This is a genomic window from Alicyclobacillus tolerans, assembly GCF_900142255.1.
GTDB lineage: Bacteria > Bacillota > Bacilli > Alicyclobacillales > Alicyclobacillaceae > Alicyclobacillus_I > Alicyclobacillus_I tolerans.
In genome coordinates this window covers 1-57,671 of sequence record NZ_FRAF01000005.1, presented here as the reverse complement: position 1 = coordinate 57,671, position 57,671 = coordinate 1, and the positions used below count along the sequence as shown (strand labels likewise).

The window sequence follows — 57,671 nt, the reverse complement described above, 5'->3', positions numbered from 1 at the left end:
TTGGCAAAAGATGCCGCCACCACCGACCAATGAGGTTTAGCCATCAGCACAAGCGGGATAAAAATCAAGTTACCTGCCGCAATCCAGAGTGAGATGCGCTCCCAAGTATAGTAGCGCAGAACCAGCAGGACAAAAACGTCCAAAGCAATCGCCAGAACATCGCTGATCCAAGTGGGTACTCCAAATACACCCATGCCAATTTTAATGCCAATGAACTCAGTAACCAGGGTCAAGACATTCGCGATAACGAGATCGACCAGTGAAAACCAGCCCCAAAAGGAACCATATCGACCCCATATCATTTCGGCATGACCGCGATGGGTGACAGCACCAAGACGAACGGTCATTTCCTGTACGACATAAGCAATAAAGCCAGCAATAATCAGCGATGGGATAAAGAAACCTATACCGTAAGTCGCGCCAGTCTGCGCATAGGTGATGACGCCGCCAGCGTCATTATCAGCAATCATGGTCAAAACGCCAGGGCCTATCAAAACGAGAAGCAACATGATTTTGGCCCAAATTCCACGCTTAGCATGGAGAGAGGCAACACGCTGCATATCCTGCTGGCGAATTTTCCAATCCAGTTGTGCGTCTGTTTCAATATAGTTTAGATTTTTTGCCATTGGACTCACCTCGGAATTCGGGATAGGAGGACAGTCTCCCCCTGTAAAGAAAACTCATGCAAAACGACAATGAAAAAATTTGACTAGTTCGACTAGGGGAACTATCCATACCTACCACCTCCTTCCTTGTTTTGAGCCCGACACTACGAAACCCCCTAAGACCACAGTCCTAGGGGGTTATGTGAACGCGCAAATACAACACGCGTCTACATTCATTATCCCCCTGGTTGAGCTTTGGCACTATACGACTTAGGGATTCCCCCAGCCACATTAAGTAAAGCCTTAAGCCGGCAGTACCTGTTCAACCCATTGGCGTGTTTCCACGTTTCCGGGCAGTGGCATCTTTTCGTATAGAAGCCTCGCCTAACGAGGACTTCACTTGCATTCAGTTTTTATGTTGCCATGATATGAACAGAATTATCAAAGGTGACTGGACACAAGACCATTTATTCTTCATAGTCAATGACACGCTTATTATGCGCAGTCCACACAAGTTTGTCAATGCTTAGAAAGCGCTTTTATCAGAAATTACCTCATTTTATTTTATTTTTTCGCTTCGTCAATTCGCTTCTGCAACGCGTCCCAAAGTGTGGTAAACGACTTACTAAAACTATCCAATCCTTCTCTCAGTAAAACCTTGCCAACTTCCTCTAAATCCAGTCCAATTGCGCGCAAATCATGGACCGTTTTCTCTGCGTTAGACAAATCCGCATCAACCGTGCGCGAAAATTGTTCTGCTTTGAGAATATGCTCAAGTGTCACTGGAGGGACTGTGTTGACAGTTTGCGGGCCTACCAACGTCTCCACATAAAGTAATGGTGAATAACTAGGGTTTTTTGTGCTGGTAGACGCCCACAGCGGACGTTGGGGTTGGGCTCCTGCATCAGAAAGTTTTTTCCATCTATCACTCTGACTAACTTTCATAAAGTGCTGATACGCAAGTTGAGCGTTGGCCACCGCAGCTTTGCCCTGCAGCTCCTGGTTTCCTTTTTCCTGCAACTGATGGTCTACATGCGTGTCTACTCGACTGACGAAGAAACTGGCTACAGAAGCCACATGCAGAGACTGCCCTGCTTGATGGCGAGCTTCCAAACCGCGAATATAAGCTTCGAGCACTTGAGCGTATTGATGCAAGCCAAAAATTAACGTTACGTTAACGTTAACACCTTCCCGAATCAATTCTTGAACCGCTCCGATGCCCGCGTCAGTTGCCGGAACTTTAATCATCAAATTGGGTTGTTGCAGAGCTCGCCATAGACGTAATGCTTCTTTTACAGTACCCTCTTGGTCTTGAGCCAGACGGGGCGAAACTTCCAGACTAACGTATCCATCTTCGCCTTTGGACTCATCATAAACAGGACGCAATAATTTGGCCACAGCCAGAATATCGTGAAAGACAAGATCATCATACAATTCATCGAGTGTAAAATTTTTGCGAACCGCTTCAGCAATCGCTTCATCATAATGGTGTCCGCCCAGAATCGCCTTTTCAAAAATGGTTGGGTTGGAGGTGACTCCACGCACTCCTTGACTAATCAGTTTAGCCATTTCCCCCGATTCAATCAGACCGCGTTCTACATTGTCATACCATATACTCTGACCAAGTTGATGCAATTGTTGCAGTGCGTTCATTCTCCACCACTCTCCTGCCAACAGTATCCTATTGTCTTTCTTCCCTTATCATACCGCCGAATTCATTGGACTACCAAACAAATGAAAGGAAGTTTTCAATCATCCATAGTAGAATACCCCAAAATCCACCGCTTACTTCCATGGGCTCATTAGACATCCTTGATAGCAGCTCGCCGCACGTAACGCAAAATGAAATATAACATGCAGGCCACAAAGAGAATCATGAGAAATAAAATCATCAGGGAGTGAAGCGGATGCCGTTCTGGCTGAATCCAACTTTGCAGTACAGGAATACTCATGATGATTTGCGTAGTAATCGTAATCGGCAGAAAAACGAGTGTGATGAGGCCAAACAATTGAGATGAGCGCATATCACGGCGCATCATCTTGTCGCGCAAAGCCGCATCACGGGAACGATAGAGTTCGGCCAGATAATTATCAATGTCGTGAACCTCTTGTTTGAGATCGAGAAACATTTCGGTAACATGAAAGATGGACTGCCAACGTCGATAAATCGTATTTCTTTCTTCACTGACGGAGGCTTGACGAAAATAACACCGAGACGAGAAATCGTAAATCTGCTCACGAATTTTGCGAGCTCGTTCGCCGCGCCTCGGTGAAACTGCCAGATTCGCCATCTCTGAAGCATAGCGCAATATGGAGAGACGCTGATGAAAGGGAACCAGCATCATATAAAAATAGTTTGTGCGAAACGACTCCATAGCTCGCGGCCGCTCACCTTGGTAATGGGCCAGTCCATTATCGTAGGCAAGCACAAAACCGCCATCTAAAGATTGAGAATGAATCACATTGTGGTAAGGCATATAATTATGCCCTTCTTCATCCACGTGCAATTGCGAAAAACGACTGATATGATTGGGCGTAAACGTCTTGCGAAGAATCGTCAAATGGCTTTCCGCGAAGTGAAAAAACTGTTCATCCAGCCGTTCAATCGGCTCTGAAGCGCGCGTTGGGTGAAGAAGCAGCGCACCGTAAATCGGCAAAAAACGATCGATCATTGGGGTGATGGAAAGATGGTCGTCTTCCCGAAATGGCAATAATAGTAATTCATCCAGCAAAGATTTCAGTGTGTAAGACTTATGTAAATCGCACCAATCCGCATATTCGTTATCTAGAAAAAGTTTCGATTCTCTGTCCATCTCTTCTTCCTGAAACACACTACCCACCACGCGAAAGGGAACACCATTCGTAATAGAAGCCAATTGGGCATTGGTTTGTTCCACTTGTTCGATGGTGAGAGGCGCTTTAGGACATGGGCCACCTTCAGCAAGCGGTTCAATTTCAATGGAGATAAACCCTACACCGTTATAGAATATATCCATCTCAATGGAAGCGATGCGAAATGCGCAAGCCAAGGAAGGCTGTTGAAAAGCAAACACCAATCGTGGACTGATGCAAGCGTCATTCATTCGAAAACGCCTGTGGTTATCTGGTAATTTTAGATACTGTTTGACGTAGGGGAGCATGTTGTCTAATTCTGCAAGGTCGTACTCGTGTTCTACCCACACTCGGCGCACCCATTGTGATTCCACAAAATAGTCACTCACTTTGGGATGTGCCGAATCCGCGTAGCCTGCAATATCCACATCAAAAAGAAAGGGGAAAAGGAATTTGGTCCAAGTGCTTCCAATCTTCCATGTCTCATGGCCGTTGCCGTAATTCCCGTCGCTGGTTTGGCTCACTAGATTCCACTCATCCGGATGAGACCAACGGTCACTCTCACCTTTCATATCCATCCGACTCCTACATATCTATTTCCTTTTTCGTCACCTTACACAGAATGCGCTCGCGGCGCAAGTGCCAAGGCAATGAGCGGAAAAAAGCCGGTCATTTTGCCGATCCGCTATTCAATGATGGATTCAAAATGTTCCGCATCGTTAAACAGAGGATGGCGTTTGTCTTTGTCAGAAAGAACAGGCTGACTATACGGCCAATCGATGGCAAGCGACGGATCGGACCAAAGAATGCCGCAGTCATGCTCAGGACTGTAGGGCGCATCCACTTTGTATTGAACTTCAGTTTGAGGAACGAGTGTGCAAAAACCATGCGCAAACCCGCGCGGAACCCAAAGCTGGCGAAAATTGCTGGCGGTGAGCAGAAAACCCCGCCACTGTCCGAATGTCGGCGATGACTTGCGAATGTCCACCACCACATCGTAGATAGCACCGCTCGTCACACGTACCAGTTTGCCCTGTGCAGCAGGTGGTTTTTGGTAGTGCAAACCACGAAGTGTTCCGGCTTCTGCAGAGAGGGAATGATTGTCTTGGACAAATTCTTCTGCTACACCCAAATCTTTCAGCTGATCGCGACGAAAGCTTTCCAGAAAAAATCCTCGATGATCTCCATGGACAACGGGTTCAAGCAAAAGAACTCCGTTTAGGCAACGGTCTATCACTTTCACACGTCAACATTCCCTTCTTTGTATTCGCCTATTTCTTGCAAATACGCTCGCAAGCCATCTTGCCAAGCCGGTAATCGCGGCATTCCGTTGACGCGAAGCGCTAAATTGTCCAACACTGAATAGGCGGGACGGGGCGCCGGGCGGGGAAATTCGATTGTGCTGCAAGGCTCCAGTCGCGCAGGCAAACTGGCAAGGCGAAAAATTTCCGCCGCAAAGTCGTACCATGAACAGTGACCGCCACCTGTCAGATGATAAATGCCGTACACATCCTGCTCAGACAACGCTAATAGTGCGGCGGCCAAATGCCTAGTATAGGTGGGGCTGCCAATTTGATCATCCACTACACGCACAACTTCGCGTGTACGTCCAAGCTGCAGCATGGTACGCACAAAATTATTTCCATGTTCTCCGTACACCCAAGCGGTGCGAGCAATCATCAGGCGCCGGCAAACCATCTGCGCCAGTTCCTCACCAGCACGCTTGGATTTTCCGTAGACCGATTGTGGCGCGGTTGGATGATGTTCGCTATACGGTTGGTTTGCGCAACCGTCAAAAACATAATCAGTACTCACATAGACAAGCCGCGCTCCAACTTCTTCGGAAGCTAACGCTACATTGCGTGTACCATAGGCGTTCACGCGAAACGCAGTGTCTGCGTCCGACTCAGCCGCATCCACCGCTGTATAGGCGGCACAGTGAATCACTGCCTCAGGCATTTGCATAGAAATTACACGCCGCGTTTCGTCCAAATGGGTGATGTCCAGCTCGTGACGTGTAGCAGCAAAAACTTCATGGCCTTTCTGCAGGGCCAGACGAACCACATCATAACCTAGTTGACCGTTTGCGCCTGTCACCAACACTTTCATGATGCGTCTCCACCGTATTGCAATGCGTAGAATCGTTGATACTCTCCAGACTTGACACGTTCACACCATTCCTGATGCGTTACATACCATTCAACCGTTTCGCGTAAACCTGTCTCAAAAGTGTGGATCGGTTTCCAGCCAAGTTCCTGTTCAATTCGCGTCGGGTCTATCGCATAACGCAAATCATGTCCCGGTCTGTCGGTCACAAATTGAATCAGACTTTCTGGTTTGCCTAGCACACGCAAAATGTCTCGTACCACATCGATGTTGCGACGTTCATTGTGACCGCCAATGTTGTAGACACGTCCTGGAACACCACTGCGCAAAACGAGATCGACCGCCCGACAATGATCTTCTACATGCAGCCAATCGCGTACGTTCTCTCCGGTCCCGTAAACGGGCAGCGGCTTATTCTCCAACGCATTTAAAATCATCAGAGGGATGAGCTTTTCGGGAAACTGATAGGGGCCATAGTTATTGGAACAACGCGTAATATTGACGTTTAACCCATAGGTTTCATGATAGGCTCGGACGAGTAAATCTGAACCAGCCTTACTCGCGGAGTAGGGACTATTGGGCGAAAGCGGCGTTTCCTCGGTAAAATAACCGGTTGAGCCAAGCGTGCCATACACCTCGTCTGTGGACACATGAACAAACTTCTGAATTCTCGACTGTCTGGCCACGTCAAGAAGCACTTGTGTCCCGAGCACGTTGGTTTCCACAAACGCGGCTGGCTCGTGAATACTGCGGTCGACATGCGACTCTGCCGCAAAATGGACTATAGCCTCAATCCCATGTTTCTGGACGATCTCGCTGAGTTTCTGGCCATCACGGATATCTCCATGAACAAACTGGTAATGGGGATGTTGTTGTATATCTTGCAGGCTTTCTAAATTGCCTGCATACGTTAAAGCATCATAATTGACAAGAGTGTCGTCAGGATGATGCAAAAGCGTATAGCGTACAAAGTTGCTTCCAATAAAACCAGCACCGCCAGTGACAAGAATGCGCATGAGAACCTCCGGGGGGATAAAAAGTTTGATTAGATTTCATAACCATGCTAACTAATTTAATATATTTTGTATATGTTTATAATCGTTTTGAAATTCTACGAGTAATTCTTTACTACTATCGTATTTAATCCCTATTTCTAATGCCCAATTAATAAGACCTGCCATATCAAGCTCCTCATTTTTTTCATAAAACTCTTTTAATAAATCTGGTCTTGAATACATAATTTCTATTATCCTATCAACTGCATTTTTTAACTTGCCTTTTTCATTATTTGTTCTATTATAATCAATTACATTTTCCGCTATTTCCATTAGTTTTTTTAAACTAGGAACAAATTTAGTGCTGCGCGAAGCGTCGAATCTAAAATCCTCGTACAGTAATGAAAGATTTATATTATAGTATGGGTCTTTCTTTATAATATGATCCCATTTTTTTTGCATATAAAATACTTCATTATAGTTCACATTTTTCCCTCGTGATAATGATTCGTAGTGCATTAACTCTGCATATGGTGTAAATACGCAAAGATATCCAGCCTCTCTTATTCTTAAACACAAATCAACATCGTTAAAAGCAACAGCTAGATATTCATCATTAAATCCTCCTACTTTTTCAAACACATTCCTTGGTACCATCATACATGCAGCAGTTACCGCTGAATAGTTTCGAATATCTACAAGCATAGAAAAGTATCCACTTGAATATTTATTACTAAATTTATGCGAGTGCCCAGCAATACCACCAATCCCCAATATCACACCTGCATGCTGTACTTTATTATTGGGATAATATAATTTTGCTCCTACCACTCCCACTTCTTTACGTTGTGCATGTTGCAACATTTGTTCTATCCAATCCTCTGAAATCACTTCTATATCATTATTAAGGAACAATAGATATGCTCCCGTCGACTCTTTAACTGCAAGATTATTTAATTTCGAATAATTAAATGGAATATCATACCTAAGAATTTTATATTCGCGCAAAGATTCAAGATACTCTAATGTATTTTTATCCTTACTACCATTGTCCACTATTAGAATTTCAATATTCTTATAACTACTTTTTTTAATACTATCCAAACAATTCTTCAATAATTCAAAATTATCTCGAATGGGAATAATTATTGATACTAATGGTTCTTCTACTATCCTTCTTTCAACTCTATAATGCCCCGGTATAATTGTATCAAGCACTATTGCATCCTCGCCGCGACGAATTAATGCAGCTTGAATGGCTTTTTTTCCTGCTTCTTGCGCATATGACTTAGAGTCAAATGATGAAGCAGTAGAACCTGGCACTCTTCTCCAATGATAAAGAATTTTTGGAACATGAACAATTATGTTCGATACCTCTGTCATCCTTAATAAAAGATCATAATCTTGTACCCCATCATATTCACTATTTAAATTTCCTACTTTATCAAGCAAATCTCTTTTATATACAGTAATGTGGTTTATATAATTGCATGATAGTAAATAATCAGCGGAATAATCTGGTTTAAAAAAAGCATCTTCATATCCTTTTTCTCCTATTTTATCTTCATCTGAATATAATATATCAAAATGAGTTTCATTCCATTTTTTTGCCACTTCATATAATGCATATGGCGCAAGCGTATCATCATGATCAAGAAAAGTAATTAATTTCCCACACGCATTTGAGATTGCAATATTTGTATTTTGGCTAATTCCACTATTTTTTTTATTGATAAAAACCTTAATTCGACTATCAACCTTACTTAATTCACTAAGTTTATTTACTGTATTTCTATCCGATGAATTATCATCAGAAATTATAAGTTCCCAGTTGCTATAGGGTTGAATAAGCAACGAATTAACTGCATCATTTAGCCATTCAACCTTTGTATTAAAAGTTGGCATAACTACCGAAATAAGCGGTTTTTCTTTCCAACTACTTATTTCAGCCTCAATTTGATTTTTTTTATTTAAAAATTCAATCTCATTATTTTTCTGCCAATGATCATATGAAACAATATTTGAATTCAATTCAGTAATTGTTTTATTATAAATCCGATGCATCGTTTGCCTTATTCCAAACCTTTTTATTGATAAAAATATCTTGTTCAAATAAAAAAACGGATGTTTTATATAATTTCTTATAACTCTCAAAAAATTTAGCATCTTCCAACCCTTTGTGTTTATAATTGAATTTAAACTTTCATCTAAAAATTTGATCTTTTCTTTTATTTTATGATTTTCTTCTTTGATTATTTTATTTTTTTCACTTAAAATTTGAAGTTCATTTTCTTTGTCTTTAATAAATGATTTTAATTTATTTATCTCTATTTCCATTTGATTTAGTTGGTTTATTAATATATCTCCACTTTCATTCATTCGGGTTAAATCAGAATTAAAATCTTCAATAATATCAGCGAATTCTTGATTAATAATTTTTATAGAACCAAATTGTACACATAATTCATCATAATCATTTATATTGATATTTTTGATTATAATTTGAGGATCGTTATTTAAACAAATTAATTTATTATCTTTAATCAATATATTATTACATTGAAGATCCAAAAGATTCAATTCAATCGGTTTCATTAATGCTTCTTTCTTATACAAAAAGATTTTAAAATCACCAATAATTGCTGGAGCATTTACTGGATCAATTCTTACTTTAAAATATTCATTTTGGATTTTAAAATTTATTTTGAGATTTTCTTTATTTATAATTATTTTTCTTAAGGATACTTCTTGAGAAATTTGCTCTGAAAATTCCAAATCATCCTTTCCCCAATATAATTTCATAAAATAGCTTGATAGATTTTCAATATTCAAATTTTCAATGTCTAGAAAAGCATGCAACTCATTTAACAACTTTATATTTAAATCATTTTCTAAAATTAGTTTTCCAGCATATGTAATAATGTTTGTCATTAATTCAGAACTATTTTTATCAAATAATATAGGCTTGATTCCACTTGGAATCTCTTTTCCAACAGCTATTAATCCTAATCCATTTGAAATTTTTATTTCAAAATTAGGATAATGATTTTTGATTTCCTCCCAGAATTTCCATACACCAAAGCTAGAATCTTTAACTTGTGTATCATGAAAAATAACAACTGCTTTTTCACTTAATTTTGGATACCAATTTAAAAAGTCGTTTTTTACAGCTTCATAAGTATGTAATCCATCTATGTGTAATAAATCAATTGTGTTATTCTCAAAATAATTTTTTGCCTCATCAAACGTAGTTCGTATTAAAGTTGAGAAATCACCATATCGTTCATTATTGTACTTCAGAAGTTCATTATAAATATTTTCTTCATAGAAACCTGCATGTATATCTCCTTTCCATGTATCAACAGCATAACATTGAGTATTAATATTGTATAATTTTACAGCTTGGCAAAAACTACAATAAGAATCCCCCTTATGAGTTCCTAATTCAACAAACAGCTTAGGCTTTATTGCAGCAATTAAAAAAAATGCAAATGGCATATGTCCATGCCAAGATGTAACGTCCGTTCTTAATTCAGGAATATTTAAATTTTGCAAAGCAACAATAAAATTTTTCATATCATTCTCTGATATATTATTCATTTTATCCCTCTCAACATTAATCAAATTATCAAAATAACTTTAGAAAACGTTTTATATTAACTGTTTTTCCATAAAGGATTCATTATACTTATCAATAACTATATCTTTGTTGCCAATTTCAAAGATTTTCGAACAATGTAGCCAAACGACTTCATCACATATCCTCCTTACAGCGTTTGAATCATGACTTACCAGTACAATTGTCCTATTTTTATTTTTTAATTCTTCCATTTTTCTCATACATTTCGCTTGAAAAGCCGCATCTCCGACGGCTAGGACTTCATCTAGCAACAATATATCTGGCTCAATCAGTGTTGCTATAGAAAACGCTAGTCTCATATACATTCCAGATGAATAGCCACGAATCGGTTCATAAATAAAATCACCGAGTTCAGAAAACTCAATTATCTCATCCACGCGTTTGCTTAATTCTTTTTTAGAAAGCCCCATTAATGAACCATTAAGAAAAATATTTTCTAACCCAGTAAACTCCGGATGAAACCCAGCTCCAAGTTCCAACAAACTTGAAACTCTACCATTTACTTCTACAGTTCCTGTATCTGGATATAATATTCTTGAAATAATTTTTAACAATGTGCTTTTACCAGAACCATTCACACCAATAAGCCCTATAGTTGTACCTCTCTCTATATCTAAAGATACATTATCAAGTGCAATAAATTCTTTGTGTTTTGCTCTGCCTGCATATAGAAGCTTCTCTTTTAAAGTCTGGTTTCTCTCCCCGTATATCTTAAATTTCTTTGTTACATTCTTCACTCTAATTGCATAATCCACTTGTGCCATTCTAAACTTCCTCCGCAAATCGACGATTCAATTTATTAAATATCATCCAGCCAATCCCTAAAATTATCAAACTAAATAATACTGCATATGCAAACAGCTTCCATCTTAACGGTTGATGATAATAAAGGATTCCTTGAAAAGAAACAACGAAATCCGTTATTGGATTTAATTTAAAAAACTCTGCATACTTATGTGGAATCATACTCAAAGAATAAACAACAGGTGTTACATAAAACCAAGCCATTAAAAATATATTAAGAACATGCTCTACATCTCTTAAATATACATTAATAGATGAAAACAAAAGTGCAAAACCTGCTGTTGCAATTGCCTCAAACAGCAAAACCAACGGTAACAGACACCAGGACCACGAAGGATAAATTCCTGATAATATCAAGAACGGTATTAATATCGCTAGTGAAAATATATAATTAATTACACTTGAAGCCACAATAGCAAGTGGTAAAATTTCTCTTGGAAAGTAGATTTTTTTGACTAAAGATGCTTGTCTTACAATAACACCAGATGCAGAACTCAATGAAGTTGAAAATAAATTCCATGCTAACAAGCCTATAAAAAGAAAAGCTGCATAATGCGGGATATTCGATCTCATAATTAACGAAAAAACTGCTGAATAGACCAATAGCATCAATAAAGGATTTAAAAATGTCCACAGGAACCCAAGCACTGATCCTTTATATCTTGTTCTTAAATCTGAGGTAACCAATCCCCAAAACATAGTTCGATAATCGTAAACCTCTCGAATTCTCGAAAACATTATATCCTCCAATTTTACAAATCTATTTGCCCATTATCTCCAATAACAAAATTATATGCTTTTGGTTTATTATTCTGTTTTTGTATTTTTACTCCCTTGCCAATTAAACTAAAATCTATCCTGCACTGTATATCGGAAATTTTCACTTCTTTTAATACTATGCTATTTTCTATTTCACTATTTTTTATTTCTACATTCTCCGAAATGGCTGTAAATGGTCCAATATACGTATCCTCAACAACACTACCGCTACCTATAATCAGTGGACCTCGCAATGTGCTTTTGATGACTTTTGCTCCTTTTTCAACAACAACTCGTCCTATAATTTGTGAATGTTCACATACATAACCATCCACTCGAGAATCAATTTGTTCCAGCATCATTCTGTTAGCTTCCAAGACATCCTCTGGTTTCCCTGTATCTTTCCACCATCCATCAATAATGTGCGCATCCACTCTAAAGTTTTGATCAACAAGATATTGAATAGCGTCTGTTATCTCTAATTCATTACGCCAAGAAGGCTGAATCGAATGTACAGCTTGAAAAATATGATTATCAAAAAGATATACTCCAACAAGCGCCAAATCACTTGGTGGATTTTTGGGTTTCTCAACCAAACGTATAACTCTTCCACCATCCAGTTCAGCAACACCAAATCTTTGTGGTTCATCTACACGTGACAAAAGAATTAGTGAATTAGGCTTCTCTCTCTGAAATTGTTCAACAAATGATTTAACTCCCTGTCTAACCAAATTGTCTCCTAAAAACATAAGAAAATCATCTTGTCCAATAAAATCTTCCGCTATTTTAACAGCATGCGCCAATCCAAGTGGCGCCTCTTGAGGAATGTATGTAAAACTCACTCCCCACTCACTACCATCACCTAATGCGGAAATCACTTCATCTTTGGTTTCTCCAACAATAACCCCTATTTCTTCTATACCCGCTTCCTTAATGGCCTCGATAGCATAATAAAGAATCGGTTTATTAGCAACTGGAATTAATTGTTTGGCATTCGTGTATGTTAAAGGTCTTAATCGACTTCCTGTCCCACCGCTCAATATGAGTGCCTTCATTTATAATCTCCTTTACAATCATACATTTTTAATACTTTTGGAAACCCAATCAAATTTTAATTTATGAAGAAATAAAATAATTTGTATAAGACATTGAACCATCCAAATGCTCAAACGAGCATGGTTAGAATTTTTTCGAAAATAAATATCCATGGAATTATAAAAGGAATGCAAACTTTTCTTTGATTTTTTTCCTCCATTACCGCCCTTCACATGAATAGATGTCGTTTCACCTAAATACCAAATCAAAAATCCTCTATCTTTTAATCTCTTACAAAAATCAATATCTTCACCATACATAAAATAATCTTCATCTAATCCAGATAGTTCCCGATATAGACTCGTGCGTGTTAATAGGAATGCTCCACAAATACAACCTACTTCACAAGAAATATCATCTGGTAAATAGGTCAAATTGTAACTGGCAATCCATTTTGCTTGAGAAAATCTTTTAGCCATTCCTGAAAATTTCATTGCTGAATTCCATAATGTAGGAAGTGAACGCTTGCAGGCTAAATCAAGTTCACCATTTGGCATCCTTAATTGACAGCCAACCGCCCCTATATCTTTTCTGTTTTCAAGAACATGCAAACATTTTTCAATAGCATCCTTTCCTACATAACAATCTGGGTTGAGCAATAACAAATACTCTCCCTCAACATTCTCCGCCCCTCTGTTATTCGCAAAAGCATAACCAAGATTTTTATCTAGTCTCATCGACTTTACACTATAGAAATTCTCTTGATACATATCCAATAATTTTTTTGTATACTTCCAATCTTCCATTCTTGATGCATTATCCACCAATATGATTTCCAATTGATCTGCCAAGGAACAATCCGCCAAATGTTTTAAGCATGATTCTAATACTTTTGACGATTGATAAGTAACTAAGAGTACTGAGACCATTTAGCTGCTCACCTCCCGCCATTCTGAATTTTCCCGATAAAAAGCTTTCTTTTGTATGACAAAATGATATTGTTTAAATATTTTTTGTAATATCTGTGTGGCTAAACTTGGATGAACAATGAATATTCTCATCAACCTAATGAACTCTACCATCATACAAAGGAATTTATAGAGTGGGTTCTCTGCGTATGTCATCAATAGCGCAATTTGATTGGCAAACGAATGAATTATTGCTAGTTGAGAAGGCGGTGAATTCTTTTTCCATCCCCGATTATGGTAGGCAACAGCATCAGCAATATAGTAAAATTTCCATCCGCGAATTTGTGAACGCCAGCAAACATCAACATCTTCTTTGTAAATAAAAAAAGATTCATCAAAATAATTTCCATTCCACATTTGAATATCCATGAACATAGGTAAAAAATAAATTGCAGCAGCACCGCAAACTCCCCAAACCTCATTTGAAGAACTGTTAGAAGGAGAATCTTTACAATTAGCACCGCGATCGAAAACATGAAAAAACGGGCCTTTAACCAAGCCTGTGCTATCAATAATCTGGTTGTCTGGATTTTCTTTACCCCTAAGCAATTTCCCCGTAAAACCACCTGCATCCGGAAAATCATGTATACGATACATGATCTTTTCAACATAATCAGGTAATAGTTCGACATCCGGATTGATGGTCATGACCCATTCTATATCAGATTCCAAAGCATTTTGGAAACCAAGATTATGCGCAGCAGAATATCCAATATTTCTCTGATTTTCAATGACTTCTATATCCGGAAAAAGAGCATGTATTTTGGAAACTGTTTGATCGGAAGAATTGTTATCTATGACTAAAATTCTTATAAGTTGATATGTTTGATGAAGAATAGATAATAAGGTGCGTTCTATCCAATTTTCATGATTATAAGTTACCATTTGCACCTGTACGAAGGGTTGATTAGACGATGAATAGTCTGCCAATCCAGATTTTTCATCTTTCTTTTCAATACGCATTCTCATCCACAAACCCTCTCGTCAGCGTTTTCCAGACGATTTGAAAATCAAGGAGCAATGACCAATTTTCAATATAATCGATGTCAAACTTGATTCGCTCCGCTATGGAAGTATCGCCACGCCAGCCATTGACTTGCGCCCAACCTGTAATACCCGGACGCACACGGTGTTTGACCATGTATTTAGGAACTTCCTCCTTGAACTTATCGACAAACTGAGGACGTTCTGGACGCGGGCCAATGACACTCATATCGCCAATCAAAACATTCCAAAATTGCGGCAACTCATCAAGACTGGTTTTTCGCAGCCACTTGCCAAGCGCTGTGCGCCTTGAATCGTTGGGAACCGTCCAACCCAAATCCGCTTCCAACTGAGTGACCGCCACTTCATGGTTGCCATCAACATTCTCAACAACCGATGAAACTGAGGGATTCACCACCATGGTACGAAACTTATACATGGTGAACAAGCGGCGGTTTTTGCCAACTCGCTCCTGTTTAAATAAGATAGGACCAGGAGAGGTCAGTTTGACCGCCAGTGCAATAGCCAAATAGAGCGGAGACAAGCCTACTAAAACAAGTACAGAAAATAAAATATCAAACGCTCGCTTAAACATAGCGTTGAGAGCGTCATCCAGTGGCACATAGCGCGTATCAATCAACGGCATACCCGCGAATGTCTCAAAGCGTGGACGAGCAGGCAGAACATCGAAATAATCAGGGAGAATCAGCGACTGCACGCCATGTGTTTCACAAACACTCATGACATGCGGAAGATAAGACACATCCTGGCGGGAGAGCGAGATAAGAACGTGATCGACCAAATGCTCATGAAGCACATCACCTAGATTGTCTATAGAATCAAGAACTGGCAAGGCAGGTTTTTCACGAGTGATAAAACTTGCCCCCTGCGGTAAAACACATCCTAGTACATGATAGCCAAACCAGGGATGCGCATCCATGGCTTCAATAAACCGCGCTGTGGCAGGCGTATAACCTACGAGCAAAATAAATTTCTTGTTAAAACCGCGACTGCGCAGCAAACTGAGCGCACCGCGGACAGCTATTCTCTCCACAACAATGAGCGCCGCATAGACAACTGCAAATAAAATCAGAACGGCACGCGAAAATTGAGCCAAATGGAGAAAATAGAGCAAACTCATGAAAAACAACATGCCAAAAAACAGCGAACGAATGAGCGCCGCACCTTCTTGAAAAAAAGTGCGAGAACGAATTGGCTTATAAAGACCACCTATCCAGTTAGCCAGCCAGAAGAGCGGCAAACTGATTAAAATGGCCGGCAAAAAGCTAGCCAATGGTTCGTGTCCGCGGTAAGGAAGAAGTCCAGTATCAAATTTGATACGCCAAGCGACAAAAAACGACAAAATGACAATGCAGGCGTCTATGACCTGAAACATACGATTCCAGAAGACCTGGTAGGTTCGAAACAACGGTTTCCCTCCTGCGCCTTCAACCCTTTACCATGCTTGTTCTATCTCTTTACTCAGGTTATCCGAAATTTTAAGATTTGACAAAGTTTCACTGTGTACAGTATAGCGAAGTGATCAACTTTTTTGAAGGTGATTCTAACGTGTCAATGAAAGATTCTGTCAAACTGTGTTTTGACTTCTATGATGAAAACAATCAGCCTGAACAACTTTGCTTCTCACAACCGATCAAAATTTTTGCCGCACACCAGTTATCCGAAGTACGGCCTGTCCTCCAAAATGTTGAATTATGGAGTCGCTCGGGCTATTACGCAGCCGGTTTTCTGAGTTATGAAGCCGCCCCAGCTTTTGACGACGCTTATCAAGTCTGTGCGCAGCAAACAGAACTGCCACTAGCTTGGTTTGCCATTTTTGCGGACGTCCAGCATGGACATTCAGCTGCAAAATCTCCGCAAACCGCTTCCATAAATTTGCCCAATCAATGGACGCCGTCCAAGACGGAACAGCAATTTGCGGATGATCTCGATACTATAAGACGGTTGATTGAAGCCGGCGAAACCTATCAGATGAACTACACTTATCGGTTGCATACCATATTGAATGAAAATCCGCAGACTCTCTATGAATACTGGAAAGAACAGCAAAATTGCCCGTATGCAGCTTATTTGGAATTTCCCGGTTGGCGTCTGCTTTCTTTCTCACCCGAACTGTTTTTCCGTACCTCTGCATCTAGAGAAAGTTCTGAACGTATTCTTTTGACCAAACCGATGAAAGGAACCGCAGAGAAAGGTCGATGGCTGGAGGAAACCTTGTACAACAGAGATTGGTTGAAGCAATCCGAAAAAAATCGAGCGGAAAATTTAATGATTGTCGACTTGCTGCGCAACGATATGAGCCGGATTTGTAAAATCGGCAGTGTACATGTACCTGTGCTGTTTGAAATTGAAGAATATCCTACCGTTTGGCAAATGACCTCCACCATTTGTGGAAACTTGCAACCCAACGTCCGTTTGGAAGACATTTTTAGCGCCTTGTTCCCTTGCGGGTCGATTACTGGAGCGCCAAAAATTCAAACAATGCGGCGTATTGCTGAATTGGAAGCTGAACCACGCGGAGTTTACTGTGGAGCTATTGGCTATGTCAAACCAGGCGGAGATGCGTTATTCAACGTGGCCATTCGTACCGTTACATTGCATCAAGAGGGTAACACTTGGCAAGCCGAATACGGTGTTGGCGGAGGCATAACCATAGATTCTACACCAACCGAAGAGTGGCGTGAGACTCAGGCGAAAACAGCATTTCTCAGACAAAATCGTTCACCTTTTTACCATAAGGAATTTGCTTTACTAGAAACACTCTTACTGCAAGATGGACAGTTTGTGCTATTAGAGGAACATATGGAAAGATTGCGATCATCCGCAGCCTTTTTCCATTTCCCTTTGCCAGAAGAACGCATTCTTGCTGATTTGCATTCACTGAGCATCGCCAATTTTCATGAAGCAGCTTTGCGCGTACGTCTGACTGTGGATGCAAAAGGAGGATATGATATCAACTTTCAACCTACAGAACGTATGCACGGTAGAACCGATGCACTGCCAAACCCAGAAAGCACCAGGCAAAACCCTGTCTTAAAAATCATCCTTGCCCAAAACCCCGTGGACTCAACAAACTTGTTTCTCTATCACAAAACAACCTATCGAAACCTTTATCAAGTACACGTTTCAACCAATCCTAATGTACTTGATACTTTACTTTGGAATGAGCGTGGTGAAGTAACTGAATTCACGATTGGTAATTTAGTCGTATGGGATAAGGGTCGCTATTGGACACCCCATCGCCATTGTGGCCTTTTAGCAGGTACGCTGCGCCAACATCTTATAAAACGAGGACTTGTAGAAGAAAGCGTGCTAACGTTGAACGACGTGTTGCATGCGGAGCATCTATGGTTTATCAATTCGGTTCGCGGATGGAGAAAGGTTGAAATATGCAAAAATATTTAATTATATTCTATTTTTTATAGACAAGCCCGAATAGAATGATTATGATAAAAACAAATTTAAGAATTAAATTTAACATGTGTCAAAGGCAAACCTGTGGAAATGCAGGGACGCAAAGCTAAAGGGGCTAAAGCGAGAGAATCGCCATGCTTGCCAGTTGCCACTCATGAATGATTACGTGGTTTAACTGGCAATCAGGTGTCCTCCAGCCTGTCTGCCAGTTTTTCTTTTCTTTTCTTTCAAGCCAGATTCAATCTTACTGGCTTCATCCATCGAAGTAAAAGGGGTTGGGTAAACTTGATGAAGAAATGGTTCAGTCAATTACAGCCAGACAAAAAATCTCTCCTTACCGGTGCAGTCGTTGGTACGCTCTTTGGCTCGCTGCTTGCGGGAGGTGCTGTGTTTGCAGCTACCAGCAACTTTGTCCAGGCTCAGAAAGAAATCGCAAATTACGACGGCATCAAGGGCAGTGCTCTTGTTTATGGCGGCACAACTTATGCTGAACTTTATGCCGTACAGCAAGTGCTCCAAAAACAAGGTATTGTGAACCAGTGGAATGGCGACGTCAAAAACTTCTCTATGGATTCTCCATCACAGAGCCTACAACAACTTTCCAGTGAGAACAGCAACCTAGATCAACAGGTGGGAGATTTTAAAGATATTCTAAAAAGTATTGAGAAACTTCCGAGCAATGACCAGCAACAAGTATTGAATCAATTAAATGGATTGCTAAGCAGTACGAGTACGTCCACCAACACGAGCACATCGGATAACAGCACGAGTGATTTAAATGTTTGGGCCAAAGGATTGTTAAGAGCTGAACAAGAAACAGAAGGAAATCCGGGCAACGCAAACTCAGTTCTGCAAAACCTGATTCAACAATTTTCTCAAAAACATGGAGATCACGGCGACAGTCAAGATCATCAAAATGATGGACAAGACGGACAAAACAATTCACAACAGAATAACGGCAGTGATTCAGGAGACGGGTCAACCACAGGATCAGTATATGGCAATACAGGGGATAACTCCGGAGATTAAAGGGTAAAAATGGCATTTGACCGTGTACTGCTATGATAAGCAATATCTCGCCAACAGAGAAACAAGCGGTTTCAACGTTTCAGCAAAGATTCCAACTTTGGCGAAACAAACCGGTACACGGTCAATTGTCCTTTACGCTCATGTTTGGATTGATGCATAGCTTCGTTTGCAGCCAAAATCAAGTCTTCCAGCGACTCCACTTGCACCGGATAACAGGCCGCCCCTACACTAACCGCGCCCTCAATGGTCTGCCCAGCGATGGTATATTGTCCACTCAACGCGCGAACGAGACGTTGTCCTACCAGATTACACTCTTCCAGTCCGTGTATTCGGCAGAGCACAATAAATTCATCTCCACCGTGGCGCACAACCACATCTCTTTGGCGCACCGCTCCACGTAAACGTTCTGAAAATTGCACCAAAAACGCATCGCCTGCGTCATGACCATAACGATCATTGATAAATTTAAAATTATCGCAGTCAATATAAAAAAGTCCATATGTTGCGCGAGAATTACGAAGAAGTCGCAGGCACCGATCTAAGTATCGACGATTGTGGAGCTTAGTCAGCGGATCGCGATAGGCAGCCTTTTTCAGTTTCTTTTCATAGCGTTTACGCTCAGATATATCACGTATAGTTAGAAGAAAATAGCGATGCTCAGCAAGCCGCTGCGGAAGAGGGTCAACAACCACTTCGCCGCACCAGCCTTCAAAATCCATATCCATTACATGCCGCCCGCTGTTTTGCGTTACAGTGCGCATAAGTGGAATGAGTTGTTCGAGCACATGGATACTGTGCACATCATGCAAAGAACGTCCAGTAAGTCCCTGCCATCCCCCAATACGCGCTTCCGCTGATGGGTTGCCAAAAATGTAAGTATACTCACCATCTGGCCCCTGGCGGACAACTGCCAACGGATCGGACATATGTTTGAGAATGTCGGAAAGCAAATCCAAGTGTTCGTACAGCGCTAATTGCGCAGCATCACTCGCGGCCATTTCCAGCCCTTCCTCTCCTAACCGCTCACTGGTTTCCATCGGTGAACGGCGACGATGAACAGCATCTTCACCAGAGAGGGCAGGATTTACTTCACGTCGAACCTTGGGTGGCCATTCCTTGGAGGCATGGGCATCCTCAGAATTCAACAAAGATTTGGCTTGTGGAATTTTGAGCACGTCCATTTCCCCTTTTCCCTCCGACAATCTCTCATCTTTTTTTATAAATACTAGTCGTTGTATGGAATATCCACTAATGGGAAGACAAACTTTCTCCTATTGTACAGTTAGCTTATAGAATTCTCAATATCTTATGCACAAAAGGTTCATTCTATTTTTAGAATTAAAAAATCCCCCGCAAAACTAGGACACTGTCTTGCGGAGGATCGATCTATATAGAAAGCACATTACTTCAGGGAATTCAGATCTTTTTGCAAGTCTGAATAGTAAGCGTTGGATTTTGGCACTACTTTCAAAGCCTGTTGAAGAGTTTGCTTGGCTGCTTGTTTTTGGTTCAGTTGTATCTGTACGAGATATAAGTTAAGCCACGCAACTCCGTATGTTGGACCTATTTGTGTAGCTTTTTTGTAATACGCTAAAGCCTGGCTTGGCTGTTTCAACCCCCGGAAATAGACATTACCTATATTGTTTAAAGGAATTGGGTCTTTAGGGTTTAATTGAGCCGCCTTCTGATAATAAGTGATGGCTTTCTCAAACTGCTGGTTATCAAAAGCACTAATACCTGCATCCATCTGCGCCTTCTCGCTCTTAGGTTGCGCCTTGGCCGCGTTCTCAAATTTTTTAAGATTTGCTGCGCCATAATATGCGGTAGCGCCTACCATGACTCCTCCGGGTGTCTTGATGGCCTGGTTAGCAGTCTTTTGAACTTGCTTGGCCGCTTGATTGGCAGTTTGATTGACAGTGCCACAACCAGCAACTAGACCGAGTGTAGCTACAGTTGTCAGGGACAAAAGAAGTTTTTTCATTTTTCTTGTCACCTCTCCTCGCTTTGGGCTTGTCTCAGAAATATTTCTCTGTATGGAAGCACTTAGCCCATGCTTGCTAGCCCGAATGCTTAATGAAATGCAAAACAGACTGCGATTCATTTCCAGCCCTTCTTACTATAACCGAGCTTGTCCAAAGGGCAAAGTCAAAAAGGCTCGGTTTCAACAAAATGTGACATTTTTCGATCTAGCTTTCCTTGCCCCGTGATACAATACACATGATTCGAACACAGTATTGGAGGAATTGTCCGTTGCAGTCATCCAGCATCCGAAATTTGAGTCAACATCTTTTTTGGATTGCGCTATCCGCTTTCATTGCCTGGATGCCTTTTTATAACAATGGCGTCTTTTTTAGCCGCGGTCACGCGCATATCGATCTCGTTTTGCTTATTCTGCTTTCATTCTATCTTGTCTTTCGAATCATTTCTTGGTTTGTGGACAAGCCCTCAACCGGGGAAAAACCTTTATACGTACATCTAAGTTGGTTTGATGTAGCTTTTGCTGTGTATGTTATCCTTTATCTCCTCTCGCTTTTTTATGCAGCCAGCCTGCCGCTGGCAGTTGAGGGCGCTCTGGATGCTTTAGCGCTTATCTTTCCCTTTGCGCTGATGCGTAATTATGGGCACTTCTCGCTTGCATCAACTTATCTATTGTGTGCACTCGGGATTTCGTCTATAGGTATCAATGCTATTGGCTTTGCCAACGGCTGGGGGCAACTATTATTTCCAAGCGCTATCACTCTTTCACCAAGTCTGCAAGTATCGTCTGTTTTCCAGTACCATAACACGTACGCGTCATTTGTAACGGCGATTGGACTTGGACTAATGGCGTATTGCGCACTTTCACCACGATGGATTATGTTGCGCGCGTTTTTTACAGGCATGGCCGCTCTTGATTTTGCTGGCTTGCTTCTTTCTGATTCTCGTGGCGCATTACTGTTTTTTGTTATTGTTCTCATCTGTCTTTTGATTGGACTAAAGACACAAGAAGGCAGCCAGGTTGCCCGTTCGCGATTTCTGCTCTTTTTTGCCGCTGCATGGGTGGGAGCTGGTTTATCTTACACGCTTCTACGCTCAGCCATTTTGCATCAGGATGTTGGTAACGGCTGGGTTGCCTTTGTCATTGGAATCGTACTGCCATTCTTTTTAGTTCTCGCTTTTTCTGTTCCCTTTCGAGACTATACGAGCGTTCTCCTATCTGCCAAAAAAACTCTACCTGTCATTACCATTGTCTACATGATCGGTATCCTTGGCATAGCAGCTATGAAGTCAAAAAGTTTTCTACACAAGATTCACAGCTATCATGTCCATCAATTGTCAGTCATACAACGTTTTATTTTCTGGCGAGACGGATTGCGCATTTTTGCCTACAACCCTATCAGTGGAAAAGGTTACGGAGCATGGGCAGCTATGTTTGAAAGAGTAGAATCCTACCCATATTACAGCACGCAGGTACACTCGTTTTTCATGGACACCTTAATGAATATTGGCATCTTGGGAATCTGTGCCCTGCTCTTCGTCTTATGGCCACTCTTGCGAACTGTGATTGCCCCATGGCGCACCATTCTTGAGACAGATGTCTCTATTGCTGGCAGACGGGCACTATCCGTTATGGCTTTGATGCTGTTTGCCCACAGTCTGATGGATTGGGATTTTGCTTTTCTTTCCATGGAATTTCTGTTTTTCCTCGGTGTCGGATCTGCTTTTTCCTTGCGTTCACATCTATCTGGACAAGGATTCTCTGTTCCTTTACATGGTTGGTTGATGCGAACGGCAACGACAATCACATGTCTGCTTTGTCTGGCTGGATTGTATCAATCAGCGCAAACTGTCCACGCAGAGAATTTAGTGCGAAACGCAAACGCCACACTCAGCGGAGAGGGACGCATCAATCTATACGCTGAAGCCGTGCATATAGTCCCTTACAATACAACCTATTTAACAGATGAAGCCAACGCATTTTTGGCAAACGGATCAAGCCAACAGAATTTGCAACAAGCCATCTCTATTTTGCAAAAAACTTTACATTTCGACCCATATAACGCTACAGTGCAATCTCAATTGGCGACCATCGCTTTTGAGGATAGGCAGTATTCTCTCGCCTACGAGGCTGCAGCGCGAGCTTTCCGTAACGCTCCTTTCTTCCCTTCAAATGTCAGTCTTGCGATTAACGCCGCCACCATTGACGGAATGCAAAAAGCTCCGAGTAATCCTAGCGTGGCAAGACAAAGACTTGTTGCTGCTCTCTCACTCTATCAGCAGTACCAAAAAAACTTGTCAATCGTTCAGCATTTGCCGCCCTATCTGCCGCCGATGCAACCGTATGTGCTCGATTCGTTCACCTTCGACTCACTGGCAACTGCAGAACTTGGCATTGGCAACAACCAGATGGCCATACAATTTGCCGCTAAAGAACTGACAAACAGCGACAAACATACTCGAGACGTAGCCAAAATGATAACTTTAATTGCCCAACAGGGAGGACTCCCCGCCCTTCAAAATCCTACTGTTCTGGCTTTTGTCAAAGAGCGGCAAAATCTGCATAGTAGCTATGCACTGCTTACGAACTTGCGATTCTTAATGCCCTAGTGAATTTTTTGAGCCACTCCGGTTCGATCCAGTTGTGAAATAATGGCGCACCGATTTCGGTGCGCCATTGATTTTTAGCTTAAATCATGAGTTAGAAAAGAGAAAATCACAGTATATTTTCTTGCGATTCCATACTGCCTGAAACAGAAGTCGAATATTTGACTACTTTTTCAAATTCAACAAATGGCATAGGTTTGCCTAGCAAATATCCTTGTATATAATCGCAGCCGTGTTGCTGTAGCCATTGCAATTGCGGTACTGTTTCTACTCCTTCTGCGACAGTGGAAATTCCTAGCTGACGAGCCAGTGTCAGCATCGAAGCCACAATTCGCTCATTGTCCCGATCCGGCTTGTCCACCTGAGCCAATTTACGGATAAATGATTGATCGATTTTGATGACATCCGGTCGAATATCGAGCAGATAAGTGAAAGAGGCGTATCCAGTGCCAAAATCATCAATGGCTATCATCACACCGAGGTCTTTCAGCTTTTTGATCATTTCCAGATGGACGGCACTGTTGAGCATGACGGTCTCTGTGAGTTCGAGTTTTACTTGAGAAGGAGGAATGATATGTTGAGAAAATAGTTTCAATAAATAGGGATAAAATTTCGGATGCTCCAATTGATGTACAGAACAATTAATCGAAAGTATCAATGGAGACTCCAAATTTTGACGATATAACGATGAGAAATCTTGAAAAGCCTGTTGTAAGACGTACTCGCCCAAGTCATGAATCATGCCTGTTCGTTCTACCACTGGAATAAATTCAGCAGGAGAAATTGCACCATTCGGTCCATTCAGTCGAAGCAAGGTTTCTGCAGCTACCAATTTCTGGTTGATATCAAAAATCGGTTGATATGCTAGATAAAATTGTTTTTCATCCATAGCATCTCTGAGCAGATTATAAAAATGCTGACGACGAAGTACATCCATGACCATCTGCGGATGATAACAAAGCTGAGATTTGCCGCTGCTACGTGCTAAGTGTAATGCTGTCAATGAACGTTCTATGGCTGAGTTGATTTTCTCAAAAGCATCTAATTCAACAATAGAATTGATATAGAGACCACCTATAATGCGTGGACGAAATAAAAGTGTCTGTGAAAAATTGTTTTTCTCTAATTTTTTCATCAATCGAGCAGCCCAGTTTGTAGCTTCTTCCTCATCCTGAATCGGATGAACGAGTAGAAATTCGTTCCGTTCTGACTGACCAAGATATATTTCAGTATCACAAGTTTGCGCTTGCAACATCAATTCTTCCATTACATGGTTAGCCATTTTCCAACCGTAAGCATCTGCCACAATGTAAAAATTATCAAACGAAATCGCAAGAAACAGTAGTTTTCTCTCATCTTGCAAACATCCAAAGACACTGCTGATTTTTTCTTGCAGCCAACTTTGATTGGGAAAATTCGTCCGGCTATCAAAATAAGCCAGATGATATAAAGCCTGTTCTGAACGAATCTGTGGCGTAATATCACGGCATATAGCAAACGCATAAACCTCATCCTGAACAGTCAGAAGTTGTGCTGTGACTTCAACAGTCAACAATTTACCACCCTTACAAACATGTACAGAATGGTACTGCTTAGGAACAGCCTCTTCCAAAGTTTCGAAAAAAGAAGAGAGCCGATTATGCAAATTAGGATGCACAATTTCTTTAGTACTTTTCCCTATCAATTCTTCTCGGGAATACCCAAGCATACAACAAGCAGATGGATTGACATCCAAAATCACACTTGGAGTTTTATAGGGATCTAGTTTGCAAATATAGAAGGCATCTTCTGTTAATCGAGAGAGAATAGAAAAATCCGATATAGAGAGCATGTGGTTTATGGCATCTTTCATGCTATTTGGAGAAGAGAGATTGTCCAGTCTTATCACCCCAATTGGGAAGTTAATCCGTATGCCGAAACGATTGAGGACAAATGATTCTCTACTCCAACCAACCTGATTTCTACATATTTTTACAACATTCAACAAGATTCGACATTTTTATTATGCAAAGGAAGCTATTGCTAGGAAATCACTGTCCAGATTGACTTTAACATGAAATTCACACAAAAGTATACTGTCTGTACCAGTTCTTGTTCCTCATTTCAAAAAAATTTAACTTTATATTCTAGGCATCCTATATTTGTTCACCTTTGGCATGTTTTTAGAGAACTATTTTAAGAAAAAAGAAACTGCCAAAAGGCAGACAAGCCTTGCTGGCAGCCGAAAATCACTGATAAACATTAATAGACCGATTTACTATTGATTGCATAGTTTTTGGTGCTCCATGTAAACCAACGAATCCCAATACTCGGTGCATGGCCATCACTCGGATTTCTTACAATGAGGCTGTCTGGCACCGGCAAGTTGCCAAGTTCAATCACCGTATTATTCGGATTGGTTGTATAGAATGTTAACCCGCGTATATCTGCAAGCGTTGGCATATACGACCCGTCCACTGGATCGACCACACCATCGATGTGAATGTACGCTTTGCCATCTCCATAAGTGACATGATAGCGGACATACTGTTGTACGACATTGTAATTCAATAATTGGCTGGTGGTTGCGATGAGCAATTTTTTCTGGTCGTACTGACCGGCTAGCAACCATAGAGCATCTATCGCATTCGGTGGTAAGGGCAATTTAGTGTTCAGAGCCTCCAAATGCTGGGCAATAATGCTGTAATCATGATGTTGCTCAAGCCATTCCAATTTTTGACGAGTAATCTGCTCCGACAAATCACCAACCGTCCAGTTCCATTCCGGTTGACCGTAGCGGTTCCATCCGTTGCTTGTGTACCTCCAGAAACCCCAAACTTTATCGCCATTGGGCAATCGCATAGGATAAATCATGGATGACATACCAAAATGGTCATTTGCTCCATCCGCCCAAATAAAGCGAACACCGTAAGGAATGGTCATATCAGCATGATAGTATGGCGACCACGGATTGGCTCCTTGTTGATATCGATAAAACCGCGTAAGTCCAAAATCCCCCATATCATCTACATTGCTTTGATTCCCATGATCTGTCCAAACAGTAAGGTAGTCTCCATTGGCTTTCAACGCTTGAATAGCCTGTGCTGCAAGCTCGGGTGAAAAACGAGTTTCAAACGGGTCTTTCATCGTGAAATCGCCCCACGAATGAAGCGTGTCTATCCAGCCTACGTGGATATAGTAGTTCAATATGCTTGCCGCATAGGGCTGATTACTGGTGCCTTTGAACCAGGAAAGTTCATGTGGTTTGCGAACATCACCGTAGTCGATAACTTTGTCAGTGTTACTGCCGTTATACATAAAGAAAGAATCTGCAAAAGGAATGCCTATGCCATAGTATCCAAAAGGCGTCATGTCGTGTGTATTGATAAACTCATGGATAAGATTGAATTTGCGCAGCGTCTCATGATCTGCATCTGATGAAATGGCGAGCATAGCCTGATAGGGATATGGAAATTTACGCATCCCCAGCACCTTCGGCGCCTGCTGCGTGCTAGGTTGCAAACTGAGTTCTTGCGTCATATTCCCAGGGTTGGTTTGAGGATGTTTGCTTTGCTGCAGTCCATAAATCCCTGTTCCAATAGCTGCCGCCGCAATAACACCAGCAGCCCAAACAGGCCAGATTTTTTTATTTTTCTTCATACAATTTAACCCCCGTAAAGAATGAAATTCCGCTTCCCCGTCGCCACTCTTTATCTTTTTCTCTACTGATTCGGATGATAGCACGGCTTGCTATAGGGCTCAATGACGTAAAAGATAAAACTTTTCTTATCTAATTTTCAGAAATAAAACGATTCAAATTGACAGGATTCGACCATTCCTGCTACAGTTTAACTAGGATCGTGTAACCTACCACTGTAGCCTATAATCTTATACCTCTTCCATTTTATTGCTATACACGCGCCTCAATTGCCTTGCGGACTCCATCAAAATCGACAGGATGTCGCACTCGGGCTGTTGGAGAATTTTTCTTGCGACGGTCGCAGTTTCTTGTTTTCCAGCGACCCTGTTGATTAGAGAGCCAAACTTGAGGATTCAACAATCCTGTTCATTCACAGCAAACTCCAGCAATCGGAGGTAGGTCATGAAAAAAACATCTCTTCTTGTCAGTCTTCCGGCCGTCATCATGCTAGCCGCATCGGTCAATACGGTGGAGGCAGCCACCCAGCCATCCGCATCGTCTATGACAGTTTCCAGTCACGCCAAAACCATCTATTTTAACCAGCAAAAAATTACACAAGCGTATGCAGTCGTGGCAAACGGCACCACCTACATGCCACTTTGGTATATTCAATATGCTTTGCAAAGCATTGGTGTCTCTTCTAAATGGATGCAAAATGTATGGTCGTTGCAAGTACCCTCCATTGTTCCCGTCAACGATTCCCATTTGCCACAGAAACCAAAAAAACTTTCGCCATCCACAGTTGTCATTCGTCTCAATCAAAAGACGGTTGACTACATTCCTGGTTTGGTTCATGTCGATCCGGCCAGTGGACAAGCTGTAGAATTCGTTCCAATTTGGTATGTGAGTCAAGTTTTGCAAAGATTTGGTGTACAAAGCGAATGGAACGGGAAATCTTGGTATCTTAGCAATCAAGCTAGTAGCGGTGTGACCGTTACCAGCACAACTTCCAGCAAAAGTTCTGAAAGCAGCCAGTCTTCTCAAAGCAAGCAAACAACAAGCAAAACGGGTAACAGCGCAAGTTCTACTAGCGGATCGGCCTCATCTGCCGCATCTTCTCAGCAATTATCAGATAACCAATCGAGCAGTACTCCACCTATACAAATGGTGAAGAAAACGATATCGTTTTCTGGCAATGTTATTTCTACACCTTATAGTTTCGTGGAAAACGGTACGACATACATGCCTCTCTGGTACGTAGGACAAGCTCTGAAAGCAGCCGGCATTGCAGGCACCTGGAAACCGGGTGAATGGTCGTTGCAAGCCCCTTCCAATATGACGGCTAAGCTTTCCAACCTGCCTTCCGTGCCAAAAACCCTTCCTCCCAATACGGCTATTGTCAAACTGAATGGCCAAGCCGTTTTGGTTGTGCCAACTTCAGTGCAAGTCGATCCTGATTCCAACAGCCCAACTACGTACGTACCCATCTGGTATATTCAACAGGTGCTCAAGCGCGTTAACTTGCAAACCACTTGGAATGGCAGTGAATGGAGTATTCCTGCTCCCAGTGCAACTAGTCCATCGAGCAGCGGCACAAGCAGCAAGAGTAACCCAAGTGGCAGTTCGCAAGGGAATAGCAGTCCAGACCCAAGTACCTCTGCGAATGGCAGTACCAGTTCAGGATCGGGCAGCAGCGGTGACCCACAGGGAGGCTCTAGCTCAACGCCCAGCAGTTCAAACGGAACCGATCCAAGTTCCAGCAGCAGTGGGACAAGCAATAACTCGGCAAGCAACGATCCCATTATTGCCCAATTCGGGGATACCGGACAAACTGTCCAATTGCTACAAAATGATTTAAACATTGTTGGAGACAATGTAGGACCCGTTGACGGAATTTTTGGCCCCATGACTGAGGGAGGGGTCAAAGCGTTCCAGCAATCCGCTGGTTTGCCTGTGACGGGTATTGTTGACCAGACCACTTGGCAGCAACTACAGGTAGCCACTTTACAAGCTGAAGAAAAAAATGGATTCCAATTCAACAACAATCCGCCACCTTCCAGTAACACGTCAGGAAGCAGCAGTTCTGCTGGCGGCACTTCATCAAACACTGGTTCCAGCAGTACGTCAGCAAATAACGGACCGAGCTTTACCAATGTGGATTTGCGTTTTCCAGCTCCTTCTGACGTTACGGCAAGCAGCATCGACAGCTACCTGTCGAGCAACGGATCGCCCATGACCGGCTTAGGAACTGTATTTATGCAGGCGCAGAATACTTACGGTGTAGACGCAAACTATCTTGTCTCGCACGCAATTTTAGAGAGTGCCTGGGGTAAGAGCCAAATCGCGCTTGCGAAAAACAATTTGTTTGGTTACGGAGCATACGACAGCAATCCAGGAAATGATGCTGGCATGTTCCCGAGTGAAGCGTATGCCATTCGTTTCCAAGCTTGGGAAGTACGCAACAACTATCTCGATCCGTCCGGCTCGCTTTACGTCTCACCCACCCTGACTGGCATGAACGTCAATTACGCAACCGATCCCAACTGGGCGACAGACATTGGCAATTTAATGAACCAATTTGCCACATCTCTGGGAAGCTCAGTCAATGACTATGTACAGTACACGCCGAATGACAACCCTCCACAACCTGCGTCTACAACAGAACCTGTCTTTTTGATGAATGGAGCCGTGGGCAAGGTTGTGGCCGATCCCGATTATAACGGCTTGCCTTATTACAGTTCGATGGGCGAAGGCGAATCGAACATGTTTTTTGGCACACTCTCTGAAGGATCCTTTGGCAGCAATGTCGCTTCCGTACAGGAGTATCTGAATCAAGTAGACAATGCTAATCTTACGGTAGACGGACAATTCGGACCGGATACACAAGCTGCTGTTGACCAATTTGAACAATCCCACAACCTTCCTGTCAATGGACAGTGGGATTACAGTATGTGGGCAATGTTTAACCCTGCTCCACCGCAAATGCTACAAAACGGCGCCACTGTTCAAGTTGAAGAGATGAAACAAGGAATGACTGGCGGCATTGTTACTGAATGGTATGACCTGGCCGGGTACGGTTGGGTAGACTCCAATTATATACAGTTACAGAATGTGTATCGCATTACCGTGCCTGACCCAACTTCAACCAACACAGAAGTAACCGTGTATAACGCTTCCAATCCGAGCCAAGTGTTGACTCAGTTACATGCGGGCAATTTTGTGGTATGCAATAACCCAGCGCCCAATAGCCAAGGCTATATCACCATTCAATTTGCCAATCAATTGACAGGACAAATGGAAACAGGGCTTATCTCTACCAATCAGGCTAGTTTGACACAGCAGCAATAACCATAGAGTTAGTAAAAATTGCCCATACGCAAAAAGGCGCCTGCCATCTCCATTGAACTGAGATGCAGGCGCTTTCCACTTTTCACAATTTCCGTCTATCCTCGCGATTTCGACGAGGGATCTTGATTTGACCGCTCATCCCACAGAAAGAGAAGAATTCTTAATATGCCGATGCCACCGAGAACTGCGCTTGTCCACAATATCCAGGAAACATCCCATGAACTTGATGTACGAAGGCTTGCCCAAATAATAAACAGTAAAATACCCGCTCCTAAAAACAACAAACCGTAGGTGACTGACCCAAACCCGATGGAAGTCTGAACATCCCATGAATCTATAGGCGTTTCATGATGATGATTTTTAGGAGGCAGCGGATTTTGAGTTGAGCCTTTTTTTTCATCTGCCTCTTTCTTCATATGTTCAAAGGAGCGGGAAGCTTTGGCCCAGTTCTCCATTTCTGCCTGGCGAGCCAGGTCATACGAGGCACGTCTCTCTGGATGACTTAAAATACGATAAGCTTCCTGCAATGCCTGAAAGCGTTTGGCTGCCAATTCGTCTCCTGCATGGCGGTCTGGATGCCAGACAAGAATTTGCTTATGATACGCTCGTTTGATTTCTGGCATGCCAGCGGAAGCTGATACTCCAAGCACTTGATAGAGTGAATCCGATAAAGGCTCATGGCAAATTCCGCAACGAGCCCTTTGCACAGCTTCCAGTTTAACGCGATTTTTTGCGCTACAATGCGGACAGAGCAAGACCCTCTCCACTCCGTTGTACTCCTCGCGTGATGACATTTACCGCTCCTGTTGATCTTCCGTTTGATTTTCTGCAATATGCTCTGGCTGTTGTTTCTTCTGTTCTGCCATGGAACGCAACGCGGCTCGATAAAAAGAATCACTGCTACCCGACATAACTGGTTTGCGCTCGGGAGAAGGTTCTAGTTCTTCCCGCGGAGCTTCACGAGAAATGAACGACGCGGTTGCCTCAAGGTTCTCTGCCGCTTCTTCTGTAAGCGGTGGGCGGTCGGTTGTTGTAGGAGCATGACCAGAATTTTCAACTTTCATAGCTTCCGAAGCTCGGTTCTCCTTTTTTCCCTGAGAGTTTTCCGAATTGGAATCCAGCGCACGCCAATTAAAGAAAATTAAAAGAATGCCAATTACAACAACTGCCAACACAAAAATAACCAGAAAATTCATGCTCTCTTCCCCCATCCGCCCATACGCAGTGTTCCAGCTGTAAACCATGGTTTATGCATGGTCAAATACCTTCCCCGCCACATCAGCCACACGTCTTCCAAGGACGCGACCGAGTACTAAAAACTCTTCCGCTGGTGCATTCATAGGAGCTGAAGCATCTTCTTCTACTGGGCAAGTTACACCAAGACCATAATAACTTCCGTACAATACGTTTTCCGGCACATTGCCTGGCAAGCCAACGATAATCATACCGTTGTGCAACATGGGCGTCAGTAAATTCATTAAGGTCATTTCAATGCCCCCATGAACAGTTGCAGTGGTACAAAAAGCTGCACCTACCTTGCCCACCAATTTGCCTGTTGCCCAGAGATGCCCTAATTGATCTATCCACGCTTTCAGTCCAGACGAAATAGTGCCAAAGTGTCCTGGACACCCCCAGATAATAGCGTCCATCTCCGTCAAATCACGCGGGTTGGCATCCTGGACATGATGCAAAAACACTTCTGCCTGCGGTTGAGTGCGCGCCCCTTCTGCAATCGCTTTAGCTAAAACTTCTGTATGGCCGTTTTCACTGTCATAAACGATATAAACTTTCACAAAGACGACCTCCTCACGCCGCATCACCCGAAACCATCTTATTCTTTCAGTCCTGGCTAAACCAAGCAATCAGTTGTAGATATGAATATTTTAACTTCTATATTATCTTGCTGACCCGATCTTATCGAAGCCTTATGGAAGAATCAACCTCACAATTTAAAACCCAAAGTAAACTTGTGCATGCTTGCAATATTTTTTTCACAAAAGTTTGCTATTAGGTTTCCCAATGACATTTCTTTCTTATCCATCGAGAATACATTTCAAACACTTTATTCTCCTGGCACCAAGACTATCCAATCATAACAGCCAATAAATTGAGATAAAAAGATGTTTTTAAAATTGTTCATTTCTTGACTCACCATTTTCAATGCAAATTTGATTATGATAAAAGAGTCGCTTCATCGATTTATATTTTTATCTTCCTATTCAAAACGCGGAGGAGCTTATGGCAAAAAAGAGATCGACCAAAACTAGGAGAAAAATGCCAGCCAGCCGACTTTGGTTTATTTCCGGCATGACCACTCTTGCGTTTACCAGTTTGATTTTACGAATGGGTTATTTACAGGTTGTGCAAGGCGCAACATACCGAACGGATGCCTCTAATGTAGCGGTTGTCTCCACTCCCGTTTTACCTCCACGAGGCTATATTTACAGCAGTAATGGCACCATACTTGCACGCGATCAATATATCTATGATGCCTATCTGGCCAGAGTCCCCCATGTGCACCAAGATTATCGGAAAATGGCTGAATTATTGGCTCCCATCTTTCATACGACAGTTCAGAAACTTTTACAAAAAATGAACACCAGTCCGTTATCCCCACAAGTAAGGATTGCACAAAATTTATCTTATACCGCCATTTCTTATATTTCTGAACATCATCATCAACTCCCCGGTATTGAGATTCAAACTGATTATGTACGCCAATATCCACTAGGCGACTTGGCCGGACACATTCTCGGCTACGTGGGACCTATTACCCCACAAAATGAATCGTATTATGTCAATAAACTCCATTATTTAAATAACCAAACAGTCGGTGAAACGGGTATCGAAGCAGAGTACAACAAATATTTAGAAGGAAAAGCTGGATATGAGCAGTATTTAATACACAGTAATGGCAGTGTTAAAAGTTTGGGTCTATTACCCCCGCCTCAATCGGGGGATAATATCCAACTTACCATCAATTCGGCTTATCAAGCAGAGGCGCAAAAGATTGTTTCGGATTTTATTCAACGAGACGATGTGATGCGATATGAAATTAATTCGGCATCTGCCGTAGTTTTAAACGTCAAAACAGGCGCCGTATTGGCTTTGGTCAGTTATCCATTCTACAATCCAAATTGGTTTGTGGATGGAAACTTAATGAAACATGAAAAATATCTTAACCAAACTTCAGCCTTAATTGATAATGCGATTCAAAGCCCTGAATACCCTGGTTCGTCTGTTAAACCTGCCAATGCACTTGCAGGATTGGAGACGGGAACGATTACCCCCAATACGATAGTGGATGATAAAGGCTATTTGAAGATTGGTAACCGCATCTTCCACAATTGGTATCTTCCGGGTTTTGGACCTGTCAATGTAATTCTAGCCCTTGAGCATTCTGACGATACTTTCTTTTATCAACTGGGCATGTGGTTTGGCGGCTGGACAAACCAGCACTATCCGAATCACGAATCCTATACGCAATGGGTTAAAACTCGATTTGTTAAAGCGATGGATACCATCTTTGGCTGGGAATACAAGTTTGGGCTAGGTCAATTAACGGGTATCGATCTTCCCGGAGAAGTCAAAGGACAATTCTACGAAGAAGACACAAAGAAAAATTATGAAGAAGTGCCTTACCCTTTGCTCAAAGCAGAGGCAAGTATGAAAAAGTATGGGTACTTCAACAACTGGGGAGCTTTACCAGACTTGGCATTTGCTGATATTGGACAGTCCCAAGAGTTTACGCCGATTGAAATGGCCCAATATGTGATGACACTTGCCGACAAAGGCGTGAAGTATCGACCCTATATCCTTAAAGCTATTTACCCGGCCAATGAAGTGCCTGGAGCACCAGGCAGCAAACCTATCTATACTATGCATCCGAAAGTTCAGGCTCGCATTCAACTCAATCCCAAAGATTTACACGCTGTATATCAAGGCATGTATCTCATGGCCAATGCTCCAGGCGGTTTGCTGTATCAAGGAGGATTTGCCGGATCGCCCTACCATGCAGCCGGAAAAACGGGAACTGCACAAATTGTGCTGAATGGCAAACGCGTAGACGATTCTGTGACCATTGCTTTTGCGCCCTTTCATCACCCACAGATTGCTATTGCCGTAATGGTTCCCGGCGGTGGAGCAAGTACGACTACAGCGTCCCATATTGCGCATCGACTCTTTAACGCTTATTTTGAGATGCACCATGAATATTTCCCTCAAAGTCAGTGGCTTTCCGATCATTTTCAAGCAACTGCCTGGCTGCACTCCTTTGCTTACAAGCAACCTGAAGAAGGTGTGTTGCCCTAAGAGCGGATCGAGAACATGGTTCTCTCTTGTTTTATCTCTTCGATAAGCATGAAACTTGACTTTTAGGAAATGGAGTTGCGTTATCCTATGTTTGTAAGACGTGCCGTCCGTTTCATTTTATACAGCATTATGGCGGTTGTGTACGCGTTTGTGTTGGGCTCCCTTTTGCTTTTCCATGGGCCATTTCCAGCAGTTCGACAATATGTGATTGATTCACTGGAAACCACCATGCATGGATATTTACTTGAACCATTGGCTTTAGATACACTTCCTGAAAAAGTCATTCAGTCGGCAAAACCTCATCTTCGCGACATCCAACAAGCATCAACGCATGTCGTGCGAGAAAATTTTCTACATTCTAAAACGACTGCTGTCCGTATAGAGACTTATCACGGCAGCACATACACTGCCGATATTATGTTTATTCCCGATCCGACCCGTGTTCGAGTGGGAGTCACAAAGTATATCGGTAAATTTGGCATGACCTTGAGTGAAATGTTGAACTATTACCATGCTATCGGCGGCATTAACGGCGGAGCTTTTCAGGATGTCCAGCACTGGCGGGGAACTGGCGGGTCGCCTCAAGGTATTACCATTATGGACGGGAAAGTCATTACCGATCAACAATCCAGTAACCAAACCGTCATTGCCTTAACCAACGAAGGTCAATTAATTACTGGCCCATACACCTTGTCACAATTGCAAAAACTGCATGTAACGCAGGCGCTGACTTTTGGACCTACGCTTGTTCAAAATGGACAAGGAATGATCAAAAACGGCAATGGTGGATGGGGATATGCGCCACGAACCGTGATTGGACAAAAATCTGATGGAACATTGATTTTTATTGTGACGGATGGTCGAGGTATTCACGGCCCTAACGACATTGGCGCCTCACTTCTGCAAATGCAAAATTTAATGTTGCGACTTGGAGCTGTTACTGCCGCCAATTTAGACGGCGGTTCATCGAGTACAATGATGTATAACGGGAAACTTGTCAATCAACCGACAGACGTGTTAGGTGAAAGAGAAGTCGCCACTGCTTTCTTAATCTTTCCAGCCGGTAATTGAAAGGTATGATTGATTATGGCAAGGACTGTAAAACGTTCACATACTGTCATGGCAATACCTAAACAACAGAAACCACAAAAACATGCGCAGAAACAAAGACATTTAGGCAGACGCATGTTCATGGTGGCAGCTGTCATTGCTGTTGCGGAATTTTTGTTTTTTCAACACTATAATGCTCTATTGATTCATTCCGAACAGAGAGCACAAAAGGTTAGTTTGCAACTGAACCAGCAGCAGCAAAAAATATCTCTGATAGCCCAACAACATCTAGACTCTATAGAGAAGTTATATTCTCCTTTGGTATTGACTTCACCCAATCGAAATTATGTGGCTTATGTCAATTCCAATGGCACGCTCAAAATCAAAAACTTATCTACCGAGAAATTGCTCTACTCGAAAACATTTTCCAATCCGATCACGTTTTTGCGCTGGATTCGCAATGATGAAGTTTTTGTAGGCGAAAATGATGGTAATGGCCAATTGGTTTTAAAGACGGCCAATCTCTTGACAGGTTCTACTCGCTTAATTCAAACGTTTGCTGGTCTTTCCCCTAATGCGCAGTTTCTTAAAATTACGGATAGTCCTTATACCAACGACATGTACATTTTAATTGCCGACTCAAGCAGCAGTGTAGTCTATCACTACGATACAGATGGAAATATGTTTCAAACCCATTTTGGCGGTTTAGATATCCGCAATATCTCTGTTTCAGAAACGGGAGATATTCTCTACTTTGAAGATTACGCCGGCGGAACATTTAATGTTGGATATTTAACACAAAGTCCCCATCTCAATCACTGGTCCGTACATTTGATCCAGCAAAACGCTGGTTTGATAGGATGCGTAGGAAATACTTTTTATTACGCCGCTATCAATCAGCAAGGTTTAGCTACTGCCGTCTACAAATTTGATTTGCAAACCGGGCAGTCCACCTTGGTGGAAAATTTGCAAACGCCAACCATTGCTCGCTATATCGACATCACATCGACTGGAAAACTGCGAGTGTTAACCCACCCTGCCCATTACGCCATTCTGACAAACAACAGCAATGTATAAGTTTTGTGTCACAAAATAGCTCGCCATAACGTCTATCCAGTAACATGAAATTTTTCTATAGATATGGATAACAAAACGGGGTGAATGATGTGCGTTTCTCTCGCTTGACTGTTGTAGGCGTTTCCTTGGGTCTGGCTATTTTGTCCACTGGTTGTGGTGTACTTTATTTAAAATCCAGATTATCTCTTTTTCCTGTTCCACAATCTCTGGCCCCTAAAGTTTTGCAGTCTTCTGACCATACAAATCCAACTCAATCCACAGTGAAGACGGTCTCTTTACAACAAAGCACCAGTCAATCTTCCAACAGCCATCCGCAGAACTCTGTCACTCCCTCATCACCATACCCCAGTTTTGGCTTGGGAACCACGGGTTCTGAAGTTCTGGCGTTAAACGAACGTTTAGCTGAATTGGGATATCTGCCTGTGACGATTGAAGGCAGCGCTCCGGACATTACTCTGAATAACATTCAAAATCCACCACAAGTCACATTTGTTTGGAAATATGGAAATATTCCCTCCACCCTTCAAAACTTGTGGCAACCTGACACTTATACCGCATTAACCAGAGCTGCTGTCATTGCGGTTGAACATGTCAATAACCTCACCATTGATGGAATTGCCGGACCTGCCGTATGGCAAGCTATTCTTTCTCCTAACGCCGTCGCAGATCCGCATCGGTTTACATACGTGTTGGTTTCCAAAAATCCAGCACCGGAAACATTGCGCATCTGGAAAGATGGTGAGTGGATCTATCAGTCTGTTTGCAACACTGGTATTCCTGGAGCGAGTACACCGGACGGTACATATGCTATCTATTTACGCTTTCAATCGCAGACCATGCGTGGAGAAAATCCTAATGGCAGCAAATATGTCGATCCCGGTATCCCAGATGTTAATTATTTTCACGGAAGCGATGCTATACACGGGTTTATTCGAGCCAGTTACGGGTTCCCGCAGAGCCTTGGTTGCGTAGAACTGCCGTATGCTCATGCTGCACAAGTTTGGACACTTGTCCACTATGGAACTCTGGTGACCATTCGCGGTCATTATGTGGCACCTTCCAGTGTGAGCATCACAACGACTTCATCTTCAACATCACCTTCCAATCAGGGATCAGAAGGCAACACGGATACAAGTCATTCACAGCCTAGCACAGCGCAGTCTGTCTATGTCCAAAACGTGAACTGAGTTGTCCGCTGGAATCTTTCTGTCTATGGAAGTTTTTACCAAAATCAAGCCTTTCCGTGCAGTAAATTCTCTGTCAATTTTGCATCGGCGACATGAACATGTACTACGTGAACAGCATCATTTTGATAGCCTTTGCTATTCCATTTCGCTTTCATCGGTTGAGATTCGCCAAGTTCGTTGGTCGCTTTGGCCATCAATGTATAGACTCCCGGTTGATCAACACGCCAATCCAGCGACCAGCGCCGCCATGAATACGCTATATCCGGATCGAGCAGTTGAGCTTCTCTCCAATGTTTCCCTCCATCCGTGCTTACTTCTACTTTACTCACAGAATGCTCTCCAGCCCAGGCATAACCGCAAATAACATGCTGGCCAATAGCGATTTCTTCTTCTTCCATTGGAGAAGCTATCGAGGAATTGATGACAACGGAAGAAACAGGCTTGGCATGTGGATAATCATTGGGTTTCTCTAGAATGACATAATCGATACTTTGAAAAGGCCCCTTAAATGCTTCTTGAACCACACGAATACGATGCAGCCACTTCACTGAAGCCATAGCATAGTACCCCGGCACGAGAAGACGCAAAGGGAATCCGTGTTTGAATGGCAGAGGTTGGCCATTCATCTCTAGTGCGAGTAACGTATCGGGATGAAGCGCTTTTTCAAGAGGCAGGCTTCTTTCAAAAAACACCTGCTCCTCCATATCCGGACGCTGGCCACTATCAAGTCCTTGAAAAACAACTTCTTTCGCTTGATTGGATATTCCAGCTTGTTCTAAGACATCTTTGAGTCGCACGCCTCTCCATTCAGCATGGCTAATGGCACCAAGACCAAATTGAACACCTTGCGCTTTCTTGTCCCATAACGACCTCTTATTACCTGCACATTCAAGAGTCGCTGGCAAGGTAACCAAGTTCATCTTCAGTAAATCTTGATAAGTTAACTGAAGGGGTTGAACGACCATACCTTCTATGGAAAGCGACCATTGATGGACATCCACAAAAGGGTATTCAAAATGACTTCTAACGTAAAACAATTCATTGGGAGTGATGAGTTGTGGTTCTGTCATCATTGGATATTCAAGATTTTCCGATGGATAGTAAGAAACAGGCTTTACATGAATGTCACGCAATCCAAAGTACCCTCCAACGTCCAGAAATGTAAATCTATACATTGACTTGTCTAGACGTCATCTTCACCATTCCATTCCTTTGTTATACAAGGATAGAGAGAAATGAAAAGGGCAAGCATCACGTGGTTGCACTCTAGCACTCTGAGCGTTGACTTATGAAAGTGTCGGAGCCTGCAAGGATACATGCACCTGTTCACCTGGATAAACGGGCTGACCAGCAGCAATCGAACTACCGACCACAAATCCCGAGCCAGAAATGATGGGGTGCAAGCCAAAATCGTGTAAGAGTTGTAGCAGAGGTGTTAACGTAAGACCTCGGATCGACGGCATTTTTTCTTGAGTTCGGCCTGTACTTGTCCAGACATAAATGGGTTGAGAAGCTTGTACCGAACTACCAGCCAGCGGCCACTGACGGAGAATGGTTGATCCGTTACCGTTGACCACAAGCGACCCTGCTAAACCATGAGCCACCTTTTGGGCTTCCTGAACAGAATCTCCAATTAAACTGGGCAGGTTCTGGATATAGACAGTTTTTTGGGCAGGATGAGTCAGCATAGAGGTTTGGGCTGAGGTAGCCGTACGCGGAGCTATGCCATAGTAGTTCATTAGATCTTTCATGACTTGGCGTACGGCTGGTGTAGCCGTTGTGCTGCCCCATGTATCGTTGACAGGCAATTTAGGCCAGTCTACCGCACAATAGATAACCACTTTCGGCGCCCACCCAGGAGCGAAGCCTACAAAAGATGTGATAAACCTGGAACTATAAAATTTCCCTGTCTTTGGATTGACCACTTGAGCCGTTCCTGTTTTCCCGGCAATCTCATAGCCTTTAATATACGCTGCGTTGTCAATACCTTGTGAAACATCGAGTATCATACCGTGTCGCACAGTTGCCAATACAGAAGCAGGCGCAATATCGCGTCGGACAACATGAGGCTCTATGGTTTTAATCACTTTTCCCTGTGGAGAAATAATTTTTTGGACTACATAAGGCCGATACAATGTTCCACCATTGGCAATTGCGGAAACACCATCCACAAGTTGAATCGGGGTCACGGCAATACCTTGACCAAAACCTGTGGTAGCCAATTCGATTTTACCTTCCTGTGAAGGCGGGAAGAGAATGGAGTCACCTTCATCCGGCAAATCGATACCCGTTGGTTGGGTAAGACCAAACAGGCGAAGATAATGCATTAAATTACTCCAACCCACCCTCATGGCAATCTTTGCAAAACCTACGTTGCTAGAGTATTCAAGCGCCTTTAAAAAACTGATTCTACCCCAACCCCAGTAGTTCCAATCATGAATGGTTCGTCCGTCAATGGTGATTTTCCCGGACATATAGGTTTGATTGAGGTTAATGGAATGAGTCGCCAATGCAGCCGTCAAGACAAATAGTTTAAATGTCGATCCCGGTTCAAATGCGGCTGACACTCCCCAATTTTGATCGAGAGCGTTGGAAGTTGCGGTCCAGTAATGGTTTGGATTAAAATCCGGCTGATTGGACATGGCAAGGATTTGCCCGTTCCAGGGATCCATGACAATCATGGTTGCATGCTCAGGGTGAAGCTTTGCATTTAGATTTTTCATAACGTGATCGACAAAACCTTGAATGACCGGATTGATGGTCAGTTCCACAGAATCCCCCGGTTTAGGCGCAACAAGAGTATGCACCGTTCCAGGCAACGGGAATCCTAACGCGTCTTGTTTATAGACGATTTTTCCGGGAGTCCCTTCTAAGAGCTTGTTTTCCTCCGCCTCTATCCCCATTACTCCCTGACCATTAGGACCGACATAACCTACTGTAGCCGCCGCAAAGCTACCAAAAGGATAAAATCGTTTTTCTGTGGCTGTAAAACTGAAATCTGTCGCATGCTTTCCATTGCCGTACAATTTTTCAATAGCATCTTTCGCGGTCGCAAGAATAGGCTGGTTCCATTGAATCCAATCATACTTTTGAGCAATCAGGGGATAAATTTGACTATAAGGAAGGTTTAATATTTTGGAGAGATTTTGCGCTAAAGTTTTTTTATTAGAAAAATCGGAGATTTTAATATCCATCATATAAGCCGGCACATCATAAGCAATGGGCTGTCCTGCAGAATCCAGAATCTCTCCGCGTGGAGCCAATTCTACCTTGGATACATCTTGTACCTTAGCCGCTGCTGTGAGCAATTCATGGCCCATGGCGTGTTGAATGTTGGCAATCCGCAAAATAACTAGACCAAGCGCCGCAAGTCCGCCCACCTGCAAAGCTAACATGCGTTTTTTATGACGGCTTGAGTGTTTTTTCATGATGATTTTCCCAGGCTTGTAACCTTGCTTGCCTTTCAAAAAAACCACTTCCTTAAAATATCCTGACTGCGGTTAAAGAAGGGGTGGCCGCTGATAGTGAAAACCACCCCGATGGACAATGGAAACGTCCAATCATCGTTAACCTTTGATAGAAGTATGAACGCCAAGTCCGTAATGGTAGACCATGGTTCCTCCTAAATGACCGGTAATTGTTACCAGAACCGCAGCTACAATACTAAAGAGAAATGCGAGTAAAGAAATTCTATCTTTACGGCGAGCTAGTAGCCATTGGAAAGCCAGAGCAATGACCAGAGCCACTCCCGTCAATTCACCAAACTTTCTGTGCACAGGCAACATAGCTCTTGCCCCAGCAGAAATATGAACTAGATAGGATTCACTGATGACACCAGCAACTCCTGCCGCAATGGTGGATAAAATGGCCAATATGAGGAGATAGGTGTAAGACCGCGCGTAAAATCTATCTCCTGGACGAAACACGCCAATGAATCCAGCCAGCAATGACAGATAATTGATGGCAATTGTGAAATGTACGACCATAGGGTGAATGGTAGCCGGAAATAGGTGATAAATAGACTCTAACATGGTTTCCTCCTCAATATACAGTGATTAGCTTGGTTATCCAGCACTTTTAAATACAGTGTCTTATTTTACTCTATATCGATGATAAAATTGGAGAATTTTTAAATCAAACCTTGAAAATTTGTATGAAACGATTCACAAATCCTTTTTTTCGATTCTAGACAAGCGATGAAAATCCTTGTCCAAGAGGACTAAAAAAATCAAATTTGTGGACAAATTGCAACATGCGTTGACTCTCCATGGTCATGATAGAATCATAATGAAAGAGGGATGAAGGAGGAGAAAAAATGGGATTTTTTGATAACCTCGTTCGTGCTATGGAAGGCAATTCATCAAACGGTAACTATCAAGGAGACCATGAATGCTTACGTTGCCACATTCCCATGCGCTATCATGGCGCCCATGTTTTGCGAACCGGCGGTGTCAGCCGAGGGGCAGGTCTCATTGGCGATTTGCTCTTGGGAGGCAGAGATGAAGAGTTTATCAATACCGCGTTAGAAAGAAATGTAGCTGTCCACGTCTTCGCATGCGAGCGCTGTGGCAGCTTAGAATTTATTAATGACCCTCGCCATGGATTTCAATAATCCTTGTCTCGATGAGGCTTGTCTGGAAAAGCTGGTGGATGCGCTGACGAAGTTGCTTACTCGGCAGAATTCTTCTTCATACGCGCAATAATGTCTGGTCGAGGTGTCCAGCAACGAAATTGATAGAAACTGCGCGTTTCATAGCCAAGACGGGCGCAATACGTACGTACGCGTGATTTCTTCTCTGCAAGCGAGTCTCCAGCCTCTTGCGGGCTGGAGAGTTGTTGCTTGCGAAGATTTTCCGCGCGAAAATGCTGGCAAGTTGCACAGCAATGGTATCGCTGATTCTGCTCAGACAAGTTCATTCCAGTCCCCAATCCACATGATTAGGATCGTATTCGAAGCTGCGTTGGTTGCGATTGAGGGCCGTGATTTCAGCAACTTCTTCTTGGCTAAGCTGAAAATCGAACAACTGAGCGTTTTCCGCAATACGTTCGCGTCTCACCGACTTGGGTATGGTAACTACCTCTTGCTGCAAATCCCATCTCAATACAATTTGTGCTGGCGTTTTCGAATATTTTTCAGCCAAACGGAGAATCAACGGATGGTTCAACAATTCGCCACCACGCATCAGAGGCGACCAAGCTTCCAATTGAATGTGATGAGGGCGGCAAAACTCGTATAACTCGCGCTGCGTCAGATAAGGGTGAAACTCTACCTGGTTGACAGCCGGAACCACTTCAAAATGATTCATAATATCCTGGAGATGTTTAGGCTCAAAATTGCTGACACCAATAGCTCTGACATATCCATCTTTCAGCAGCTTTTCAAAAGCGCGCCAAGATTCTAAATATTTCCCTTCAATCGCCCAATGGATAAGATAGAGATCGACATAATCAACCCCCAGCTTTTTACGGCTGACTTCGAAGGCTTGCAGAGCTTTTTCGTAACCGTGGCTGTTATTCCATAGTTTCGTGGTTATAAAAATTTCCTCACGGGCTACGCCGCTGTCGCGAATCGCTTGGCCAACACCTTCCTCATTGCCGTAAGCTGCTGCTGTATCTATATGGCGGTAACCCAATTCAAGGGCGGCTCGAACCGCATTCTCAACCTCGCCGCCTTGTTTGGATTGCCATACACCCAAACCTACATAGGGCATCTCCACACCATTGTTCAGTTTTGCTGTACTGGTCAAACTGTTGATGCTGGTCATCATACCCCTCCATAAGCAAATATTTTCAATCTTTTTTATTGTACACCTCCGTTGAGTCAGAAGCGAATGATGACGCAGCAAAAATGGTTGTCCTGCTCTAGTGTTTGCTATCTGACTTGTTCCTGAAAAATCGAAAGACAAACAAGATTTCAACTGATATATTTGAAGAAGAAAAAACATAGGAAGATGAAGTATACTGCGCCTACGATAGATGATTGGGGGAGAATGGGTTTGAAAAAAAGCCTACTAGGATTAATGGGAACCTTCTGTGTGATGGGCATGTGCTCTACCAGTGCCATGGCATCACCCATGCCGCAAATGAGTCCTGCTCCATACGCCCTGGCAGACGGCTATCCCATCCACATGCCAGGCAGTGTCACCTTGCATGGTGAAACCTACTTGCCCTTATGGTACTTGATTCATGATTTACAGCGGGCAGGGATATCCTCCCATTGGGAAGCAGGTTCGTGGGTCATTCATTTGCCAGGATTACAATTACAACCTATTGGAAAGCTTGCCGTTGCAGGTGTTCCAGTGGTTGTCAACGGCACCACCATCGCTATATTGCCAGGTATGAATCGGGTCGATCCGTTTTCACACAAGACGACCTTTTTTGTCAACATGACCGATATGGACCGCGTTGTACAGGCTCTAGGTTGGCAGGTATCTTTTAACGGCAGTCAATGGCAAGCAGACAGTCCCAGCTTGCAATCTTTAAAAATCGCGTTGACCGATACATCAAGCAGTCCTTTTTACCAAGCCAACGCCATAGAACATCTGCACATGCAAACACAACTGACCCAAACTGCGATAAACGATTTGAAATCAGCCCAGCAAAGTATGCCAACGTCTGAAAATTTAACTATACAAACGAAGATGGAAGTCGGCAAGGTGGCGGGTCAAAGAGCAGAGTTGGCCGAAGTAACGACGCAGATGCAAGACAGTACGATACCCCCACAGAGTTCAGAAGTTTACATTCAAGGCAATCATCTCTATGAGAGGATGTTGAACAGCAGCGGATCGACCCAAGGACAAGGACAGTGGATGGAATCCACCATCTCGGAAAAATTGCTTAAATTGGAGGAAAATCCGGAACTGGGCGCTGATTTGTCGCTTTCCATGCTGCGCAACATCCACATCACTGCTACCAGAGGCGATACGACTACCTATGCAGCTCAACTCGACACCAGCAGCCTTGAACGTTACATGTCTTTGCTTTTCTCGGAAAGTGGATTAAGTGGATTGGCAGGACAGGAAAATTTGTCAAGCTCGCAAATGCTCTATCTGTTAAATCACATTCTTCAAACCACCAAGATGCAACTTCATTTGACGGTCAGCGGGCAAGGAGACAACGCAAAATTGTCAAAAGAAACGGCCCAGATGAGTTTCTCCATTACACCTAATATGTTTGGCAAGAGTCTAGGTCAGCAAATGACCGCTTATATCAAACAAATCGAGGCGAATATTGATTTGCAGCTTACCTATACCTATAACAACACGCCCGTTACTCCGCCTTCCGATTTGCCACAAAATGAATCGTCCACAACCGGCGCCACTTACGGTTCTGGACAATAAGGAAAAGGAGCGTGCTATCCATGAGCATTTATAACTTTTCAGTCCAAACCCTTGATGGTGAAGAACAATCGATGGAGATGTACCGGGGCAAGGTGTTGCTGATTGTCAACACGGCAAGTCAATGCGGATTTACACCGCAATACGAGGGACTGCAAAAACTGTATGAAACTTACGGAGACAAAGGATTGGTTGTTCTTGGCTTCCCGTGCAACCAATTCGGGGGTCAAGAACCTGGCAATGAAGAGGAAATTCGCAATTTTTGCGAGACACGCTACCACGTGACATTCCCAATGTTTGTCAAGGTGGAAGTCAATGGCCCAAACGCCCATCCACTTTTTCAATATCTAAAAAAAGAAGAAAAAGGCGCACTTGGCACAGAATCGATTAAGTGGAATTTCACAAAATTTCTCGTTGGCCGCGACGGTCAAACGATTCACCGATACAGTCCGAATACGTCTCCAGAAAGTATCAAACCAGACATTGAAAAAGCTCTGGCCGCCGTCTAATTCAATCAGCTATTCTTTCTGCTGTCATCTCTCGCCTCTAACCGCTTTCTGTTAGGGGCGGATTTTCACAGTTGTGCCTATAGGGACTTTTTGAGCCAATTCCAAAACATCTTGGTTATACATGCGGATGCAGCCTTTGGATACGGCTTTACCAATCGAAGAGGGCCGATTGGTACCATGGATTCCATAGTGGCGTTTGGAAAGACCCAGCCAATACGCACCAAAAGGCCCTCCAGGATTAGGTTCCTTATTGACAATCATGTAATCGCCAACGGGTGTTTGCGTCAGCATTTTACCAATTCCCACCGGGTACGTTTTTTCCAATTTCCCATCTTTATAGAGAGATAATTTGCGTTCCGACAAATCAACCTGAATGGCGTACGTCAAGACGCAACCCTCCCTGATGCAGGCGTTAATCCAGTATATTGGTGAGACTTCAAACTCGTGTATGGAAGGTAAAGGGGATCAAAAATGAAAAGAAAATGGATTTTATTTTCCTGTTGCGCTCTGTTCACCGCGACTACGGGATGTGCAAACCCAACCAAACCTGTTCAATCCAAAGAAAACAAACCCAAACCTATATCCACAGCTACCCAGCAAACGTACGCTGTTCCTCCTACTCATTCCACATCTCAGGAGGAAAAATGGTTGCCGTCGATTTCTGAAGCTATGCGTTTTATTCAAAACCGCACTCAAATCCAACCCATGGCACCCACCCTGCCTATTTACCACCCTGAATCTAACCAATGGTCTATAGGCGCCTTAGCTCAAGCCGGACAGACCCAGTACAACGTCACTTTACAATGGACCAAGCAGCCGTTGCCGCTCAACAGCCCCGCACTTCAAGCATCGCTGAATGCAGGGTTAGCTCAACTGATAGGAGGATTTGGCGCTAACCAATACAAGTCCGATTCTGCAGCGGTTCAACAGTTGTACCAGTCCAATCCAGGCGACGTAGCCCCTGCCTATATCGAGCCACCTGCAGGCAGTTCACAGAGCCACATCCATCTCGGTCATGGCATGGTTGGCACAGATTATCAGCAACCCGATAACTCCCTTATCGTTTGGCATGAAGGCAAATGGACTTTGCAAGTCGAAGGCACAAATCCTACAGCCATCTCTGTCGCCAAAGAATTGGTAAACTATTTCAATCAAAACCTGCTACCAGAAACGCGGGGTACACTGGCTGTAAATATCACTGGGGACGGAAATCACACGGCTGCCGAATGGGTCTTTGGTTCCACGCTCTATGAGTGCTGGGATTATCGCAGCGCCTTGGAAGCAGCAAAGATGGCTGTGTCCATGCGCTTCTACCCTGTCTCCTCTCAACATCAGCCATAATAAATGGCAACTGATGCCTGATGGATGCGCAAAAAAAGGGCGTTTCGCCCAAAAGCCAACGCGCCTTTTTACATTTTTTGAAATTCAATGCATATTTACTTCATGGAGGAATGGTCACACAGTTAGGTAAACAGCGCTTTACAAAGGACGATACAACTCCCGATCTCGTTTAGCCAAAAGCGGTAAAATTGTATCCTTCACCAGTCGCTGAAAATAGTCCGTCTCTGCATGAGCCTCCAAGGCCTGTTCATTTTCATATTGTTCAAAGAGCAGAAAGACGTCGGGATTTTCCAGCGAGCGATTGACTAAATAGAGCAGACAGCCACTCTCCTTTTGAACCAGTGATTTCATCTCCATCAATGCCGCCTGCACTTGTTCAGACGTACCAGGTTTACACTCGTAACGTGCTGTCAATACAACCACTTGATTCTCCCCTCCGTCCTCCAGCAACCACACGCCGTCTTATCTTCGCATGTTTATAGATTGGCCGTGCTTGTTGACGTATGTTCAGACGCTTCCTGAATTGCAGTCTCCAATGACGCTGTACGGCGACCACTGGCAATACCCCAGAAGTAGAAAATAATTGAACCCACTGCAACCACAATGATATCCAGAGGATAGGCCAACTTGCCCTTGCCGCCAAAACTACCATAGTATGAAACCACGTACATGAAGATCATATAAACCAATATCCAGATGGAAGATACAAACGATTTCCCTAGATTTTCACGCAAACGCGGTGCAAACAGCGAAAAGAGGAAGAAAACAACGAGCGCAATAAATTCTAGAATAATCAGTGGTTGCACATTGCTCCAACCCGTCCAATAGATGATATTGCTCCCTACAATAAAAGCAAGAATAGCAATGACAGGCAACCCACCCAGACGAACCGGCCGATGCGCATCGGCAGCGTGCCGTCGAAAAACCATTGCACTGACCGGACCAACAACGTAAGTCAACACGGAGGCACTCGAACAAAACGCCACCAACTTACTCCAAATGGGAAATGGACCTGTCCAGATGATACCTAAAATTAATGTCAACCACATGGCTGCACGTGGAATTCCTGTTTTTTCGTCTACCTTGGAGAATAAGTTAAAGAAATATCCGTTATTGGAGAAGCCCAGCACTGCCCGCGCTGTAGAAGCGAAATAAACCCAACCTGCTCCGAGTGGCGAGACTACAGCTGATACCTCCATAAACCATGCCAACCATGTCAGTCCCAATATCAAGGAAACGTCCACCAAAGGACCCTGGAAGGACAGTTTGGCCCATCCATGCTGAAAAGCATGTGCTGGTACGGCGCCAATGAAAACAGCTTGCACCAAGATATAGACAATGGCTACAATCACCAATTCCAGAATGATGGCACGCGGCACATCTCGTCCAGGATTCTTTGCCTCAGCAGACATGTCCACAGCTTGCCGGAAACCAAGCATGGAAAAGATGATGCCCGAAGTAGCAACAGCTGTCAAAATGCCATGAAATCCATAGGGCGCAAAACCTTTTGAAGTAAAATTCGATACATGAATACTGAAAATTAATGTGATAAAAGTCAAAAGCGGGACAATCACTTTAAAAATCGTCACGACATTATTGATACGAGCCAAAATTTTAATTCCATAATAGTTCATCAAGAAAAAGAGTACCACAAGCAGAGCTTCAATCAGCCAACCGGTAAAATTGGGCAATCCTGATTTGGCATTGAAAAACGCCTTAGGAGCTAAATATTGCACAGCAGCTTCCGCTTCAATGGGCGGAATGGTGGAATAGGCAATGATGGTAGCGATAGACATTAAAAATCCCAAAATACTCCCGTGAGAATAATCTGGGTATCGCACGACACCGCCAGCAGCCGGCAACATGGAAGACAACTCCGCATAAACGAGCGCAATAAAAATGAGTGCTACTGCACCAATGGCCCAACCTACAATGGCAGCCGGTCCTGCATCATTGGCCGCATACTGTACGCCAAACAACCAACCAGAACCAATGGCTGCTCCAATGCCGATTAAGGTCAGATCAAGCATGGACAAGTTCTTTTTGAGCTTTTTGTCTTGACTCGGCAATCTAATCCTCCCCTTCTTAAAAATTGCCCCTTAGGACTTTTTTCTTCTGCGCGCAATCTCCAAAACCTGCGCTTTCCCATTCCTGCACGCAGATGGGCAAAGCAGTTCCGCATCCTCAAACGCATACGTAAGCGTTTTCTCCCCGAGGAATGCGGAACTCTTTATCATGTTTAAATTTAGACACCTTATTATTCTATGTCTAAATTTTATACATGATTTCAGATTATAAAGAATACATTCAACGCGCACAAGTAGAAGTGATGTATTTTTTTAATATTCCGTCAGATGGTACTGGCGCATTTTGTAGTACAACGCCCCTCGGGATATTCCCAGCAGACGAGCTGCCTGCGCTTTGTTGCCGGATGTCTGTTCTAACGCTGCGACAATCCGCTTGCGTTCCATCTCCTGCGCATAGTCATTGAGCGGCAGCGACAAATCGGTCAACTGTTCTACAGTCATGGGACGCAACTCGCGCGGCAGATGTTCAAGTGTCAGCGGACCTTCTCCAGCATTCAACAACATCCATTCCATAGCCCTCCGCAATTCCGGCAAATTGCCCGGCCAATGATAGTTCGTCAGTGCTGCCATGACTTCAGGACTTAGCTGCGGCAACCCTTTAGCAAAACGTTTGGCCGCTTGCGCCAAATAGAAATGACAAATAGCTGGGATATCTTCTTTCCTTTCCCGCAGCGATGGTACTCGTAACTCATAGAAGAGAAATCGCAAATTGGAGACCAGCGTTTCAGACACGTCCGCATCCGGCATTACATGGGCGGCACCAACGACTCGGCAAGTCATCGGCAACCATTGCCCATCCGTTTTGGCCAATCCTCCCGATTGCAGAGCCTGCGCCAGTTTGAGTTGAGTTTTTTCCGCCATTTTATCCACATTGCGCAAGAAAAGCGTCCCTTGCCCCGCCGTTTCCAACTTACCTGCTTTTTCACTGCTCTGAGATGTGTACCATTCTGCAGATTGTCCAAACAGCTCCATATCTAGTATGCCTTCCGGAAGCACTTGGCAATCCACTATCACAAACGGCCCCTTACGCTTCGCTGCAGTGTGAATCCAGCGTGCCAGCCATTCTTTGCCCGATCCGTTTTCTCCCAAGAGGAGCAGTGGAGCATCCGGTCGCAGTTTGTCTATTTTATCTAAAAAATGAATAACTTCCCTCAAGGCATGATTTTGAGTATCCAGTAGTGTTTGCCAATCTTCATCCAGATTGCCATTTTGTTGTGCGTATCGTTCTTCACTGAGTCGAACTAAATCAGTAATATCCTGCTCCATGGAGATGGCACCCACCAAATGGCCTTCTCTGTTGTGAACCGGAACGGTATGAATGTAGACATGCTTGTCCGGTCGAGGTTGATGGTACACTCCGTAGACAGGCAAGCCACTTTCCATGACCTGAAAGAGCATCAGGGAACCGCGTTGAAAAAACTGACCGATGGGCTGACCAATAATTTGTTCTGGCAAGATATCGTACAGTTTGGCCGCCGCCTGATTCCAGGCAAGCACTTCCCCCTCGCGATTCACCATAGTGATGGCTTCGGGCAGCGCGTCCAACAGCACTTTATAAAAGGAAAACATCTCCTTATCTGAATGGCTGACCATTTTTAAGCACCGTCCATTATGCAAAATGTACACGCTCTCAATATAGGCTATCCTTCGTTAATTTCCTAGTTGCCTTTTGAAAAGAGAAAAGTTACAATCATCATGTGTATAATTTATAATCATTTTTTATAAATATGTTTAATTTTAATCACTTGTATCTCATTGAAAGTGAGGGATATTCAATGGAAGCCTTAATGCGCAACACATTCTTGTTCCTAGCTAAAAATCGTGCCGCCAATAAGGCTGCACAGGCTTATGGCATGCGGCTGGGGGCCAGTCGTTTTGTCGCTGGTGATAATATTGAAAACGCTATCCAAAAGGTTCGTGACTTTAACCGCCGTGGTATTGTGGCCACGCTCGATCACTTAGGCGAGTTTGTTTTTAGCGAAGAAGAAGCTCGGATGGCGGCTGACGAGTGTGTTGCGGCACTTGACGCGATTGGCGCGGCTGGCGTACAGTCTCATCTTTCCTTGAAAATGACTCAGCTAGGTCTGGATATTTCGCAAGATCTTTGCCTGGACAATATGCACCGCATCCTCGACACTGCAAAAAAACATGGCAATTTTGTCCGAATAGACATGGAAGATTATGCACACAACGAGATCAGCATTGACATTTTCAAACGACTGCGTGCGGAATATGGCGAAACGGTAGGTTTGGTCATTCAGGCTTATCTCTACAAAAGCGCTCAGGATATTGAAGATTTGAATGTTTTTCACCCAAACCTGAGGCTCGTCAAAGGAGCCTATAAAGAACCTGAAAGTGTGGCTTTCCCGAAAAAAGAAGATGTAGACGCCAATTATATTCGCATCATTGAGCGACATTTGACTCTAGGAAATTATGCGGCCGTAGCCAGTCATGACGAGAAGATCATTGAACACGTCAAACGGTTTACGGCAGAGCATCAGATTCCCCGTCAACAGTTTGAATTTCAAATGCTCTACGGTATTCGCTCGGACCTACAAGATCAACTAGCTGCAGAAGGTTACACAGTACGAGTTTACATTCCTTACGGCACCGACTGGTACGGCTATTTCATGCGCCGTTTGGCAGAACGTCCGGCCAACGTAGGTTTTGTTCTCAAATCGATGTTGAAAGGATAAAAGACAGTTTGTCATTAGACATGATGAAACCACCAGCCCCTGTGTCCGTTCTCACAAGCTCTGGTGGTTTCTTCCTTTCCCTGAATCCTTTTTCACTTTTATTCATATCTCAACGCGTCAATGGGCTTAAGATTTGCCGCCTTGCGCGCCGGATACACACCAAACACCAAACCTATCAAGATGGAGAAAATGACTGCCAATATCATGGCACCCGGTGAGAGCAAATTTCCAGTATGGCTGACAGCACCAACCGTCAAAGCCCCAGCCGTACCCAAAAGCAAGCCAATCACTGCTCCGGATAGCGACAGACCTAAAGATTCCAGAAGAAATTGTGTCAAGATGACACTTCGCCTTGCTCCAATGGCCTTGCGAATACCAATTTCACGGGTACGTTCGGTCACTGAGACAAGCATGATGTTCATAATGCCAATCCCACCAACCAAAAGCGAAATAGCTGAAATGCCATCGAGAAGATCGGTCAGTATCTGAGTCACCCCTGACAACGCGGAGAGGATGGTAGCCTGATTAATAATTTGAAAATCATCGGCTGTACTGGGAGACAGTTGGTGCAAAACGCGTAACGTCGATTCAATTTCCAACTGCGCCTGATTCATGACGTTAGCCGATTTGGCCGATGCCAAAATTTCATTGACTGTGTCCGATCCGGTCAACAAGTTCTGCTCGGTTGTCACGGGTATGGCTATCGCGTCGTTTTCATTTTCAAAACCACTCGCTCCTTGCGAGGCTGCCACACCAATAACAGTGAAAGGAATTCCGGCAATATCTATGGTTTGTCCCACCGGATTGACGCCAGTTCCAGAAAAAAGCGTTTGTTCCACCTGACTGCCGAGAACAGCAACATTGGCTGCTTTGGAAACGTCTTCCGACGTAAAGAAGCTACCTTGCGCCATACTGACATCTTTAATCGCGGGATAGTTTTGGTTAGTGCCTTCTATAGCGGTATTGGTATTGTTGGCCCCAAAAACGACCTGTGCCGAGTGTGAAACAAGCGGCGCTGTCATCGCCACATCGGGATCGTCTTGTTGAATGGCTGTGGCGTTGCTAATTGTCAAAGTGGATGCGCTCCCATAGCCTTGGTTCACTCCACCAACTGATGTGGAACCGGGCATAATGGTAAGTACGTTGGAACCGAGGCTCTCAATACGGCTGGTGACACCGTTTTTAGCACTCATGCCAATGGCAGAACTGAGCACCACGGCCATTACACCAATAATGATGCCGAGCATGGTAAGGAAAGAACGCATCTTGTTGGCTTTGACACTTCTCCAAGCCACACGCATAATCTCAAGCATCATCAGCGACTTCCCCCATCCTGACCCTGCCGAATGGCTTCGGCTGCTGCGACGGGTTGTTTGATTTCCATATCATTGGCTGTATCCGACTCTACACGACCATCGCGGAAGCGAATGATGCGCTTGGCTCGGCGACCGACTTCAGGCTCGTGCGTAACTAAAACAATGGTGTTGCCTTGCGCATGCAAGTCCGCAAATAACTGCAAAATTTCTTCCGTTGTGTGACTGTCGAGAGCGCCTGTAGGCTCGTCAGCCAACAATAAGACAGGCTTATTTACCAAAGCTCGGGCAATGGATACACGCTGCTGCTGACCGCCGGACAATTCATTAGGACGGTTATGCATACGTTCTGCCAACCCCACACGCTCTAGAGCCTCCATAGCTCGTTGACGTCGTTCACGCGGTGAAATTCCCGCATAGAGCATGGGTAACTCCACATTTTCCAGAGCTGTTGTTTTGGGCAATAGATTAAAGTTCTGAAAAACAAAACCAATTTTCTGGTTTCGCAAGATGGCCAACTCGTCATCGGATAAACGGGATACGTCATAACCGTCCAAACGATATGTTCCGCTGGAAGGTACATCCAGGCAACCAATCATGTTCATCATAGTGGATTTGCCACTTCCTGACGGTCCCATAATGGCGACATATTCACCACGCTGAATGGTCAGGTTGACACCGCTGAGTGCACGAATTTCTTGCCCCCCCACTTGATAAGTGCGGACAAGTTGATGAATCTCTAATAGCACTGTCATCCCTGTTTCCCTCCAGCGGCTCCGCCGCCGTTGCCACCATGGCCTCCACCAGCAAATCCAGCACCGCCACCAAAGCCGCCGCCAAAGTGGAATCCGCTGCTTTGACTATTGACAATAGCGGCTGCAGTTTGCCCTGGCAAAACCAGCAGTATTTTTTCACCTGCCGTTAACCCACTTGTAATTTGTACGGTATTGGTTCCCATCAATCCCACTTGGACAGGTTGGAAATGCACACCCGCCGGCAAACCAGCACTGAATGGTGACTTGCCTGATTTTTCCTGACTATTGGCAAAATGACTATATTTTTTGCTTGAATTTGTACGATTTCCAGTACCTGTTTCTACATAGACACCCTCAATGGAACCTAGTTGATGAAGCGCGATGGCTGGAATACTCAGAACATGGTTGGCTGAAGCTGTGTCTATCGTTGCACTTGCAGACATTCCAGCTTTTAGGCTGCCGTTGTCGTTATTTACAGCGGCCATCACCGTATATTCGGTAACGGAAGAACTTTGTACGGGTGTGGGATAAACTTGTGTAATGGTACCCGTGAACGTTTGGTTAGGATAAGCAGGAACTGTGAACTGCACTGATTCACCCGGGTGCACGCTGCCGATTTGCGATTCAGCCACATCCAGTTGAACAGCGAGATCGTCAGGATTCAAATCGGCCATTTCAATCAATCCTGTTCCACTACCGGAGCCGGAAGAACTGGATGAACTGGCCTTGCTTGCTTCACCTTCACTGGCTGTTTCACCCACCACGCCATTGATGGCGGTTATCACGCCAGAGATGGGCGCACGAATGACCGTTTCTGACTCATTGAGTTGAGCATTTTGCAAACTGGCTTCAGCATTTTGCACTTGCGCTTGCGCACTGGCCACACTCGCTTCATCCTGGGCTATTGTAGCTGGAGTAGCTGGTTGTTCGTCATTTTGCAGAGTCAACTCGGCTGTCTGTAATGCTTCCTGGGCCTGTGTAACGTTAGCTTGCGCACTATCGAGCGCTTGTTTGGCGCTGATGGGATTATTGTACTGTTCTTCTGCCAACTGCAACGCTTGCTTATCTTCTTGAACCGTCTGTTCTAACTTCTGCTGATTACTAGTTTGGCTGGCTTGATCGTTCTGCAATGTGGTTTCATCCATCTGAACTGCTTGTTGTTCGTTGTTCACTGCTTGCTGTGCTTGCTGAATAGCGTTGTACCCAGTCTCAAGCAGTTGGTACTGAGTCTGTGTTTGACTTACCTGCGCTTCGTAAGGATTATTTCCAGTGTAGTGGCTGGCCCAATAATTCGCAGTTTCCTGAGCCGTTTGATAGGCTTGATAGGCGTTTTGCACCTCTGACTCGGTAATATTGCCATACTGCGCAATGGCGTCTTGCAACTGTTGCTGATCTTGCTGGAGTGCAGCCTCATCATCCTGCAACTTCTGCTCATCCAGTGAGACTTGATCACTGGGTTGATTTAATTCATCTTCAGCTTGCGTCAAAGCAGCTTGTGCACTTTGCACAGCTTGTTCTTCACTGGTACGGTCATTATAGGCAGCAAGTTGATCCTGATATTGTTGTTTCGCTTCTTGAAGACTGGATTGCGCTTTCGTGACAGCTTCTTTATCGAGCGCCAATTGTGTTGGGGTAACCCCTTCTTCATCTTGCTGTAATTTTGCTTCTGCAGATTGCAAGGATGCTTCTGCTTCAGAGACTGTGGACTGTGCTTGTGCAACAGCAATTTGTTCTGTTTGATCGTTTTCTGTGGCGAGTATTTGACCTGCTTTCACTTTTTCTCCAATATGCACGGGGATGGAAGTCACAACGGACTGCGTGCCTTGAAAATCCAAATCTATGGTTGTAGGAGCAACGATGGTACCAGAAGTACTGATGGTTTGCATCACATTTCCATAGCCTACGGTATACCAATCATTTGCTGGTATGGTTGTGTGCGATCTCGTTTTGGCTAGTGCTATGGGTATGCCAACACCTAATACAACAATTACGGCGGCTCCCGTGTAGAGCCATTTCTTCCGTGACTTGCGTAGCGGCTGAATGATTTCTTCTGCCGCAGATGGAGTAGGTTCCATTTGACTGTCCCTCACTTGTTTATCGATTTATCAATATACTTTATACTTTTTGCAATTTGACTTGTTGAGTAGACATATTATAAGCAAGAAAACTTGAATGAGAATTGAAATCTCACACCTTTTATTTTCAGTATAAAATGAAATTTCAGTGCGAAAAAATTTAAAAATATTATAATTTCTTACTTTAATAAGTCCCTTAATACGTGACGACTTGAACAATTACCTCGTTCTTATGCACTGAGATACAGGAATTTGGCGTTTACGACGTCCTCCAGATGTGTTGTGCTGTCATGAGTGATTATATGAGGAGGCATTCTGAACTTTTCAAACTATAATCCTAAAATTTCCCTTTATTGGTTGGTGTATTGAAATTCCAGTTCGACGACCACCTTGTCTTCATAACAATGCCAGATACAACCTTCGAAACGCGGGGAGTCACCGATTGTCTTGGCACAGTTTCAGTTTTATCTGCATAGAGTGCCCGCTTTACCTTCGTAACCAACGTCATCAAGTTTCAATCACTTTCCGGATGCGACGACGTTCTTCCTTCTTACGCAGCGGTGGTTCACAGCGCTTTAGGCTTTCCTGACCAATCACACGTAACAGATAATAAGCCCCGACAACGAAGTGCAGGGCTAGTTTGTTGCACCGTGATGAGGCAAGCATCGACGTATTCCTTTCGCAGGTTTCGCTTGATGATGAAATCCGATTTGCTATCTTGCGCATGGCAAAAGGTGATATTTTCGTCACTGTCATTTCCAGCAGCCATGTCAATGCGTTGGCGTAATGTGGGGCTGGAGGGTACACTCTGAATCTGCAGTGCATCCAGGAAGTAATCATCCTCCCGGAAGGGTTCGATGTGGTCGAAGTCGGTTTTGCCTTGGCAAAGCAAGCCAATAAACGCATGTGCAATGTCCCGGTTCAGGATTTCTGGAGTTCCCATGCCGTCTAACCGTGTTTGATTGAGACGTTCGCCGATTCGAGTCTTTTCAAGGAGCAACCCAATCAACGCCATACCTGAATGGGTAACAATGACTTCATCGGATTGCTCAATAATAAAACGCAAAAGATCACCCCGGCGGTGAAGCGGATCTGGAGGAGCACATTCTCCAACTATCCCTATTCTACGGGACAAATCTCATGTATTTGCGAAGTTTTGACAGTCAAGCTGTCACGGATTTATTAAACCC

At 43.6% G+C, this 57,671-nt stretch carries 46 protein-coding genes and 2 riboswitches (1 of these 48 running past the window's edge); of the genes, 13 read left to right on the top strand and 33 right to left on the bottom strand.

Going from position 1 to position 57,671, the window contains the following annotated elements; genetic code table 11:
• The 13 genes from BUA75_RS03950 to BUA75_RS03890 all read right to left on the bottom strand — a co-directional run.
• Positions 1-626, bottom strand: partial view of an NRAMP family divalent metal transporter gene (locus BUA75_RS03950; RefSeq protein ID WP_072873292.1) — the beginning only. The gene continues 718 nt to the left of window position 1, outside the view; only the first 626 of its 1,344 coding nucleotides appear in the window; its start codon is at positions 624-626; its stop codon lies off the left edge, out of view.
• 213 nt (positions 627-839) lie between these two features.
• A riboswitch (M-box (ykoK) riboswitch) is annotated at positions 840-1,004 on the bottom strand.
• Positions 1,005-1,169: 165 nt separating this feature from the next.
• Entirely contained in the window at positions 1,170-2,258 is a 1,089-nt protein-coding gene (tal, locus tag BUA75_RS03945; protein ID WP_072873291.1) for a transaldolase, read from the bottom strand.
• Between the two features lie 149 nt (positions 2,259-2,407).
• Positions 2,408-4,009 (bottom strand): hypothetical protein, encoded by a 1,602-nt coding sequence (locus BUA75_RS03940; protein WP_072873290.1) that lies wholly within the window; start codon positions 4,007-4,009, stop codon positions 2,408-2,410.
• A gap of 113 nt (positions 4,010-4,122) precedes the next feature.
• Positions 4,123-4,680, bottom strand: a complete 558-nt coding sequence (rfbC, locus tag BUA75_RS03935; RefSeq protein WP_072873289.1) for a dTDP-4-dehydrorhamnose 3,5-epimerase — start codon at positions 4,678-4,680, stop codon at positions 4,123-4,125.
• Complete coding sequence (gene rfbD, locus BUA75_RS03930) at positions 4,677-5,546, bottom strand: dTDP-4-dehydrorhamnose reductase (RefSeq protein WP_072873288.1); 870 nt, start codon at positions 5,544-5,546, stop codon at positions 4,677-4,679. Before rfbD ends, rfbC begins: the two co-directional genes overlap by 4 nt.
• The gene (gene rfbB, locus BUA75_RS03925) at positions 5,543-6,559 is read right to left on the bottom strand and encodes a dTDP-glucose 4,6-dehydratase (RefSeq protein ID WP_072873287.1); all 1,017 of its coding nucleotides are present in this window, start codon (positions 6,557-6,559) and stop codon (positions 5,543-5,545) included. Before rfbB ends, rfbD begins: the two co-directional genes overlap by 4 nt.
• A gap of 51 nt (positions 6,560-6,610) precedes the next feature.
• Positions 6,611-10,138, bottom strand: a complete 3,528-nt coding sequence (locus BUA75_RS03920) for a glycosyltransferase family 2 protein (RefSeq protein ID WP_072873286.1) — start codon at positions 10,136-10,138, stop codon at positions 6,611-6,613.
• Between the two features lie 51 nt (positions 10,139-10,189).
• Positions 10,190-10,942 carry an ABC transporter ATP-binding protein gene (locus BUA75_RS03915; RefSeq protein ID WP_072873285.1) on the bottom strand — a complete coding sequence of 251 codons (753 nt, stop codon included), beginning with the start codon at positions 10,940-10,942 and terminating at the stop codon, positions 10,190-10,192.
• Between the two features lies 1 nt (position 10,943).
• Positions 10,944-11,681, bottom strand: coding sequence for an ABC transporter permease (locus BUA75_RS03910; protein ID WP_242650243.1), 738 nt, complete (start codon positions 11,679-11,681; stop codon positions 10,944-10,946).
• Positions 11,682-11,734: 53 nt separating this feature from the next.
• Positions 11,735-12,796, bottom strand: a complete 1,062-nt coding sequence (locus BUA75_RS03905) for a glucose-1-phosphate thymidylyltransferase (RefSeq protein WP_072873283.1) — start codon at positions 12,794-12,796, stop codon at positions 11,735-11,737.
• A gap of 18 nt (positions 12,797-12,814) precedes the next feature.
• The gene (locus BUA75_RS03900) at positions 12,815-13,705 is read right to left on the bottom strand and encodes a glycosyltransferase (RefSeq protein WP_072873282.1); all 891 of its coding nucleotides are present in this window, start codon (positions 13,703-13,705) and stop codon (positions 12,815-12,817) included.
• Positions 13,706-14,713, bottom strand: coding sequence for a glycosyltransferase family 2 protein (locus tag BUA75_RS03895; RefSeq protein ID WP_072873281.1), 1,008 nt, complete (start codon positions 14,711-14,713; stop codon positions 13,706-13,708). It abuts the gene before it with no gap.
• Entirely contained in the window at positions 14,697-16,157 is a 1,461-nt protein-coding gene (locus BUA75_RS03890) for an undecaprenyl-phosphate glucose phosphotransferase (protein ID WP_072873280.1), read from the bottom strand. The genes BUA75_RS03895 and BUA75_RS03890 overlap by 17 nt, the downstream gene beginning before the upstream one ends.
• A 146-nt stretch (positions 16,158-16,303) precedes the next feature.
• Here BUA75_RS03890 and pabB point away from each other — a divergent pair, with 146 nt between their 5' ends.
• Positions 16,304-18,154 (top strand): aminodeoxychorismate synthase component I, encoded by a 1,851-nt coding sequence (gene pabB / locus BUA75_RS03885; RefSeq protein WP_072873364.1) that lies wholly within the window; start codon positions 16,304-16,306, stop codon positions 18,152-18,154.
• Positions 18,155-18,228: 74 nt separating this feature from the next.
• Positions 18,229-18,316, top strand: a riboswitch (cyclic di-GMP riboswitch).
• A gap of 132 nt (positions 18,317-18,448) precedes the next feature.
• Positions 18,449-19,192: a hypothetical protein gene (locus BUA75_RS03880; protein ID WP_072873279.1), complete on the top strand. Its 744-nt coding sequence runs from the start codon at positions 18,449-18,451 to the stop codon at positions 19,190-19,192.
• Between the two features lie 71 nt (positions 19,193-19,263).
• Here the strand turns inward: BUA75_RS03880 and BUA75_RS03875 are convergent, their stop codons facing one another.
• Both BUA75_RS03875 and BUA75_RS03870 read right to left on the bottom strand, forming a co-directional pair.
• Entirely contained in the window at positions 19,264-20,367 is a 1,104-nt protein-coding gene (locus BUA75_RS03875) for a diguanylate cyclase (RefSeq protein WP_165611942.1), read from the bottom strand.
• A gap of 227 nt (positions 20,368-20,594) precedes the next feature.
• Complete coding sequence (locus tag BUA75_RS03870) at positions 20,595-21,173, bottom strand: tetratricopeptide repeat protein (protein WP_072873277.1); 579 nt, start codon at positions 21,171-21,173, stop codon at positions 20,595-20,597.
• Positions 21,174-21,466: 293 nt separating this feature from the next.
• On the opposite strand from BUA75_RS03870, the gene BUA75_RS03865 reads away from it, so the two are divergent.
• Positions 21,467-23,779: an O-antigen ligase family protein gene (locus tag BUA75_RS03865; RefSeq protein ID WP_207549701.1), complete on the top strand. Its 2,313-nt coding sequence runs from the start codon at positions 21,467-21,469 to the stop codon at positions 23,777-23,779.
• A gap of 106 nt (positions 23,780-23,885) precedes the next feature.
• Here BUA75_RS03865 and BUA75_RS03860 read toward each other — a convergent pair whose 3' ends face one another.
• Together BUA75_RS03860 and BUA75_RS03855 are read right to left on the bottom strand one after the other, a co-directional pair.
• Positions 23,886-25,628 carry a sensor domain-containing protein gene (locus tag BUA75_RS03860; RefSeq protein ID WP_072873275.1) on the bottom strand — a complete coding sequence of 581 codons (1,743 nt, stop codon included), beginning with the start codon at positions 25,626-25,628 and terminating at the stop codon, positions 23,886-23,888.
• 389 nt (positions 25,629-26,017) lie between these two features.
• On the bottom strand, positions 26,018-27,415 hold the full coding sequence (locus tag BUA75_RS03855; protein WP_242650242.1) for a hypothetical protein: 1,398 nt from the start codon (positions 27,413-27,415) through the stop codon (positions 26,018-26,020).
• Positions 27,416-27,857: 442 nt separating this feature from the next.
• On the opposite strand from BUA75_RS03855, the gene BUA75_RS03850 reads away from it, so the two are divergent.
• Positions 27,858-30,743: a peptidoglycan-binding protein gene (locus tag BUA75_RS03850; protein ID WP_072873274.1), complete on the top strand. Its 2,886-nt coding sequence runs from the start codon at positions 27,858-27,860 to the stop codon at positions 30,741-30,743.
• Positions 30,744-30,838: 95 nt separating this feature from the next.
• On the opposite strand, the gene BUA75_RS03845 is transcribed toward BUA75_RS03850, so the two are convergent.
• The 3 genes from BUA75_RS03845 to BUA75_RS03835 are packed head-to-tail and all read right to left on the bottom strand — an operon-like array spanning position 30,839 to position 32,536.
• On the bottom strand, positions 30,839-31,537 hold the full coding sequence (locus BUA75_RS03845; protein WP_083574055.1) for a J domain-containing protein: 699 nt from the start codon (positions 31,535-31,537) through the stop codon (positions 30,839-30,841).
• Positions 31,538-31,939 (bottom strand): hypothetical protein, encoded by a 402-nt coding sequence (locus BUA75_RS03840; protein WP_072873272.1) that lies wholly within the window; start codon positions 31,937-31,939, stop codon positions 31,538-31,540.
• A gap of 51 nt (positions 31,940-31,990) precedes the next feature.
• Positions 31,991-32,536, bottom strand: a complete 546-nt coding sequence (locus BUA75_RS03835; RefSeq protein ID WP_072873271.1) for an NAD(P)H-dependent oxidoreductase — start codon at positions 32,534-32,536, stop codon at positions 31,991-31,993.
• A gap of 445 nt (positions 32,537-32,981) precedes the next feature.
• On the opposite strand from BUA75_RS03835, the gene BUA75_RS03830 reads away from it, so the two are divergent.
• The 4 genes from BUA75_RS03830 (at position 32,982) to BUA75_RS03815 (ending at position 38,368) form a co-directional block, all read left to right on the top strand.
• Positions 32,982-35,054, top strand: coding sequence for a peptidoglycan D,D-transpeptidase FtsI family protein (locus BUA75_RS03830; RefSeq protein WP_072873270.1), 2,073 nt, complete (start codon positions 32,982-32,984; stop codon positions 35,052-35,054).
• A gap of 87 nt (positions 35,055-35,141) precedes the next feature.
• A complete protein-coding gene (locus BUA75_RS03825; protein ID WP_072873269.1) occupies positions 35,142-36,125 on the top strand; it encodes a phosphodiester glycosidase family protein in 984 nt (327 codons plus the stop codon).
• Positions 36,126-36,173: 48 nt separating this feature from the next.
• The gene (locus BUA75_RS03820; RefSeq protein WP_129583511.1) at positions 36,174-37,181 is read left to right on the top strand and encodes a hypothetical protein; all 1,008 of its coding nucleotides are present in this window, start codon (positions 36,174-36,176) and stop codon (positions 37,179-37,181) included.
• Positions 37,182-37,261: 80 nt separating this feature from the next.
• Positions 37,262-38,368: a L,D-transpeptidase family protein gene (locus BUA75_RS03815; RefSeq protein WP_072873267.1), complete on the top strand. Its 1,107-nt coding sequence runs from the start codon at positions 37,262-37,264 to the stop codon at positions 38,366-38,368.
• Positions 38,369-38,412: 44 nt separating this feature from the next.
• Here the strand turns inward: BUA75_RS03815 and BUA75_RS03810 are convergent, their stop codons facing one another.
• From BUA75_RS03810 to BUA75_RS03800, 3 genes are all read right to left on the bottom strand, one after another.
• On the bottom strand, positions 38,413-39,543 hold the full coding sequence (locus tag BUA75_RS03810; RefSeq protein ID WP_072873266.1) for a sulfite oxidase: 1,131 nt from the start codon (positions 39,541-39,543) through the stop codon (positions 38,413-38,415).
• Positions 39,544-39,654: 111 nt separating this feature from the next.
• Positions 39,655-41,796 (bottom strand): penicillin-binding transpeptidase domain-containing protein, encoded by a 2,142-nt coding sequence (locus BUA75_RS03805; protein WP_072873362.1) that lies wholly within the window; start codon positions 41,794-41,796, stop codon positions 39,655-39,657.
• A gap of 138 nt (positions 41,797-41,934) precedes the next feature.
• A complete protein-coding gene (locus BUA75_RS03800) occupies positions 41,935-42,399 on the bottom strand; it encodes a DUF2231 domain-containing protein (RefSeq protein ID WP_072873265.1) in 465 nt (154 codons plus the stop codon).
• Between the two features lie 284 nt (positions 42,400-42,683).
• On the opposite strand from BUA75_RS03800, the gene BUA75_RS03795 reads away from it, so the two are divergent.
• On the top strand, positions 42,684-42,980 hold the full coding sequence (locus tag BUA75_RS03795; protein ID WP_072873264.1) for a hypothetical protein: 297 nt from the start codon (positions 42,684-42,686) through the stop codon (positions 42,978-42,980).
• A gap of 56 nt (positions 42,981-43,036) precedes the next feature.
• Here the strand turns inward: BUA75_RS03795 and BUA75_RS03790 are convergent, their stop codons facing one another.
• Both BUA75_RS03790 and BUA75_RS03785 read right to left on the bottom strand, forming a co-directional pair.
• The gene (locus tag BUA75_RS03790; protein WP_238413569.1) at positions 43,037-43,279 is read right to left on the bottom strand and encodes a hypothetical protein; all 243 of its coding nucleotides are present in this window, start codon (positions 43,277-43,279) and stop codon (positions 43,037-43,039) included.
• Positions 43,280-43,281: 2 nt separating this feature from the next.
• Positions 43,282-44,124 (bottom strand): aldo/keto reductase, encoded by an 843-nt coding sequence (locus BUA75_RS03785; RefSeq protein ID WP_423219865.1) that lies wholly within the window; start codon positions 44,122-44,124, stop codon positions 43,282-43,284.
• A gap of 240 nt (positions 44,125-44,364) precedes the next feature.
• Here BUA75_RS03785 and BUA75_RS03780 point away from each other — a divergent pair, with 240 nt between their 5' ends.
• Positions 44,365-45,708: a hypothetical protein gene (locus BUA75_RS03780; RefSeq protein WP_072873261.1), complete on the top strand. Its 1,344-nt coding sequence runs from the start codon at positions 44,365-44,367 to the stop codon at positions 45,706-45,708.
• A 20-nt stretch (positions 45,709-45,728) separates the two neighbouring features.
• Positions 45,729-46,214, top strand: a complete 486-nt coding sequence (locus BUA75_RS03775) for a glutathione peroxidase (protein ID WP_072873260.1) — start codon at positions 45,729-45,731, stop codon at positions 46,212-46,214.
• Between the two features lie 51 nt (positions 46,215-46,265).
• On the opposite strand, the gene BUA75_RS03770 is transcribed toward BUA75_RS03775, so the two are convergent.
• The gene (locus tag BUA75_RS03770) at positions 46,266-46,601 is read right to left on the bottom strand and encodes a L,D-transpeptidase (RefSeq protein WP_072873259.1); all 336 of its coding nucleotides are present in this window, start codon (positions 46,599-46,601) and stop codon (positions 46,266-46,268) included.
• A gap of 84 nt (positions 46,602-46,685) precedes the next feature.
• Here BUA75_RS03770 and BUA75_RS03765 point away from each other — a divergent pair, with 84 nt between their 5' ends.
• Positions 46,686-47,555, top strand: a complete 870-nt coding sequence (locus BUA75_RS03765; protein ID WP_072873258.1) for a hypothetical protein — start codon at positions 46,686-46,688, stop codon at positions 47,553-47,555.
• A 138-nt stretch (positions 47,556-47,693) separates the two neighbouring features.
• Here the strand turns inward: BUA75_RS03765 and BUA75_RS03760 are convergent, their stop codons facing one another.
• From BUA75_RS03760 to BUA75_RS03750, 3 genes are all read right to left on the bottom strand, one after another.
• Positions 47,694-48,011, bottom strand: a complete 318-nt coding sequence (locus tag BUA75_RS03760) for a putative quinol monooxygenase (RefSeq protein ID WP_203114794.1) — start codon at positions 48,009-48,011, stop codon at positions 47,694-47,696.
• Positions 48,012-48,031: 20 nt separating this feature from the next.
• Entirely contained in the window at positions 48,032-49,624 is a 1,593-nt protein-coding gene (locus tag BUA75_RS03755) for an APC family permease (RefSeq protein WP_083574052.1), read from the bottom strand.
• Between the two features lie 270 nt (positions 49,625-49,894).
• Positions 49,895-51,268, bottom strand: coding sequence for a sigma 54-interacting transcriptional regulator (locus tag BUA75_RS03750; protein ID WP_129583509.1), 1,374 nt, complete (start codon positions 51,266-51,268; stop codon positions 49,895-49,897).
• Between the two features lie 149 nt (positions 51,269-51,417).
• Between BUA75_RS03750 and BUA75_RS03745 the strand changes: the two genes are divergently transcribed.
• A complete protein-coding gene (locus tag BUA75_RS03745) occupies positions 51,418-52,338 on the top strand; it encodes a proline dehydrogenase family protein (RefSeq protein ID WP_072873256.1) in 921 nt (306 codons plus the stop codon).
• Between the two features lie 98 nt (positions 52,339-52,436).
• On the opposite strand, the gene BUA75_RS03740 is transcribed toward BUA75_RS03745, so the two are convergent.
• The 4 genes from BUA75_RS03740 to BUA75_RS03725 all read right to left on the bottom strand — a co-directional run bounded on the left by BUA75_RS03740 (position 52,437) and on the right by BUA75_RS03725 (position 57,547).
• The gene (locus BUA75_RS03740; RefSeq protein ID WP_341350422.1) at positions 52,437-53,651 is read right to left on the bottom strand and encodes an ABC transporter permease; all 1,215 of its coding nucleotides are present in this window, start codon (positions 53,649-53,651) and stop codon (positions 52,437-52,439) included.
• A 2-nt stretch (positions 53,652-53,653) separates the two neighbouring features.
• Positions 53,654-54,406, bottom strand: coding sequence for an ABC transporter ATP-binding protein (locus BUA75_RS03735; RefSeq protein ID WP_072873254.1), 753 nt, complete (start codon positions 54,404-54,406; stop codon positions 53,654-53,656).
• Entirely contained in the window at positions 54,403-56,481 is a 2,079-nt protein-coding gene (locus BUA75_RS03730; RefSeq protein ID WP_072873253.1) for an efflux RND transporter periplasmic adaptor subunit, read from the bottom strand. Before BUA75_RS03730 ends, BUA75_RS03735 begins: the two co-directional genes overlap by 4 nt.
• A gap of 565 nt (positions 56,482-57,046) precedes the next feature.
• On the bottom strand, positions 57,047-57,547 hold the full coding sequence (locus tag BUA75_RS03725) for a hypothetical protein (RefSeq protein WP_072873252.1): 501 nt from the start codon (positions 57,545-57,547) through the stop codon (positions 57,047-57,049).
• Positions 57,548-57,671 lie beyond the last annotated feature (124 nt).

Bases quoted from the DNA above. Each gene is read 5' to 3' on its own strand.
- tal (WP_072873291.1), bottom strand. From the start codon at position 2,258: ATGAACGCACTGCAACAATTGCATCAACTTGGTCAGAGTATATGGTAT.
- BUA75_RS03940 (WP_072873290.1), bottom strand. From the start codon at position 4,009: ATGAAAGGTGAGAGTGACCGTTGGTCTCATCCGGATGAGTGGAATCTA.
- rfbD (WP_072873288.1), bottom strand. From the start codon at position 5,546: ATGAAAGTGTTGGTGACAGGCGCAAACGGTCAACTAGGTTATGATGTG.
- rfbB (WP_072873287.1), bottom strand. From the start codon at position 6,559: ATGCGCATTCTTGTCACTGGCGGTGCTGGTTTTATTGGAAGCAACTTT.
- BUA75_RS03920 (WP_072873286.1), bottom strand. From the start codon at position 10,138: ATGAATAATATATCAGAGAATGATATGAAAAATTTTATTGTTGCTTTG.
- BUA75_RS03915 (WP_072873285.1), bottom strand. From the start codon at position 10,942: ATGGCACAAGTGGATTATGCAATTAGAGTGAAGAATGTAACAAAGAAA.
- BUA75_RS03910 (WP_242650243.1), bottom strand. From the start codon at position 11,681: ATGTTTTGGGGATTGGTTACCTCAGATTTAAGAACAAGATATAAAGGA.
- BUA75_RS03905 (WP_072873283.1), bottom strand. From the start codon at position 12,796: ATGAAGGCACTCATATTGAGCGGTGGGACAGGAAGTCGATTAAGACCT.
- BUA75_RS03900 (WP_072873282.1), bottom strand. From the start codon at position 13,705: ATGGTCTCAGTACTCTTAGTTACTTATCAATCGTCAAAAGTATTAGAA.
- BUA75_RS03895 (WP_072873281.1), bottom strand. From the start codon at position 14,713: ATGAGAATGCGTATTGAAAAGAAAGATGAAAAATCTGGATTGGCAGAC.
- pabB (WP_072873364.1), top strand. From the start codon at position 16,304: ATGAAAGATTCTGTCAAACTGTGTTTTGACTTCTATGATGAAAACAAT.
- BUA75_RS03870 (WP_072873277.1), bottom strand. From the start codon at position 21,173: ATGAAAAAACTTCTTTTGTCCCTGACAACTGTAGCTACACTCGGTCTA.
- BUA75_RS03860 (WP_072873275.1), bottom strand. From the start codon at position 25,628: ATGAAAGATGCCATAAACCACATGCTCTCTATATCGGATTTTTCTATT.
- BUA75_RS03855 (WP_242650242.1), bottom strand. From the start codon at position 27,415: ATGAAGAAAAATAAAAAAATCTGGCCTGTTTGGGCTGCTGGTGTTATT.
- BUA75_RS03850 (WP_072873274.1), top strand. From the start codon at position 27,858: ATGAAAAAAACATCTCTTCTTGTCAGTCTTCCGGCCGTCATCATGCTA.
- BUA75_RS03845 (WP_083574055.1), bottom strand. From the start codon at position 31,537: ATGTCATCACGCGAGGAGTACAACGGAGTGGAGAGGGTCTTGCTCTGT.
- BUA75_RS03840 (WP_072873272.1), bottom strand. From the start codon at position 31,939: ATGAATTTTCTGGTTATTTTTGTGTTGGCAGTTGTTGTAATTGGCATT.
- BUA75_RS03830 (WP_072873270.1), top strand. From the start codon at position 32,982: ATGGCAAAAAAGAGATCGACCAAAACTAGGAGAAAAATGCCAGCCAGC.
- BUA75_RS03825 (WP_072873269.1), top strand. From the start codon at position 35,142: ATGTTTGTAAGACGTGCCGTCCGTTTCATTTTATACAGCATTATGGCG.
- BUA75_RS03820 (WP_129583511.1), top strand. From the start codon at position 36,174: ATGGCAATACCTAAACAACAGAAACCACAAAAACATGCGCAGAAACAA.
- BUA75_RS03810 (WP_072873266.1), bottom strand. From the start codon at position 39,543: ATGTATAGATTTACATTTCTGGACGTTGGAGGGTACTTTGGATTGCGT.
- BUA75_RS03805 (WP_072873362.1), bottom strand. From the start codon at position 41,796: ATGAAAAAACACTCAAGCCGTCATAAAAAACGCATGTTAGCTTTGCAG.
- BUA75_RS03800 (WP_072873265.1), bottom strand. From the start codon at position 42,399: ATGTTAGAGTCTATTTATCACCTATTTCCGGCTACCATTCACCCTATG.
- BUA75_RS03795 (WP_072873264.1), top strand. From the start codon at position 42,684: ATGGGATTTTTTGATAACCTCGTTCGTGCTATGGAAGGCAATTCATCA.
- BUA75_RS03775 (WP_072873260.1), top strand. From the start codon at position 45,729: ATGAGCATTTATAACTTTTCAGTCCAAACCCTTGATGGTGAAGAACAA.
- BUA75_RS03765 (WP_072873258.1), top strand. From the start codon at position 46,686: ATGAAAAGAAAATGGATTTTATTTTCCTGTTGCGCTCTGTTCACCGCG.
- BUA75_RS03745 (WP_072873256.1), top strand. From the start codon at position 51,418: ATGGAAGCCTTAATGCGCAACACATTCTTGTTCCTAGCTAAAAATCGT.
- BUA75_RS03740 (WP_341350422.1), bottom strand. From the start codon at position 53,651: ATGCTTGAGATTATGCGTGTGGCTTGGAGAAGTGTCAAAGCCAACAAG.
- BUA75_RS03735 (WP_072873254.1), bottom strand. From the start codon at position 54,406: ATGACAGTGCTATTAGAGATTCATCAACTTGTCCGCACTTATCAAGTG.
- BUA75_RS03730 (WP_072873253.1), bottom strand. From the start codon at position 56,481: ATGGAACCTACTCCATCTGCGGCAGAAGAAATCATTCAGCCGCTACGC.